The sequence below is a fragment of the Bacillus sp. EA-CB0995 genome (assembly GCF_055814245.1).
The window spans coordinates 3362454-3420124 of the sequence record NZ_CP169269.1; the positions used below are offsets into that span (position 1 = coordinate 3362454).

The following is a 57671-nucleotide window of genomic DNA, read 5'->3' on the forward strand; positions in this document are numbered from 1 at the left end:
AAGAAATTACACCGTTTGATTTACAGAAATATGTACAACAAAAAGAACAGCGATAAAGTTCAACTTTGATTAGTAAGCGTTTTCATCACTGATTATTAGTTGAATCAAACTTGCCATTATAGGCAGTAAGACTCCCACCTCTTTTCTTGATGGTGGGAGTCTTACTGTTCGAAAATAGCGGGATAGACACCGCTATTTTCTATTGAATTGATTTTACATATTCCGCAATTGCATGAACTTCCTGTTTTGACAGTTGTGGCTTTTCTTCATATTGATGCTTCTCTACTGCCTCTTCAATAGTTTTCGCACTACCATCATGTAAGTACGGGGCTGTTGCCCATACACCACGAAGCGTTGGAAGATCAAAGTATCCTTTTGGTCTTTTATTTTGGAATCCCCCACGCGCATCACCATCATAATTTGTATCTGTTTCATTAGCAGTCCCAATGTTATAAAGGAAGTTTGTATTGTTCGTCGTTAATTTACCATTTTCATCAACAGCTTTTGTGCTATTTGTGAAATTATCCCCGCCATGACATGTTAAACAATTTGCCTCGCCTTTAAACAGCTGCTCTCCATCCTTCGCAGTAGGTGTTAATTCTCCATTCCCTTGACGATATGGGCTTTTGGGGACAGGAAACGAATTCGGATCATCCAAAAAGGCTTGCAAAGCATCATACATATGCTGCACATCTTTTGGAAGTTCTTTTCCAGGTGAAATTTCCATCATACCGCAAATTTCACCTTGTATGGTATGGATATAATCCGTAAAATCATCTCGTGCGCCGTCCCACATAAACAAACCTGTTTTTGTCGTTAAGACGTTGCTTGGTACATTTCGTTTCCCTCTTGGTGTCAGTAATGATAAACCATTAATTTCTCCATCACTATGACACGTTGCACAACTCATCCAGTTGTTCCCTGTAATCGATGCTGCATATTTATCGCTATTTGCACTGTAGAAGATTTCTTTTCCTTCGCGTACAAGTTTCGATAAGGAATCTTTTTCAATTAATTTAACTGTCTTCTTATCAGCTTGCACTTTTGCATATGAATCATTACCACCTGTTTCTAAGAAAGCAAGATTATGACTCATCGCATTATGAACTACTAATGTGTTTTCTTTTGGAAGCAACATAATACCGCAAATTTTTTAAAACAAAAGATACAAAAACTATTGACAATGATAATGATAACCATTATCATTTATTATGAAACCAACAATTGATGAATCAACCAAACGCTCAGTAACATTGTTACCCCTCTTTTTTCATAAAGAAAAACACTGTACATTCCCCCTGTTTGTACAGTGTTTTTCTTTTTATCCTAATTAGCGCTTTCAATCAATGAAGGTGAAGTCCCTTGATAAAAATACTACTTTACCCTACTACTATTTCACTTCATTCAAATAAATTTAGTTGTTCAGGTCTAGGTTCGCCATACGTAACTCCAAGCATATCCATCATTTGTTTTGCATTATCTGCCGCATCTCCGCCAGAGTTATTGTTAAATAAAAGGTAAATTTCCTTTGTTTTTGGTTTTAATTCTTGTAACCTCTCTATCCATTCTTCTAATTCCTGTTTGTTATAGCGATATAAACAGCGGACTGCTCTCCAATTCTCTCCCGTATTCAGCCACCCATGTACATTGCGCCCGTGAAATCGAACTAAGGTCATCTGTTCATGCGTTGCTTCTAGTACAATTGGAATAGAACCAATTCCTGCTTGTGGTTCATCACAAATAGTATGAATCCAACCTTCTTGTTTCATAAATTGCAATGTTTGATTACGAAATTGTGGATAAAACCACGTTTGATTACGAAACTCTAATGAACATGGTATATCTCTCATCTTTTCTTTCGTATAGCGTAATAAATCCACATTTTTCTTTTGACAGTCGAACCAAGGTGGATACTGGAATAAAACCATTTTTAACTTATTTGCTTTTTGGAGAGGAACTATCGACTCTTTAAATGCCTGAAACATATCTTCAATATTTGCAAAAGGGGTCTCTCCGCGCATATGCCCTGTCATTCCTTGATAAGCTTTCACAATAAATGAAAAATTTGGCGGTGTTTCTAAAACCCATTTCTCATAATTTCTTGCAGGCTGTATGGCATAAAAAGAACTATCTACTTCTACGATTGGAAAATACTCACTATATGTTCGTAGTTTATGCTTCATTTCATAGGCATCTTTATATAAAGCGTTATGATCTCCCCATCCTGTTAACCCAATAGAAATCATCCGAACACCATCTCCTATCCACCTCTAAATCTCAAAAACATATTATGATATATGGAAAAAATCCAAATTACAGAGTCATTTAATTGTCTCACATTAACGGGCAGTCCCACACACATACTAATGTAAGTTTCACTTTATAAATAATTCATCACAAAGTTACAATCTTAACAATTTCTATTCCATTGTTATCCTATGGCTTCTTAATCTACTATAACAAACCGAAAAAAAGTTTTGCTATACAAAAAACTCTCTTTCTTTACTTTTCTTTACCTCAGCTTAACGTTAATTTAACGCTTATTTTGTATAATTCATAGTGAAAGAACTTATACGAAACGAGGGTGAATGCAGATGAAAGTATTATCATCTATCCGCTTTTGGATTATTTTCATGTCATGTATAACGTTATGTTTTGCACTCTTTGTAATTGGAGAATACAATAAACCAAAAGCAGCCTCAAACGAAGGCACCATACCCTATGACATCCTATATACAAAACAAAATCATATACCCCTGGTGCATGATGCGCAAAAAGAAAAGGTTGTTCTGAAGGGGATGGTGATAACCGACGCCACTTCGTATAAACAATTAGAAATAATCGCCAAACAAATCAAAGAAAAATATGCACATGAAAAACTCGATTCAATTGAACTTACAATCCATAATAAAAATAACAGTCAATATTATGATGATCTTGCTTTTGAGCCAACCGCTAAAGGAAACATTGTCATCTCCTATACACCGGTAACTAAAACCGCGCACAGTATGAATACAAATATAAATATTCAACTCAACAAGCACCCTTAATCTAAAAGGGTGCTTGTTTCTATGTATACGCACATTTTTTATAAATTAGTCAAGTATCCTAGGTCTTGTCCTGCAAAGATGAATATCATATATCGACAAATGATTTAAAGAGAGAGAACTTATTAAGGAGGAATTATGTATGATGTATCCATACAATCAGTACAATTATTCTCGAAATGGGATGAAAAATTACAAAAATTTAATTGGCACAAACGTTCAGGTTAATTTAGGAGGTCCAGAAAAAGCAGAGGGAACATTATTAAAAGTTAAAAGTGATTTTTGTGTCGTACAAAATGACGATGGTGTTGTTTACTATCCGTTACATCATATTAATGGCTTTGCCGAGCAATATGAAGATGACTCTGAAGAATCAGATGATAATGAACAAAACAACAATCAAAATAACCAATATGAGGCCCCTATCATTGTAAGCGGAAACCGTTTTGGAAGTGTTATTAACCGTCTAAAAGGAGAAACAGTTCAATTTAATCAAGGTCCGAAACAAATAGAAGGAACTGTTGTCGGCCGTACTAGTGATCATATTCTTCTTGAGGTTGATGGTCAGGTTACGTATGTACCAACGTTCCATGTTCAAAGTATGCGTTGGAACTATAATAATGATAATAATGACAACAATAACGATAATAACAATAACGATAACAACAATAATAACAATGATGATAACGAAACACGTAATCAAGATAACAGCGAAAAAAAGAGATGCAAACGTTGCAAAAAACGCCGTTAAGACAATAACGGCTCATGTACTAGAAAATAAAAACATAAGTAAATCCCAGATTACTCATTTTATAATCTGGGATTTACTTCTTAAAAGAATGGAATCCATTCTTTTATTTTATTCATCCAATTTTCTTGCTGTTCTTTTCTCTGTTTTTCTTCCTCTTGTCGTTTTTTCTCTTCTTCTTTTCGCTTTTTTTCCTCTTCAATGGTTTGTAAATGTTTTGTATACTCAGCTTCTGGTATAAGCGACAAATCAAAGTTTTTTTGACTTGGCTGCCCAACTGCTTTTTTCATAATATCTTGAAACATCGTTGTCGTTATTTGACTACCACCAGGAACAAAATGTTCACTATCTGTTTTATCGTAGCCAACCCAAATGGATGCAACTAATTCTGGTGTATAGCCAACAAACCATGAATCTTTTGCACCGCTGCTCGGGCCATCTACAAGTTGTGTTGTACCCGTTTTCCCAGCAGTCTCTACAGATTTAAGTTTTGCTTTTTCTCCCGTTCCTTTCTCTACAACCCCTTGTAATAAATACGTCATCTTTTGTGCCGTTTTTTCATCCGTAACACGAGTTTCTTTTTTATACCATTTCCCTACTGTATTCCCTTCACTATCTTGCAGTTCCCGAATTGCATGTGCTTCCATTTGTACACCATCATTCGCAAAGGTCGCATACGCTTGTGCCATGACAAGTGGAGACGTTCCTTCACTCATCCCTCCTAGCGCTAATGCATAAGATTGATCATTATCTTGAAGCGGAATGCCAAAACGTTCTAAAGACTGCAAACCCTTTTCCAGGCCAATTTGTTCCAGTAGCCAAACGGCTGATACATTATAGGAATTAGCAAGTGCTTCATACATCGTTACATTACCATGGTATACATTCCCGCTATTTTTCGGTGTATATCCATTAATGTCTAGTGGTTCATCTTTTAATACATCATATACCTCATATCCTTGTTCCAATGCGGGTGTATACACTGCCAATGGTTTTAATGTTGAACCTGGCTGGCGTTTTAATTGCGATGCATGGTTAAACTGTAAAAATTGATACGGCCCTCTTCCTCCTACAAGAGCTGGAACATCACCCGTTTTGGGATTCATGAGTACAACACCTGTTTGCATAATTTGATCAGAAGTAGTCTTTGGAAAATAATGATCATTATTCACAACATCTTCTACCGCTTGTTGCATCTTTGGGTCTAATTCTGTGTAAATCTGATAACCACCTGATAAAATTTCATTTTGTGTCAAGTCGTATTTATTCATTGCCTCACGAACAACATAGTCAACATAGTAAGGATATTTTCCCTCATATTGCTTTTCGACACCACGGTGAAGTGAAAGCCCTTCATCTTTCGCTATTTGAAATTGTTTGTCTGTAATATAGCCTTGTTCCTTCATTAAAGAAAGAACAACATTTCTTCTTGTAATTGATTTATTAAAGTCTTTAAACGGTGAATACGTAGAAGGCGCTTTAATTAATCCAGCTAAAGTGGCAGCTTCAGGAATCGTTAATTCCTTCACTTCTTTATCAAAATACGTCTTAGCAGCATTTTTAATCCCCCATGCTCCCTCACCAAAATAAATTTGATTCAAATACATTTCTATAATTTCATCTTTTGTATATGTGCGTTCAATTTTTTTGTAATAAAATACTCTTTGAATTTTCTTGTAAACGTCCGATCTTGTGTTAAAAATACGTTTTTAGCAAGCTGTTGTGTAATTGTACTTCCCCCGGCAACAACTTCTCCTGCTGTTATATTTTTAATAATAGCATTAAAAATTCCGCTATAAGATATACCACGATGCTCATAAAATTTTTGGTCCTCTACTGCAACAACAGCTTGAATCATAACGTCTGGGATATCTTTACGTTTAATTCCCTCTATTTTCGAAGAAGACAATTTTGCTGCTACCTGCTTATTTGCATCGTAAATCACTGTTGGCTGAGGTACTGCATGTTTTAATGCCGATATATCTTGGGCTGTAATCATAATGTTCACAAAGATAAACAAAGATAAGCCAAAACTTCCTAAAACCAACAAAAATATCCGCAATTTTTTTCTTGTTTTGAACCACTCTCTTATACTTTGTAATTGAGTGCTGTTCCACTTCATTCATTCACTTCCTCTACCTTACTTTCAAATGTATATATGGGTAACATCTTTATCTTTACAAATTTTCTATGATATCGTTATAATTCGTCAAGTCTAAGCTACCCTTTTCATACTTTTTGTATGAAAAGGACATTCTATAAGTACGAGTATTACTAAAAAAGTGTTAACATTACTAATTTTTCAACTTGTCTAATGTTAAGTTTTTGTAAACTTTTCGATAAAATGTTTTAAAAACCGACAACTTTTTGGTAGAATGAACTAGCCAATATGCTTTACATAACTATTTTTTGGTGGGGGTAACAATATGGTTTTCAAATCGAGAAAAGATAAATTTTCAGAAATGCTAACGAATATTTCTGAAAATTTAAAAGAAGGCGCACAATTTTTTGTGGAGTATAAAATTAAAAACGCAAGTGATTTAAAAGAATTCTCCATGCGCATGAAAGAATATGAGTCAAAGGGTGATTCATTTATTCACGAAATCATTATGGAATTAAACAAAGCGTTTATCACTCCAATTGAACGTGAAGACATTTTGCAACTTGCAATGAGTATGGATGATGTATTAGACGGATTAGATCATAGTGCTGGTCTATTTGAAATGTATTCTATTACAGAAGCAGACGAATACATGATTAAATTCGTTGATGCAATTAATCAGTGTGCGATTGAAATTGCGTCGTCTATTGAATTGATGTCCAATAAAAAGCTACTCGATATTCGTACAAATGCAATCAAAATTAAAGACTACGAATCAAAATGTGATGATATTCGTAGACATGCTATTAAGCATCTATTCTCTCGTGAAAAAGATCCTATTAAGATTATTCAATACAAAGAAATTTACGAAGAATTAGAAGAAGTTGCTGACAGCTGTCAAAGCGTAGCAAATGTTTTAGAAACAATTATTATGAAGAACGCATAAGGAGTTTGATCATGGATACACTCTTGATTTTAACCGTTTTAGTTGTCATTTGTGCTTTAGCTTTCGACTTTATTAACGGATTCCATGATACAGCAAATGCTATCGCAACAGCTGTTTCAACAAAGGCTTTAAAGCCAAGACAAGCCATTCTTTTGGCATCTATTATGAACTTTTTAGGTGCAATGACATTTACGGGTGTAGCACAGACTATTACAAAAGATATTGTTGATCCATTTACATTACCAAATGGTAGTGTCGTTATTTTAGCAGCGCTGCTTGCTGCTATCGCATGGAACTTAATTACTTGGTACTATGCAATTCCAAGTAGTTCATCTCATGCAATTATCGGTGCTATTGCTGGGGCAGCTATCGCTGCTGCTGGGATACATTCATTAAATTATAAAGGCTTCATTAAAATTATTGAAGCTTTAGTTATTTCACCGATTATCGCTTTCGTCATTGGTTTTATCGTATATAGTATTTTTAAAATTTTCTTTAAAAATTTTAATCTGACGAAAACAAATAAAAATTTCCGTTTATTCCAAGTGTTCACAGCCGCATTGCAATCTTATACACATGGTACAAACGATGCTCAAAAAGCGATGGGTATTATCACAATGGCCCTTATCGCAAATAATTATCACACTTCAACGGATATCCCTTTTTGGGTACAATTGGCGTGTGCAACCGCAATGGGTCTTGGTACTTCTATTGGTGGATGGAAAATTATCAAAACCGTCGGTGGACAAATTATGAAAATTCGTCCTGTAAATGGCGTAGCTGCTGATTTATCATCATCAATTGTTATTTTCGGTGCAACTTTCATTCATTTACCAGTAAGTACAACACACGTTATTTCATCTTCTATTTTAGGTGTTGGTGCTTCACATCGCGTAAAAGGAGTAAAGTGGGGAACAGCAAAACGCATGTTAATTACATGGGTTATCACACTCCCTATTTCAGCTTCATTAGCTGCTTTATTCTATTACGTATTAGATCTTATTCTCTAAAGAAAAGTCGTCTTCTTATGTAGAAGACGACTTTTTTGTGAACACACATCATTCTGATTCAAAACATTGTATAATAAATGATGTATTTGTTACAAAAGAGGAGATGTTACAGTTGGAATATATTATGCTATTACTTGTTGGATTATTAGCAGGTACAATTGGAAGTCTAGTTGGTCTTGGCGGGGGAATCATTATCGTTCCGTTATTGATTAACTTACATAGTCTTTCTCCCCAATTGGCTGTTGGTACTTCAATTGTTACTGTCGTATTTACAGGTTTGGCTTCTACCCTCACATACATGAAGCATAAGCGAGTTGATTACAAAAGTGGTCTTATTTTATTTATAGGGAGTGGTCCTGGAGGAATTATCGGATCGTGGGCAAATAAATTTTTAAATCAAGATTCTTTCTCTTTATATTTCGGGGTTTTTCTCATTTTAGTATCCATTTTACTCATGATACGAGATAAAATGAAACCTCTATCGCTTTCGACCGGTTCTATTATTAAACGCTCCTTTACAACTTCTGAAGGAGAAATAATAACCTATCAGTTCCCACCTTTTCTTGCTATCATTATTTCATTTGGTGTAGGTTTTATTTCTGGTTTATTCGGAATTGGCGGGGGTGTCTTATTAGTTCCAGCAATGATGATTCTTTTCGCTTTTCCAGCACAAATCGCTGTCGCTACATCAATGTTTATCGTTTTTTTATCCGCAATTGTAAATTCAGCAACTCATATTTCGCTTGGTAATGTAAGCTGGCTCTATGCCCTTGTTTTAATCCCCGGAGCATGGATTGGCGGAAAAATTGGAGCTTATATTAATACAAAACTAAGTGGTAACGCTATTATCAATTTATTACGCATTACCTTAATTATTCTCGGTACACGTATGATTATTAGTTCCATTTTGTAACGCATTCTTTTAGAATGCGTTACTTTTATATACATGTGTAAAGAAACACTCCTAAAATAATACATAATAATGAGCAGACACATAATAAGAGAAAATTAGAAATATGGAAATTCCTCATGATAATCACTCCTATGTTCATTACATTTTTGGTATTTCATTCCACTCTAACCTGTAGTAATGCTTTCCTAAATTCAATAGGTAAACATAAAACTTTCATAAGAGCTTGCTTGGTTCAACTAATCATCTGTAGAGGATGAAGAATTCCCATTGACCATATCATACCGAAAAAAAGCAACATTTACATTTACAATGCCCTAACAATATAGAAGTGAGTGTTACAAATCATATGTAATTATTACATTATATATACAATCTTATTGTTTTCTATTTATAAACAAAAAACAAGCCGAGAAATGCTTCTCTTTACCTATAAGAGAAGCATTTCTCAGCTTGTTAAGCTTTCCTTAGTGTACAAGCGACCATCCCATAAAATCTTCATGAACTTGTCTTGCTCGTCTATCGTTTCTATCATATAACTCTGCATAACTATCTGTTTCTTCATCATAGGCCATCGTATAAATGATTTGTCCATCTATTTCGACCGATAGAACAACTCCACCCTTCATTTCTTCCACATGTATCACTGCATCTGTTGAAATCTTCACATCAGTCATTTTTTCATCTAACATGGTATGCCCCCTAAAAAAATATTCCTTTCTAGTACCGTCCTTACACATACACACTAAACAGTATACTACTGTAATATGATATATTTCGTCAATAAATTAAAATTTCCATTAGCAGAAGATTACTAAATTGCAGAATAAATCTATAAGATTTCTTCTGCATTTCATAACTATAGTCTTATACAAACAATTCCTCTATAATAAAGCTAAAAGCAATATATAAAGAGGTGCTTACATTGATTTTACATAAAGGAGAAATACTATTTCGTCAAGGAGAGGAAGGCCCTCTATATTTTATAAAAAGTGGTCTATTAAAGGTAGTTCGTCTCCAAGAAGATGGCGCGCCTTTTTTATTTAATATTATTGTTCCAGGTGAAACGATTCCTCACCACTCTTTAATCTCTCCAAAAGAATATCATGGCACTGCAATCGCTTTAATTAAGACAGAAGTAGAGCCGATTTTATGCAACACATGGTATGAACAATTACGTGCAAATCCCGAATCTTATGCCGATATCGCCCTTCAGCTGCAAACAAAATTACGAACGATGCAAGAGCGTATTGATCAGCTTACAACCGTTTCTCCAAAAGAGAGGCTACTTCGTTTACAAAAATGGTTTACAACATATTTAGGAGACATTCCGATATATGAAATTTTAAACCAAACAGAAATTGGTCAACTCATTGGCATTCGGCGTGAAACAGTGAATCGTCTACTTCGAGAACAAACAAAAAACGAGGTGAGTTAACACCTCGTTCTTTTTAATTATTGTAAGCTAGCTGCTGGCCCAAAGAATTCAAAATGAATATTCTCTGGTGTCACGCCCCATTCTGTCAAAGCTGCGTTAATATGCTTCATAAATGGTACCGGTCCGCAGAAGTAGAAATCTGCTTTAGCGGAAGGAACAATAGTTTGTAACCAAGCTAAATCAATGAACCCTTCTTTATCATAATTTTTTACTTTCATATCTTGCTCAGTTGGATTAGAGTAGCAAGTATATACTTCTACTTGTTCATGCTCTTTTGCTACATTTGCAACATAGTCTTTCATTGCGTGTACATCACTGTTTAACGCCCCGTGAATAAAGTATACATTACGGTTTGGCGATTGCTCAATTAATGTATTTAACATACTCATCATTGGTGTAATTCCTACACCACCACTAATCAATACAACTGGTAACTGTGAATCCATATTTAGCACAAAATCTCCTGCTGGTGCGCTTAACGGTAAAATATCTCCTTCATTTACATGATCATGTAAATAATTCGATACCATTCCATCTAGGCCTTCTGCACCTTTCTCACGTTTTACACTAATACGGTAGTAATCCTTTCCAGGTGCATCTGATAAACTATACTGACGGTTATGTGTATATGTTTCTCCTTTAATATTTAACTGTACACTTACATATTGTCCTGGTAAGAATGAAGATAGCGCTCCCCCATCTTCCGGTTTTAAATAAAAGGATGTAATCACATCACTCTCTTTTTCTTTTTTCACAACGATAAAATTACGGAAATCTTTCCAACCGCCCGTTTTTGCTGCAGCTTCTTCATACATCTCTGCTTCTATACCAATAAATGCGTCAGCTATCACACCATAAGCTTCTCCCCAAGCATCTAATACTTCTTGCGGAGCATCAGCTACTTCTTTAATAGCTTGTAACAAGCATTTACCAACAATTGGGTAGTGTTCTGCTTTAATACCTAAGCTACGATGTTTGTGTCCAATTTGTTTCACAACTGGAATGATCACCGCTAAGTTATCAATATAATTAGCAGCTGCGTAAACTGCATTTGCTAATGCTTGCTGCTGTCTCCCTTGTTTTTGATTTGCATGGTTAAAAATATTTAATAGTTCCGGATGCTCAGAAAACATAATTTGATAAAAACGTGTTGTAATCTCCACACCTTTTTCTTGTAATAACGGTACAGTTGATTTTACAATTTCAATTGTTTTTGGACTTAACATACTATCCACTCCTCTATTTCCTTAGCTATTTCCTTAACTATTTCCATTGTATACGATATCAAAGATATAAGTTGTGATTTTAATCACTATAAACATGATGGTTTTGTGAAAAACGTTATTAAGTGAAACTTTAATCAGTGTCCCCCTATCTTCTGTACTTGTCTCTCCATCTTGAGATGGGGTCTTACTATCCGATAAAGTGAAACTTCCATCAGTGGGGGTCTTACTGCCCGTTAATGCGGGATAAATGACACCCTCTATCTTCGTTAAGAAATTCCTCGTGGGATCGAGAAGAATGTTACTGTATATTAAAGTAACATCAATAATAAAAAGACATACTAAGTATGCCTTTTTTACTGTGCTTGTAATGCCTGTTCTATTACTTTTACATCTTTCCCATTTCCAAACTCTGTATACCCCCAAATATTCGTTTCACCTGTATATTTATTTACAAGAATATCAAGGTCATGATATACACGATGTGCATAAATGATATATTCAATATTACGAGCTGCTACCCCTTTTTTCAAAATTTCATAACTTCGTTTCACATCTCGTTTTATTTGCTTATTTTTCACTTTTGTCTCAAAATCTTTTAAAGATTGCTCCTGCTCTTGAGACCATTTAATTAAATGATTCCAATCTCCATCTGTATATTTTTCTGCTTTTCCATAATTTAAAAAGCCGTTATAGCTTTCGTGTGTCGTACGAATAAATTGTAACACTTCTTTCCTCTCATCGACCTCTTCTACTTTCGGCATTGTTGCTACACTAACTGGCTTACTCGCATAGTGTACAAAAAACCTGGTTAAGCCGTAACTCATGATTCCCATCACAATAAGAATTCCAAGTGTACTCCACATCTTTTTCATACACCCTACTCCTTTTCCTTATGTAAATATTACATTCATTTCTATAAAGTGTAATATTTGTAAATTTCTATAAAGAAGTAAGGATTCCTGTATAAATTGTTCTTACCATTTCGACAACGTTTTTCTACAAATTACGCGTCGGGAATTGCTCTTGCAAGATAGTATTTCCTTAATATGTAGCATATCCGAGTACTGCAATTGAACATACCTGTATCACTGCATAAGTACCGAGAGATAGCAACATACTAAATACAGTAGAAAATTTTGCTAGTTTCACAATAGCAAATACCCATTTTAATTTAGATAGCAGAAACACACCAACTGCTGCAAGCATTCCCCATAGTTCTTTTGTATTTTATTTCATATTCCTCTCATTACCAATAATCTTTTTCTTCTTATTATGCCATATATTTTAAGTTTATTGGAAATCACTGTTTAATTGATCCATTTTTGGCCAATACTATACATGCAAGGAGGTGAAAACGGTGACATTACAATCTGTTATGATCGGTGCCTTATCTTTTCTAGCTTCTATGCTTATTTTTTATACTGTTGGATATGTATTACTATTAGATTGGCTACCAAACAATATTTTCATTAGCTCCATTATCCTTTCTGCACTTATTATCGCTTATTTTATTACGCGAAAATCTATGAGTGAACCGTCAACAAAAACAAAATAAAAGAGTGATGATATCTATCACTCTTTTTCTCATCTCCTAAAAGAAAGCCTCTTTATCTTTCTAACTCCATCTTTTCTCCATATTCTTTCACTATTTGAATAATATTTTGAAACGCACCAATCTCTTCTTTTTTATGATTAAACATTTTTAAATCATATTGATCATAATACGCTTCTAACATTTTTAGTTGAGACGATGATAAATTGTTAGCAGGAACAAAAAAGTTCACTTCATATTGTTTATATCCTTCTTTCACTATTTCACCTTGAATTGCATCACTTTTTTCTTTATTTATTATCTTTTGCACTTTCGGAGGAAAATGTAATTGAAAATAATAATTTTTTTCTTTTTCTAACTTTTTATATAATGCATCTGAAATCGTGTAATACACCGTATAATGAACTGTATTTTCCTTTGTTTTAATGTGAAAACGCGTAATTTGTAAATCCTTTTTCGTAATTTCAGTTATAGTTGATTGTTGTTCGTCCTCATTTTGTGTTGAGGGTGCTGTTGGAAACAAAGAAAGCAGCTTTTCTGTATCCGCCTTTGATATAAGGTAGAAATTTTTTGTATCGGTTTCTTTTTGTAACCAACCTGTTCTCGCTTCTGTACGAAGCCAAACTTTATACTTTTCTTCTTGTCCGTTTTTCTTAATTCTAATTACATATTCCGGTTCACCTAATTCACCTATTACGTTTTGTTTCTCCGCTTTATTTATAATATTTGCAACAATTTTTGCTTTCTCGTCCTTCAATATTTTTTCCTCTTGTCCTGTTTGGGATACAATTATTTGTATGCTCTCTTCCATAACACTCCCCGCTTCTTTTGCTGATTTCTCACCTTGTTCTATTTTCTTACCCATTTGGTTACATCCGACTAATAAGAAAAGAACAAACATGAATAACCATTTTTTTCGCATAGCTCCCATCCTCATTTCTCAAAATAAGAAAAGCTTATTGTTCTCAAAAGAAAACAAAATCAACCTAACAAACAAAATCGGATATAATATACATGAAAGGGGGCTTACAGCATGCCAATAGATTTTCACAGCCCAAACAATAAATATACGTATACAAATCGTCAAGCAACGGATTCATGGACGTCTATGATTCAAAATATTGTAGACGTCAAAGAAAAGAGAGTGATTGATATTGGATGCGGTGGTGGTATTTATACAAAACAACTCGCTATGATGGGGGTAGCTGAAGCAATTGGTTTTGATTTTTCAAATGAGATGCTCGAAGCTGCCAAGGAAAATTGCGCTCACATACAACACGTTTCATTTGTACAAGGTGACGCTCATAACCTTCCTTTTGCAGATGCAACCTTTGATATCGTTATATCACGAGCTGTTATTCATCATCTAGAGCATATTCCACAATTTTTACAAGAAGCATATCGCATTTTAAAGCGAAACGGTATACTTATTCTCCAAGATCGAACAATTGAAGACTGCGCGATTCCAGGAAGTTCAGAACATATTCGCGGCTATTTCTTTTCTTGCTATCCAAAATTACTCCATACAGAAGCTAAACGAAGACCTAAAACAAATCAAATACTATATTGGTTACACAACAGCGGCTTCCATACAAATCCTATTGAAACTCTTTGGGAAGTTCGTAAAGTCCATCCTTCAATTGAAAATTTACTTCAAGATTTATCACCTCGGACAGGTCGTTCTATTTTACATGAATTATCGGATGATGAACTCTCTCAATTATTAGAGCATATTCACTCTAAACTTCATAACAAATCTCCTATTATAGAACAGGATCGTTGGACTATTTGGACAGCCGTGAAAGAGTAGCAAGCCTCACACATTGTGAGGCTTGCTACTCTTTCATAACCTTGTTCGGCAACACTCTTGATATCCACCGCTTCTTGCCTGTGCTCTTCCACACTTCGAACATACTAAAAATCTGGATTGATTTCCAAACAAACTACCTTTATCAAAAAGTAACACTCCTGCTTGTTTAAACGAACGAGAATAATATAACCATATAAAACCACAAACTGCAGTAATACATACCAATACACCCATTACAAGCATCTTCGTCACCTCTGCTTTGTCTGTTCTTTCCAGCAAGTGGATGATTACATTATTCTCTACATTGAACAATAAATCCTTCTTTTTCTCATGAAAACTCCCCGCACTTATCTTCCTCTAATCTTACAGTGGCAGATTTTCTCCTATTTTGATAAAGTGAAACTTCCATCAGTAGGGGGATTACTGCCTGTTCATATGGGATAAAAAACCTTACAATTTCCACAAAAAATTTACGATTTTTTAATAAAATAAAAAGTTGTCCTTCTATTACAATAAAAACACCAGTATATGTAAGGAGTGACAACATGATTAACTTTCTTTTATGTATCCCTTTTCTCATTTCTATAACTCTTTCTTCATTGTTTCCCACTTCAAAACCTTCCGAAATACATGTGCAAATAATCGGATTAAATGATTTGCACGGACAAATTAATACAACTACAATGCTACACGGACAACCTGCTGGCCGCGCCGATTATATAGCCTCTTATATCAAATCATATAAAGAACAATTTCCTCATACCTTACTTGTTCATGCCGGTGATATGGTTGGTGGAAGTCCTCCCATTTCTGCTCTCTTTCAAGATGAGCCAACAATAGAATTTTTAAATATGCTGAAATTTGATGTCGGAACAGTTGGTAATCATGAATTTGACGAAGGTATAGACGAACTAAAGCGACTTATTGATGGGGGTTTTCATCCAAAAACAGGTATGTTTCCAGGTAGCTCTTTTCCTTATGTTTGTGCAAATGTAGTAGATACTAACACAAATGAACCTCTATTTCCACCATATGCGATTAAGTGGATCAATGGTATTCCCATTGCTTTTATTGGCATCGTTACAAAAGATACACCTTTTCTTACTATGCACAATGATATTTCAGCGGTCACTTTTTTAGATGAAGCTACTGCTGTTCAAAAGTACGTACGAGAATTACAGCAAAAAGACATCCATGCAATTATCGTTCTTGCTCATGTAGCTGGCAAGACAACAGGCGGAATTACCTACGGGCCACTTGCTGATTTAGCAAGCAAAGTTGACGATGATGTAGATGTATTATTTGGTGGACATAATCATTCTTATATGAATGGATATGTTAATGGAAAACTACTCGTTGAAGGGTATTCTTACGGAAGAGCTTTTGCAAATGTGCAGCTCACAATTAATCGCAAAACGAAAGATATTACAAAAAAATCAGCAAAGATTATTCCTACTTATCATAATCAAATACAACCTAATCCAATCATCCAAACATGGCTACAGAGCTATCAAACAAAGATAGCCCCATTAACCGAGCAAATACTTGGAAAAAGCGTACACAAGCTGACACGAGATCAAAATAGAAACGGGGAAACAGACCTTGGTGCTCTTCTTGCTGCATCTCAACGTCAAGCTATGCAGGCTGACATTGCATTCGTCAATCCAGGTAGTATCCGTCATGATTTACCAGCTGGTTCCATTACATGGGAAAATACCTTTCTCATTCAACCTTTTGAAAATAAACTCATTAAAATGGATCTAACGGGTAGAGAAATTCGAAGTGCACTGCATGAACAATGGACTGATGAAATACGTATGTTACAAGTATCTGGAATTCATTACACATGGAAAGAAAATAAGTTAATATCAATTACACTAGAAAATGGGGAACCACTCGAAGATGATGCAACATACTCTGTCGTAGTAAATTCTTTTCTGGCAAACGGAGGCGATAAATTTACAATTTTCCAAAAGGGACGAAATCGCGTTGAAGGCCCGACAGATCAAGAAGCATTCGCAAATTACATTCGTTCTACTCCATCTTTAGAAAGCATTCAAGCCAATCATATTCAAAAATTGGATTAACATCATGAAAAATATGTTAAAAATATCTACCTTTATATACAGAAAGAATTGAATAACCCTTACTACATATTGGATACTCTCTCACAGAATCTTCTAAACAAGTAAACATAACACTAAACAATGCAAAATAAAAAGGCGTTTCTACGGCCTTTTTTATTTTGTAAGCTGGTGGCGAAACGCATAAATAACCGCTTGCGTACGATCACTTACATGTAATTTATTTAAAATATTACTTACATGCGTCTTTACTGTTTTTAAAGCAATGAATAGCTCATCTGCAATTTCTTGATTACTCTTTCCTTGTGCAATTAATAATAAGATTTCAAACTCGCGCTCTGTTAATTCTTCGTGTAGCGGCTGTTCTTTCTTTTGACGCATACGTGACATCATTTTCCCGGTAACTTTCGGTTCAAGCACTGTTTCTCCATCGTACGTTGCCCGCACTGCATCTGCTATATCACTTGCTCTTGATGTTTTTAATAAATAACTAGTTGCACCGGCTTCAATGACTGGATACAGTTTTTCATCGTCTAAGAAACTTGTTACAACAACAATTTTCGCTTCCGGCCATTCTTGAATAATCGCACGCGTTGCCTCGACACCATCCATTTCATCCATAACAAGATCCATTAAAATAATATCTGGTTTTAATGATAATGCTAATTCTGAACCTTTTCTTCCGTTTTCTGCTTCTCCTACAACTTCAATATCCGGCTGAGTTGATAAATAAGCAGATACACCCATCCTAACCATTTCATGATCATCAACGAGCAATACTTTAATCATGCTGTTCCTCCTCTCTATCTATAAGAATCGGCACTTTCACCTCAATTTGCGTTCCTTTATTCGGGAAGCTTAATACCTTTAAAGTTCCGCCAATTTCATGGACACGTTCTTGCATGGAACGAAGACCGTATGATCCAGCTTTATTGACGCCTACTTCAAAACCTACGCCGTCATCAATAATTTTTAAAATTGCATATTCATCAATTTGACGCAGCCTTACTTCTGTTTTCTTTGCTTGTGCATGTCGCAGTGTATTTGACAACGCTTCCTGTACAATACGGAATAAGTGATCTTCTACACCTTTTTTCAATTGAATTGGCTCAATCAACCATTCAATCTTCATATGTTGTTTTCTTGAAAGCTCCGTTAATAATTCTTCAATACCTTCTGTTAATTTTTTACCTTCTAATTGAACAGGACGTAAATGAAGGAGCAATGCTCTCATTTCTGATTGTGCATTTACAACCATATTTTCAACAAGTTGTAATTGTTTTTGAGTAGTTTCTGATATATTAGCAGTTTGCTCATTAATTGCTGCCATCATCATTGACATAGCGAAGAGTTGTTGACTTACAGAATCATGAAGCTCCCTAGCTAAACGATGCCTCTCTTCTGAAATAACCTTTTGTCTCATTTCTTCATTCCAATGCGCTCGTTCATTCGTTACTTTTTGAAATAATCCTGCTTGCTCCTCTAATCTCCTAGCAAGTACAATTACCTTTCGCTCCACTTCATGAAATTCATCTTCTGCAGTAAACGAAGCATCTTTCGGGAAATTCCCTCGTTCTACTTCAAATAAAAAAGTCGTTAAACCTTGAATACGCTGCTGCATATAATAACCAATCGCATACCCAACAACTCCACCAATGAGAAGACTCATGCAGATAAGAAACAATCCAACTGGAACAGAAGCAATCGATTCTTTCCATAATAAATCATATACAGATTGCCCACTTTTCCATACATATACGATGGTACAAATGAATGCAATACTACTAGCAGATAACATAGAGTAGCGAATATACATCCATGAAATATTCTTGTGCCTTTTCATTATACTTTCCTCACTTCCGTATCGCCTACGATAAGCGAAGAAATAATTTTAATACGCCTAGGAGCCTCATTATAGTGTTCTGTTTTGAATGTTACATTGCGATTAAAACCTGTTTCTTCATGATTAGGAAGCAAAACTTTTCCAATAACAACAGAATGATTTAAAGATAGTTCAATATCGTATGGAACATACAAACGAATATTACCAATAACACCACGAATAACAATGACGGTTTCTCCTTCTGGAATCATAGCTGTTGTTAAATCAATTTCAACATCACCGATTCCATACTGGACATTAATATCTTCTAACTCATAAATATGATCCATTATTCGTACGTTACCAACCATTATATTCTTAAGATACGGTTCTGTTCGATAGATTTGTTTTTCTTCATTTATATATCCTTTTTCCTTAATTTCGACCTGTACCATTTTTGACTTCTGCTGACCTTGCATAAGCTGATAACCAACGAAAGCTAAACAAGCAAATAGAACAAGCACGAAGGCTGCTGATGAAAACAGGAAAAATACGAAAGTGAGTCCTCCGACAAATAAAAGCACATTTCCTCTCACATATCGGTTCTTTTTTCGATAATTCCTTCCAAACATAATCATAATAAAAGCAAAAATAAGGGCACCCGGCTCAAAATGTCCGAGAATCATATCAAGAACAAGACCAAATCCAAATATAATGAGGAGCATTCCTACAAATTGTGTTTTCGAAAATTGTTTCTTCATCTCAGCTCCCCTTTCTTTGTCATATGTAAAGTGAAACTTCTATCAGTGGGGGTTTTTTCATCCCCCACTGATAGTTAGTTGAACCAATCGAGCTTTTACGGGCAGTTATCCCCACCTATCTTCCTCGTCTCTCTTTGAATCTTGAGGTGGGGGTTTTACTGCCCGTTAATGCGGGATAAACAGAAGAAAAAGGTATTGCATTCCAACACCTTTTCTTCTATCACTATATCATAAGCTTGTTTTATAATGTACTACAATTATTTTACTGATTCTTTTGTTATAGATACTTCTTTTTCTCCTTCATTTCGCGCTCAAGCTTTGCAATCTTCATATCAAATGTGTCACGTTCATGATCTTCATTGATGCGAAGCTCTAAATCAAGAATGTGATTTTCAATTTCTTCAAAGCGTAAAAATGGGTTATTTTCATCCATTTTATGCAGAGCCGTATTCATGCGACGGTTCGCATGTGCCATATTTTCACGTGCCATTAATTCCATACGTTTTGCATTCATTTCTTTTAATTTATTTTTCATTTCAGAAAGGCGACGCTCTAATTCATCAATTTGTTCCATAACACCTGCATACATTTCTTCTAAGCGAGCTACTCGCCCTTCGTAATATGCGACTTCTTCTAATGCACGTTCTTGCAGTTGCATTTCTCCTGCTTCTTGCGCAATTACAGCTTGCTTGGATCTCTTATTTACGAAATAACGCGCCTGCTCAAGCTCACGAGCAAAATTAGATTTTAATGTTTTATGACGCTCAATTAACTTTTCAATTTTTATTACCTCACGTTCGCTATCACGTAAATATTGATTTAACATCGCAATTGGGTTTTTTCTTTCTTTCTCGTCTAACACATTATGAAGATCTGCAAGTATTGCCTCGCGTACACGTCCGAATAATGATTGTTTCATTTTAAATCTTCCTCTCTTCTACTTTATTATTTTAGTTGTTTAATATTAGTTATTTTTCATTAATTTGTTCCATTCATCTTCAAAATTGCTATATGGTTTAGAACCTTCTGAAGCAGACTCTACTACAACTTTTTCTTTTTTCCATTCGCGGTATCCATAATATAGAACGACTACTGCTACGATACCGATTAATGCTGGTGAATTGGAAAGGCCGATTGACAAGCCAACTAAACCGACAATACCCCAAGCTAACTTTCCAAAAAATGATCGTGCTCGCACAAATGATTTGTAGCTCCAATACACAATCCCTGCTCCAATTGCAAATCCTATAATACCAGCAAGACTTCCAAGAGCAATTAAAGCTAAAATACCGGCTGCGATAAACGCTAGAAACTGTTTCATCTTGTGCTTGCCTCCCTTCGATTTGATACTCTTATCTTAACTATTTTTTCATTTTTCTATAACGAGCTTAAGAACCGTTTTCTTCTCAGACTTAAGTCCTATTCATCATCAGACCTATATTTAAAGTGAGATGAAATTAGTCTTTATATTCAAAACAAAAGAGGATGCCTTATACAAGACATCCTCTTTTTCATTATGCTGTTTTTTCATATTCCTTTTTCTTAGCTATAGGTGAAAGACGCGGAAAATTAATTACAATTGAAACAATACCGCAAACAGCAACTAGCATTGGATAAAATGAATACGGTAATAACTCAACTGGTGAAAGTGAAGCAAACCCTGCCGCTGTTAACATTTGAGCGCCGTATGGGATTAATCCTTGCACACTACATGAAAATAAATCTAATAAGCTTGCAGATTTTTTCGGATCAATATTATATTGATCTGCAATATTCTTTGCCAGTGGACCCGTGAAAATAATAGAAATCGTATTGTTTGCTGTGCACATATTTGTCATACTTACAAGACCAGCAATTCCAAATTCTGCACCTTTTTTCGAACGAATATTACGCGTTAGTATATTCATTAAATACTGAATACCGCCGTTATATTGGATAATTTCAACCATTCCACCGATTAAAATCGCTAATAATACCATCTCCATCATACCATTAATTCCTACTGTAATACTTTTAAAGAAACTTGCTAATGTGTAGCTTCCATCTAACATGCCAATGATACCAGCTAACACTGTTCCTCCAGTTAATACAACGAGTACGTTACATCCGAGCAGCGCTGTAATTAACACCCCTGCATACGGTAAAATTTTCACCCAGTTAAACGCATGTGCTGTCATATTTGTATGAGTTCCTAACGTAAGAACGATTAAAAGTATACTCGTAATAATGGCAGCTGGTAATACAATCAAGAAGTTTGTTTTAAATTTATCTTTCATTTCCGTTCCTTGTGTACGCACCGCAGCAATTGTCGTATCTGAAATAAAGGATAAATTGTCACCAAACATCGCTCCGCCAACAACTGTCGCCATAGCTAGTGCCATAGAAATATCCGTGTGCCCACTAATTCCTACTGCAATTGGCCCCAATGCTGCAATTGTCCCCATTGACGTTCCCATAGCTAATGAAATAAACGCACCAATAATAAACAGTCCAGCAACTAACAAGCTTTGCGGAAAAATAGTAAGAGCTAAGTTTACTGTTGCTTCAACAGCGCCCATACCTTTTGCCGTTTCAGAAAATGCACCTGCTAATACAAAGATTAATACCATAATCATGATATCTGGATTGCCAGCCCCTTTAGCAAAACGTTCAACCTTTGTCGTAAAGTTTTCTTTTCTGTTCATTACTAACGCGATAGCAACTGCAATTAAAATAGCAACTACGATTGGTAACTTATAAAAATCTCCTGTAATCACACCAGAACCAATAAATAGTGCTAAAAATATACCAAGCGGCAATAATGCCCATCCATTTCCTTTTGTTTGTTCCAAAGTAATATCCTCTCCTATTTCTAAACCTTTCCTTCACAAGAGCGAAAAAGACCTCTTCTGAAGAGAAGAGGTCTTATATATCATATAAGAAACACTCTTCTCATCTATCAAGCATATCGCTTGCTGGATTTGGCACAGCACTCTACATGAGTCCGCTGCCGAGGCATCGTAGGGCCAGTCCCTCCGCCTCTCTTGATAAGAAGGTTTCATATTATATTTTGTGTAAATCAATCCTTTATTACTTTACTCGCTGCAAAAGAAAATGTCAAACATTATTTCTATCAAAATAGTTGGTATTTTTTTGATATTTATACAAAGTTACGAATGAATCAAACATTCCATGCAATTAAATAATATCTTTTATTTTCAAAATTTCTGTTTCTAAAATTGAAAACCAAAAAAAATGTTCTTCTTCAATTTTTTCCATAAGCCACTTTGCCGTATCCCAGGCTAACTTATACTCTTCTTTTGAAATATTTCCGTTTGCATATGCTTCTTCTAGCTCATCTTCATCTAGTAAATACATATCACCATTCGGTAACAGCACAACATCTAAATATAAATCATCGAAATAAGGTATTCCTCTTGTATCAATTTTATACTCTTTTGACACATCAATATAATATTGTACAAACTCTTTTTTCTCATTTAACATAGCTGTAATCGCAAAATTTTTTCCATTTATAAAATACTGTACCCAAGTATAATCGTTATTTGCAATACAAACCTTTCTATTACGATATTGCTTGTAGCTAAGCTCTTTCACTTGTTTCATATGTAGTATACCTAACATACCATCTTGTACCTCTTTTACTGAATATGCTTTATCAACTAGTCGTTTCCACGATGATCCATCTCCATATTTCCGTTTCATTTACAGTCACTTCTTTCATATAGAAAAAACCCTCACGTATAACGTGAGGGTTTTGTTGGAATTTAAGCTGCTTGCTTCTCTGAAATCTCTTTCAAATAAGCTTGTCCTTTTTCTGCGTCGTACTGCCCTTCCCATTTAGACATTACAACGGCAGCTAATGAGTTACCTACTACGTTTACTGCTGTACGTGCCATATCTAAAATACGGTCAATACCAGCGATAAATGCTAAACCTTCAGCCGGAATACCTACTGTATGAAGCGTTGCTAATAATACAACGAATGATACGCCTGGTACACCAGCAATTCCTTTTGAAGTAACCATTAATACAAGAAGCAATGTAATTTGCTCTGTAATTGATAAGTGAATACCATACATTTGCGCTAAGAAAAGAGCGGCAATTGCTTGATATAATGTTGAACCATCTAAGTTAAATGAATAACCTGTCGGAATAACGAAAGATGTAATGGCTTTCGGGCAACCAAAACGCTCCATCTTTTCCATAATCTTTGGTAGAACCGTCTCTGAGCTCGCGGTAGAATACGCTAAAATAAGCTCGTCCTTTAAAATCTTAAAGAACTGAAAAATATTAATTCCAAATATTTTTGCTGTAAGACCTAATACAACAACAACAAAGAAAATCATTGCTCCATAAACAACAATAACTAACTTACCTAGCGGAATTAATGACGCTACACCAAACTTAGAAACCGTTACGCCAATTAACGCAAATACACCAAACGGCGCAAATTTCATTACTTGATTTGTCACCCAAAACATTGCATCTGCTACACCTTGGAAGAAATTCAGAACTGGCTTCCCTCTTTCTCCAATTGCAGCTACTCCTAAACCAAATAACACAGAGAAGAAAATAATTGGGAGCATATCTCCTTTTGCTAACGAGTCCATAATATTCGTTGGAACGATATTTACAAATGTGTCTGCAAATGAGTGGTGCTGTACTTGCTCTGTTGTAGCTGTATACTTAGAAATATCTGTTTTTTGTAAATGTGACATATCCACGCCTTTTCCTGGCTGGAATATGTTTGCAATTAATAAACCAACAATAATCGCAATTGTTGTAATGATTTCAAAATAAAGGATTGTTTTCCCGCCTAATCGGCCGAGCTTTTTGATATCACCAACGCCTGCCACCCCAATAATAAGACTGGCAACAACGATCGGTACGACGATCATTTTAATTAAGCGGATAAAAATATCACCAATCGGTTGTAAAATCTTACCAACCATCGGATCACCATAAAAATTGCTCCTACGGCAATACCGAGAGCAAGACCTATTAAAATTTGCCATGCAAGTCCAATTCTTTTCATACTTGCTGCAACCCCCTTCTTAGATGTTCCTAATTTTTATATTCTATTTTTCTACTAAAATATAAAAATCGCAGTATTAAATATTATGAGACTATTCAATACTTTCGCCCCTATTAAAATGATAAGGCAAAAATAGAAATCTGACAACTAAATAAATTTTCCTCTGTGCAAATATTTTTCTTGACAAAAATAAACCTGATGTCAGAAAACCTAACATGAGAACGATTCCTTCTTCTCTTATTTCTCAATATATGTTAGTTCGTAACATCAATAAATTTCTATAGTAGAGACGAACAATTTTTATGTGATTTCCTTGTAATTTTCGACATTTAATAACAATTTCTTAATTTTTTTTACATTATCATTACAACAATAGACATTTTTCTCCTTCCTGTGATTATATAGAATAGGGAAAGGGGATAGACAGATGAACAAAAAAATAACAGCGTTTAGTTTACTGACAGCCGGCTCTATTTTCGTTTCTCCATTGCTTTCACCAGTATATGCGGAGACGAGTCAAGATAAATTATCTAATATTCAATCACAATTAGAAGGTAAACAACAAGAAATACATACGAAATCAACTGAAAAAGAACAAATCGAAAAAGAAATACAAGATTTACAGAAAAAAATCGATGAATTAACTGCTTCTATTAATAAAAATGAAGCAGATTTAAACGCAACAAAAGCTGAAATCGAAAAAACACAAAACAGTATTGATGAGAAAAAGAAACATATTGAAGAACTACAGAAAAAAATCGATACACGTCAAGAAGTAATTAAGCAGAGATTACAGTCCATGCAAGAGCAACCACGTACAAATTTAATTACAGAAGTATTAATTAACACGAACAATATCGCTGAACTAATAGAAAATATGTATTCTGTAAGTGTAATTTTAAATAATGATACAGATATCGTAAAACAGCAAACACAAGATCAAGAAACTGTTAAAAAAGAAAAAGAAGCGATTGAGAAAAAGGAAACACAACTTAAGGAATCTGAACAGACATTACAGAAACAACAGCAAGAACTACAAGCAAATCAGCAACAACAGCAAGCATTAATTACCGATTTACACGAAAAAGCTTCAAAGATAGATTCTGAGATGGAAAGTTTAGAAGAATCAAAGACTATTTTAGAAAACCAACGTCAAGCTGTTCAAAATGCAGTTGAAGAGGAAAAACGTGCAGCAGAAGCGAAAAAGGCTGAAGAAGCAAAAAAGCTGAAGAACAAAAACGATCTCAGCAATCCGCTCCTTCAGTGCAAGCCGCTCCTTCAGCGCAAAGCCAACCTGCACCTCAAGCGAAAAATACTGGCGGTTTTATTAAACCAGCAGCTGGTAGCTTTACTTCTGGATTTAATGATCCATCACGTGATCGTCATAAAGGACTTGATATCGCAGCTCCTGGAACCGTACCAATTGTCGCTGCAGCCGATGGAGTTGTTATTCGCTCCGATTTCTCTAGTAGCTACGGAAATGTTGTATACTTATCGCACCGTATGAACGGTCAAACATATACAACTGTTTATGCTCATATGAGCAGCCGCTCCGTTTCAGTTGGACAAAAAGTAACACAAGGCCAGCAACTCGGCTTTATGGGGAACACAGGTGATTCACACGGTCAACACTTGCACTTCGAACTGCACATCGGTGAGTGGAATCAAGCAAAATCAAATGCTGTAGATCCAGCTCCTTATATTAAATAAAAAAACTCGGCAATTGCCGAGTTTTTTTATTTATGTAAAACAAGCGAATCCCATCTTTCACATGTACTTCTTATATATATATTTTATGATTTTTAACACCTTCTAGGCATTACACATATAATAACATAAAAGTTTTTTGAGGAGGTCTACACATGAATCAAGAATCACAAGCAGCCCTAATATTACAAGAAGCCAAAGAGACATTTATAGGCCGATTATTTTCATTAACTGGATCCGGTATCTTTTTTATTGGTGCCTTCATCGCAGCCGTTGTAGCTTTTAAAACATATACTCGTCTATTACAAACTTCTACATCATAATAAAGTGAAACTTCCATCAGTGACGCTTTTCTCACTGATGGAAAACTCTCACCAATCGAGCGCATGCCAGCAGTTATCCCCCACCCATCTTCTGTAGAAAAGCGGAAGCGGCTCGCCCAGAATCGCAGGACGTTGGAGCACCCGACAGAGAGGCGCTTTTTGCCTCGTCCGAGGGGGCGAAACGACCGGAGATTCTAGCCGCTAGAGCTGGACAACGATTTTTTCTGAATCTTGAGGTGAGGTCTTACTGCCCGCAAATAGTGGGATAAAAAACGGAGAATATTCTCCGTTTTTTATTAACTAAAGTACACCAATAACGTTTAAAAAGACAAGAAGAACCGTAATCGGAATAACGTAGCGAAGCAAGAAAAACCATACATTAAATAATATTTTCCCTCTTGTTTCTTTGACTTCTAATTCTTGCATTAACAACTCTTTCTTCATTTTATTTGGTACAAAGAGCGAAATTGCTAAAACACCAAGTGGAAGTAATACGTTACTCACCGAAAAATCCAATAAATCAAAAACTGTCTTTCCGAATAATTTCACATCACTCATGACTCCAAATGATAGTGCCGCTGGAATTCCAACTACGAAAATAAGTAACCCAATTAAGAGCGATGCTGATGGACGCTTCTTTCCATCCCCTTTGGCTACGGAAGCAACAACAATTTCGAGCATAGAGATTGCCGATGTAAGGGTTGCAAAGAAAAATAGAATTAAGAATAAAATAAAGAAAAAATGCCCGAAAGGAATTTTTCCAAACACAGCTGGAAGAACGATAAATAGTAATCCCGGTCCTTCTGTTGGACTAACACCTAACGCAAAAATCGCTGGGAAAATTGCTAGCCCTGCAAGTACAGTAATAAAAACTGTTAAGCTTGTAATCGATATTGCTGATTTTGCTAAATGTTCTTCTTTTTTCAAATAAGAACTATATGTGACCATAACAGACGCTCCAACCGTAAGCGAAAAGAATGATTGTCCCATGGCGTATAAGATTGTTTTTGCTGTTAATTTCGAGAAATCCGGTTTCAAGAAAAATTTGACGCCTTCCCATGCTCCGTCCAATGTAAGAGAACGAACAATAATTGCAAGAAACAAAACAAATAATAGCGGCATCATATACTTACTTGCTTTTTCAATTCCTTTTTCTACACCTTTACTTACTATAAAAATTGTGCAAAGCATGAATATAAATTGTGCTCCAATGGCACTTACTGGATTTGAGATTGTTTCTCCAAACAACTTTGCGTAATCAACGGCATTCCCCCATAATCCACCTGTTACACTATAAAATAAATAAAGTAAAATCCAGCCTCCAACAACACTATAAAATGCTAAAACACAAAAACATGTCACAACTCCCATGCGGCCAATCCATGGATATAATTTATTATTTGGTACTAATACTTTGTACGCTGTCACCGCTTCTTTCTGCGTACTGCGACCGATAACAAATTCCGCCACTAAAAGCGGCAGACCGATAAATACTGTCATTAATAAAAAGACAAGGAAAAAGGCTCCTCCTCCACTATTTCCGGCAACATACGGAAATTTCCAAATCGCTCCAAGCCCAACTGCTGCCCCGGCGGCTGCGAGTACAAACCCAATTTTCGACGTCCATTGCTGTGTTTCTTTCATTTCCACTTCTCCTTATTCGCATATCTTCATTTTCCCTGCTTCTATACTTTCAGTTCATACTCGCCCACCTCCTTTAGAAAATAAAAAAGTCCCCTACACGCTATGATGCATGTAGAGGACGATATATGTAATATAAATACCGTGGTACCACCTCAGTTGGATATAATTATCCCACTTTTCAGGTACAGGAATGCTTCCGATACCCTATCCTTGTAACGGCGGAACCCGGGTTGCCTACTATTAGTTCAACATACCTCTCGCAAGCCCATTCTGTATATTTTATCGTACCGGGCTCACACCTTCCCCCAGCTCTCTGAACGCTTCAAATATACGTACTCTTCTTGCTCATTGATTTCATGTATTGAAGTTCATTGTGATTATAGAGGAGATTATTGCATTTGTAAAGAACAAATTAATTTACATCTCCTAAATATACTTCTGTCTTTTCATGATGAATAAAATGTTGTTGCAAGTGCACACGTAGTGTTTGCGGATAGAGGCGATACTGTGTAATGTTATGTAACGGCAACCACTCTATTCCAATTTGATCCGTATCTAACTCTGTTGCTCGTTCTATATTCGGTTCACTAAGAAGTGTACATGAGAACATATATTCAATTTGATGAACATCAAAATCAAACGCAGCATGTTCATGATTTTTACCAATATATTCTCTAATAAACAATAATTCATTCGGTTTAACTTCCGCACCAATTTCTTCTAAACACTCTCGTTTTACTGTCTCTGTAAATGTTTCGCCCGGTTCTTGACCACCGCCAGCCAGTGTATAGTACTCCCCATCTTGGTCACGCTTTTTAATTACTAAAAAATGATTGTCCCGTACAATTAATGCTTTTACTGAATTTCTAATTTTCATATCTCTTCCCCTCCTTTTCAGTAATGCATTCTTTATTTTATTCAAAGGTGGGAAATATTACAAACTATTAAAATACTAGCTTTTCATCTAAAGAATAAAAAAATTCTTCTCGTTGCTGTGCATTTTGTACATAAACAGACTTAAGTACTTCCTGTAATAAAACATTCTGCGTCTTCTTATCTACTTGTAGCCGCTTCACTTTCATACGTACATCATATAAGAAATTCACATATTCCTCATAACTATCATCATATTTCCCTGCAATTTCATCACGAATTTTTTCGCAAGCTTTGGGCTTGCTCCCCCAGTAGATACAGCAACGTTCAATTTCCCGCGATGAATAGTTGCCGGAAAATGAACATTACCATTCTCAGGATTTGTAATTACATTTACAAGTTGATTCGGCGCTGCGTCATTTGCAATTCTCTCATTTAACAGTGCATCACTTGTTGCAGCAACGACTAAAAATGCATCTGCAAGATCACTTGCTTCATATTCTTTTTGAAACCAGCGAATTTTTTCTTCTTCTACAAGTTGAATTAAACTTTTATCAAGTTTTCTACTAATTACAATTATATTGGCTTCTTCTTGCAATAAAGGTGCAATCTTAAATGCTGCGACTCGTCCACCGCCAATAAAAACAACACGTTTATTCTTTATTCGCACTGTTAATGGGTACATATACACTCCCCTTATCATTTCTTCTGTACATTTTATTAGCATGTCTTGAAAAGCCTGGTTTTTGCTTAAATACGGACATAATACAATGTGAGAATGGTTGTTTTTCCGAACTGCTTTTTCAATTCTCTTCATTAACAATCCTGTGAACAAAAGATACGGAAGGATAACAATAGGGGTGTTCGTTGTTTGAACAAGCTCATGTAGCTTCTCTTCAAATTGTGGCTTGGCCGCTGCTAAATAACATACTTCGACCTCTGCTACTTCATCTGCTGTTTCAAACAATGTCGCAATGTCCCGGACATCTCTTAACGTTTCTTCATCACTACTCCCTCTTGCTACAAGTAAAAGGGTAACTCGTTTGCCAATCGCTTTCATTCCGCTACCATCTAGAACTGCAGTAACAAGTTCACGAGAAACGCCAAATGGATTTCCATATGAAAATGACACATGAGGATACTGATTTTGTAACCATTCTAACTCCTCAGGAATATCCTTTTTCACATGAACTGCCGCTAATAAAAAGACAGGGACAATCACAATTTCAGTTGCCCCTTTTTGCACACAAGTTGTAATCCCCTCAGCGATAGAAGGTGGTGCTAATTCTAAAAAACATATTTGTTGAATAGGAGCCGATACACGTTCCATACACGATGTAACAAAAGCAGCCGCTTCTTCACGTGCTTCCTGCAAACGACTGCCATGACAAATATATAATACTGCTTTCATAATTAAAGTACTCCGCTGAGTGGATACGAATGTTCAAGCGTTTGTTCAAACCAATGAATTTTCTCACGGAAGCGTACAACTTCACCAATTACAATCATACTTGGATTTTGAATTTGCTCATTCTCTGCCACAGATACAATATTTCCTAATGTTCCTGTAATTGTACGCTGAGATACTGTTGTCCCCCACTCGATCATCGCCACTGGTGTATGTTCACTTTTTCCATATTTTAAAAGCTGTTCACATATATAAGAAAGGTTGCTTACACCCATATAAACAGCAAGCGTATCCACACCTTTCGCTAAGTTTTCCCACTTCACCTCTTCTTCTGCACCTTCTTTCCGGTGCCCTGTTACAACCGCAAAACTTGTACTAGCGTCTCGGTGTGTAACAGGAATTCCCGCATACGCAGAAGCTGCAATACCAGCTGTAATGCCTGGAACAACTTCAAACGGAATACCATGTTTCACCAATGCTTCCGCTTCTTCTCCGCCTCTTCCAAACACAAAAGGATCTCCGCCTTTTAGACGCGTCACAATCTTGCCTTTCTTTGCATATTTCACTAGAAAAGCATGAATCGTTTCTTGCTTCATTGTGTGGTAGTTCGGAAGTTTCCCGCAGTAAATTAAATCCGCTTCTGGCTTTGCATAAGAAAGTAACTCTTTATTCACAAGACGATCATATAAAATGACATCTGCTCGTTGAATACATTTTACTCCTTTAACAGAAATTAAATCTGGATCCCCAGGTCCTGCACCAACAATGTACACTTTTCCCATACTTTCTCCCCATTTCTTTTATAATGTGAACCTTCTATAAATGGATTTTTCCCCCATATTACATTAACCGGACCGATCAGGATTTTGTGAGCATTTTTCCTTTATGACATGCTTAACGTCAACCAAATAATAAAGTGAAACTTCCATCAGTGAGGGGGCTTCATCCCTATCTAATGGAAGTCTACAAATCTTCATCTTACTGCCTGTTAGCATCGTATTAAGTCGTTTCCTGTTCATGCAAAACAAAGGCTGCTCCCTTTCGAATTTTCTTCTTCTCATATAAAGAAATCTCTTTCACTTCCGGTAAAGGCAAAAAATATTTTTCAAGTTCTATTTCAACGAGACGAAATGCCTGCTCTTCACTTTGTGCAACAACAACTACAGGAACAACACCATTTGCTAAAATTGCTTCAAAACGATATAAGTCCATATTGTTCCCCTCCTAAGATGCGATCACTTCTTCTAAAATCGTATTTAATGCTGCTTGTAAATCCGTTATTCCAACACGACCAACAAACTCATAAAATGTTTCACTAGGAAGTTTATTTTCTTTAAAATATGTTAAAAACGCTACGAGAACATGCGGCAAATCTTCACCATCAATTTTCCCTTTTAGCTTTTCATTATAAGTACCGCCGTCTAGTAACGTTCCACCTACATAAATTTCAAAAGCTTCAACAATCCCCTTTTCTTTCGTTTTCATTTTGACACCTTGCAAACCGATATCCGCAATTTGTCTTTGTCCGCAAGAATTTGGACAACCGACCATATGAATACGAACCGGCACATCTAATACAAGCTGTGCATCTAAATAATCCGCAATATTGCGTAATCTTTCTTTCGTCTCCACCAATGCTAAATTGCAATATTCAATACCCGTGCAAGAAACTGCATAACCGATAAATGACTTTGGTTTTGCAGAGATTGCTTCCAATAGTGGTTCTTGCAATAGGACATCAATATTTTCTTTCGGTACATTCGGAATAATAAAGTTTTGCGAATTACATGTGCGAATTTCACCGTTTCCATACTGTTTTGTAATTCTAGCAATCTCATACATTTCTTCTGCATGCAGGCGACCAACTGGTACATTAAAACCAACATAGTATAAATCATCTTGCTTTTGCTTATGAACACCGTAAAAATAACCAGCATTCCAACCCTTTAGGGCACTTTCTCCTCTATCATGTAAAGTTCCTGTGTATTGTAATAACTTTTCTTTAAATTTTTCTGGCCCCCAATCTGCAACTAGAAATTTCAGACGAGCAAGATGACGCTTTTCACGATATCCAAAATCACGGAAAATAGTTGCGACGGCAATGGCTACATCTTTTACTTGCTCTGGTAAAATAAATACATCTAGTTCTTCTGCTAAATATGGACGCGCTGATAAACCGCCGCCTACTTTTAGATGAAAACCAATGACTGTTTCTCCGTTCACTTCTTTCGTTGCAGGTGTAAATGCCACGCAGTTAATCTCAGCATTTGCTGAATTGTACACATTCGAACTAATCGACATTTTAAATTTGCGAGGTAAATTTGAAAACTCTTCGTTATGCTGAAAATATTCATATACTTCCTGCACAATTACTTGTGTATCAAACAATTCATTTTCATCAATTCCAGCAAGTGGATTCCCTGTAATATTACGTGTAATATCACCGCATGCACCTGCTGTTGATAGCCCTACTTTCTCTAGCCGCTGCAGAATATCTGGAATTTGTTCAATTTGCAGCCAATGAAACTGAATAGCTTGACGCGTTGTAATATCAAGCACATCACGGCCGTAATCTTCGGCGATAGAAGCAAGAGTTTCCACCTGTTCGTTTGTTATAATTCCAGATGGTATATTCACACGCATCATGAAATACCCCGCCTCTTTTGGACGCTGCAAATATAAACCTGCCCACTTAAAAGAATCCCATTCTTCTTTCGGAATAGACGCAAATCCATGCTCAGCATAATACGGAATATTTTTAAAAATTTCTAAACCATCTTTTTCTAATTTCCTTTTTTCTGTTGCATTTAGCTTTTCATTATTTGCCCATACTTTTTCATAACCCATCATGTATCTCCTCCTAGATAAAGCTTCTTTCTTGCAAATAAGCAATAATTTGCTCCGCACACTGTTCGATAGAATAGCGATGCGTTTCCACAATAACTTCAGCTTGAATCGGCTCCTCATAAGGAGAATCAATTCCCGTAAATTGCTTAATATCCCCGCTTCTTGCTTTTTTATAAAGTCCTTTCGGATCACGTTTTTCACATTCTTCAATTGGACACTTTACGAATACTTCTACAAACTCACCTTGTTCTAATATGTCACGCACTTGCTGACGATCTTCTCGAAACGGTGAAATAAATGCTGTTAATACAATCGTTCCGTTATCAACAAATAATTTCGCTACTTCACCAATGCGACGAATATTTTCTGTACGATCCTCTTCTGAAAATCCTAAATCTTTATTTAAACTGTGACGAATATTATCTCCGTCTAACACATAATTACCAATATTCTTATCAAATAACTTGCGAGCTACTGCATTTGCCACCGTTGATTTACCAGAAGCTGACAACCCTGTAAACCAAAGAACAAAGCTATGATTTTTGTTTTGCTTTCGGCGTTCTTCCTTTGAAACAGATGCCGTATGCCAAGTAATATTTGTTCCCATCTTTTTCTCTCCTTACTTTGTCACAACTTCTTTTTGCAAACCACGAATTAAGACTTCTACGACTTCTTTACGGCTAAATGTACTTGGTGGCAGTTCTCCATTTCGCAAGAGCTCTCTTACCTTTGTACCTGATAAAATGACATGATCTTCCTTTTCGTGCGGACATGTTTTCGTTGATGCCATTCCCTCACATTTCGCACAATAAAAACTATGTTCAAAAAAAGAGGTGTAATTCCTAATTCTTCTATTGTAAAGTTCGTAAAAATTTCCTGCGCTTCATACGTGCCATAATAATTTCCAACACCAGCGTGATCACGGCCGACAATAAAATGCGTACACCCAAAGTTTCTTCTTACAAGTGCATGAAAAATCGCTTCACGCGGCCCAGCATATCGCATCGCTGCTGGAAATACTGCTAAAAAGACACGATCTTTTGGATAGTAGTTTTCTAGAAGTACTTCGTAACTTTCCATTCGAACATCAGCTGGAATGTCATCTGATTTCGTTTCTCCAACAAGCGGGTTTAAAAACAGGCCGTCAACAATTTCAAGCGCTACTTTTTGAATATATTCATGCGCGCGATGAACTGGATTTCTTGTTTGAAAACCAACGATTGTTTTCCAATTACGCCGCGCAAACTCTGCTCGTGTTTCATTTGGATCTAAATGATAAGTGGAAAATTTTTCTTTTTCAATCCGTTTCACAAGCGTAATTGGTCCTCCCACGTATATATCCGGACGATCGTATAATTTTTTAACACCCGGATGTGCTTCTTCTACCGTTTTATAGACAAGTAACGCCTCCTTTTCTTTATCAGGCGCATAAATCTCTTGAACTTGAATCACACCGTAAGTTACACCTTCTTTTACAAGCCGAACTTCTTCCCCCACTTTTAATTCCTTCGCTTTTTCTTCTGTTATAGGTAATGTAATTGGAATGCTCCATACATCTCCATCTGCTAATCGCATTGTTTCTACTACTGACACATAATCGTTCTTTCCTAAAAAGCCAGTAAGTGGGCTATATCCACCGATCGCAATGAGTTCTAAATCACTTAATGCGATTCCATCTAACTCAATTTCTTTTACGATATGTGCTGTTTCATATGTTTCATCAATTCGATTGACTAATATTTTTGTATCACTCATTTTCTTTTTCTCCTTCTATATCAAGTATTAACGAATAGTAGTCTTCATTGATAATGAAGACCACATTCTGTTTTCAACTTCCCGGCCCAGCGCCCATCTCGCGAATCTCCACCCTCTTGTACCTGCACGGTACATGTTTCACATCCGATGCTCGGATACCCAATATCATGGAGTGGGTTGTACGGCAAATTATGCTTGTATACATAGCGCCATACTTCTTTCCAAGTCCAATGAATAAGCGGACAAATTTTAACAGATTGAAAGCGATGATCTCGATTGACAAACTGCGTATGTTTTCGCGTTTCAGACTGTTCTCTTCTTAAGCCTGATATCCATGCCTTCCTACCTGTTAGCGCTTCTTCTAACGGCTTAATTTTCCTTAATTGACAACAAAGGTTTGGATTATGTTCCCATAATTTCTCACCATACTCTTTTGCTTGTTCCTCAAGTGTAAGTGCCGGCTGCTTTTCAATAATATTCAACTTAGGAAATCGTTCCCTGACTTTTTTGATCAAGTCATATGTTTCTTGAAAATGAACATTTGTATCTAAAAATACAATCTTTGCAGATGGATTTACTTGGTTAATCACGTGCAATAAAACCATTCCTTCTATCCCAAAGCTGCATGCATAAACAATATCGTCCTCATAATGTTCATACGCCCAGCGTACTGCTGCCAAAGCGCCTTTCGTTTCATCATCTTCCTGAAATGAAACAAAATTATCTTGCCACGTTTCGTACGTTAACATCGTTGTCCCCCCTCATAACACCCATATAAAAAGGCGGCCTTAACCTATAGAAATAGATTAGGGCCGCCTCTAGTTTTTCTAGTCAGCGTGCTTATTTTAAGCGTACTTTTTCACTTTTTTCAAGCTGAATCACTTTACCATCTTGCACAACAATTGTAATAGAACCATATTTCATATCAGTAAGCATAGATTGAATCTGACTTGCTACTTCTTCAAATTGTCCGCGCACTCCCACGAACAGCCCCCCTTTTTCATAAAAAAATCTTTCCCATTTCGAAAAGACTGTTCCGGTAACGTATCTACCTTATCTTCCAAAATGGATACCATTTTGCTGGAAGTAGCACCTTACTCCTATAAAGTAGGTTGCCGGGCTTCTTCGGGCCAGTTCCCTCCGCCACTCTTGATAAGAATTATATTTGTATTTTATCACAATTCTGATTTTTTTCAATCCTAGTTTTCCGATAAATTTTATGTTTTTTTGACAAAGAAGGAGTTGTTCACCTAAACAACTCCCACTTCAGCTAAGTAAGGACGCAGTCACACAAGTTCCTTTACACGTATGCGATCGTTCTCAATAATATTTTCATACGATTCTCTCTCCACAACAACTTGTGATTTTCCGTTTTTTGCAAACACAACTGCTGGGCGACGAATACGGTTATAATTATTTGCCATCGAATAACCATATGCCCCTGTACAAGAAATAGCTAAGAGATCACAAGAAACAACTTTTGGAAGCTCTACATCCCAAATGAGCATATCCCCACTTTCACAACATTTTCCCGCAATTGAAACAACCTCTTCGGCAGATTCATTCGCACGATTTGCTAGCAATGCTTCATAACGAGCTCCATAAAGTGCTGGACGAAGATTATCTGTCATACCTCCATCAACCGATACATATTTACGGATACCCGGAATATCTTTAATCGCTCCAACTGTATACAACGTTGTTCCTGCATCTCCAACAATACTACGGCCTGGTTCTACCCAAATTTCTGGAAGGGGGTATTCGCATACTGTAAACTGCTCACGTACCGCATCCGTCACAGCTTTCACATATTCACCAAGAGCAAGAGGTGTGTCCCCTTCCGTATAGCGAATTCCAAAACCGCCTCCTACATTTAATACTGGGGCTACATAGTTCATTTCTTTTCTCACTGTTTCCAAGAAGTTGCGAAGCACTTCAATTGCACGAATAAATCCTGCCGTCTCAAAAATTTGCGATCCGATATGAGAATGAATTCCTAATACACGATAGTTTGATTTTTCTAATGCACTTTTTACCGCTTGTGATGCATGCCCTGTTGAAATACCGAAACCAAACTTAGAATCATCTTGACCTGTTGTAATATATTCATGTGTATGCGCTTCTACTCCCGGCGTCACACGCAGCAAGATATTCACAACTTGCCCGTATTCTTTCGCTAAATCATGCAATACCTCTAGTTCAAAAAAATTATCTACAACAAAGCAGCCAATATTAGCTTCTAATGCCATTCTTATTTCTTCTTCTGTTTTATTATTACCATGAAAATGGATGCGCTCTGCTGGAAATCTCGCTTGCAACGCCGTATATAGTTCTCCGCTAGACACAACATCTAGTGACATATTTTCTTCGGCAGCTAACCTGCACATTTCCATGCACAAGAACGCTTTGCTTGCATATGCTACTTGATAAGAGAACCCACTTTCCCTAAAAGCACGATGAAATGCACGACATTTCTCTCGAATTGCTGCTTCATCGTAAACATAAAGTGGTGTCCCATATGCTCTTGTAAGTTCAGTAGCATCGCATCCTCCAATTTCTAAGTGTCCTTGTTCATTAATGCGGCTTGTGCCGTGTAAATACATGTGAATTCCTCCCTTGTTTTCGCAAAACCCTCTATTACATTTCTTATTTATTACTATTATTCCTAATTTAGATAAACAAAAAACGCGCGGAACAATGTTCACACGCGTTTCTTATTAGAAGAATTTATGTCGAAAAAATAAACGTATTGTTATTTTCTCAAATAAGAAACCGCATCAAACATCTCCTAATAGCTCTCCATAAGCAAAATACTTATGACAGTACTACATTTATTCAATGCAGTCCCAATATATGAATGAAGTGGTCATTCATATATTTCGGCGATAACCCCTTTCAACCTATGATCATGAATACCACTTTATTTCCCATAGTTTACTTTTGATTACCGCGGCCTCTACCTTCGAGTGTAGATGAGGTAAGTCTATTTAATTTTCAAGCATCTTTTTGTTGCTATTAACAATATCAAATGACTAATTTATTTGTCAAACACTTTTTTCAAATCGGTTTACGGCAATTAATTTTCGTATCATCTGGTAAGCGCTTTACATCTATATTTTTCGCAGTCCATTCACCACTATCATTTTCAAACGTAATCGTTACTTTTTCAAATGGCGGAAGCTTTCTCCCACCTGTTCCTGGCTCATATTTAATCATTTCGATAGATGTCCGAAACAAATATGTACCGCTGTACATTTTTTCATACTAACAATTTTAGGGCACTCATACGGCTTTTGTTTTCCATAATGTTTTTGAATTGCTTCATTTATTCTCGGAAACAGCACGGAATAAAGTGCATCTTCTAGTAATAATGGCTCATGCTCAGCAGAGAAAGAAGCTGGATTTCCAAGTAAAATGAAACAACTTAATATAAAACAACATATTTTCTTCATAGTACTCCTCCATCTATCAATCAATGCTTTTATTTTATCCTTCTCTTCTTTTTCTATCCAATTGTTAGAAAATCATCCACAATTTCACTATGTTTTTATATAATAGTACACATAGTAAAAAACATATAAATATGTAGCCTGTCATATACATAAAAGAGGCGGTTACTTGTAGGTAGTAGGAGGAGCCCGTTATGATACAACGTTTGTTTCCAAAAGTACGATTTGCTCTCGTGGCTGTCGTCTTATTGTGGATCAAAACATATATTGTATACAAATTAGCTTTTGATATGAAAATTGATAACGCTTTCGAACAAATTATGTTGTTCTTTAATCCATTAGCTTCATTATTATTTTTTTCGGTTTCGCTTTATTAGCAACAAAACATCGAAACCGAATCATTATCAGTATTAGTATCGTGCTATCCTTTATTTTATTTGGCAATGCTATGTTTTACGGATTTTACAATGATTTTGTAACATTCCCTGTATTATTTCAAACAAATAATATGGCTGATTTAGGGACAAGTATTAAAGAACTATTTACATATAAAACACTTCTTTTATTTGCTGATGTAATTATTTTAGCCATTTTATCTCGTAAATTCCCTAATTTTTGTGATACTACTCCTCTATCTCGGCAAGAGAAACGAACATTTTTTAGCGGTGTAACAGCAGCATTAGCTTTGCAAATGGTTGTTTCAGTTATTTATAAACCACAACTTTTTTCACATTCATTTGATCGCCAAACGGTTGTGAAAAATCTTGGTTTGTATACTTATCATGTTTATGATATTGCACTGCAATCGAAATCTTCTGCTCAGCGTGTTTTTGCAAGCGGAGATAGCTTTTCTGAAATTGATAACTACGTAAAAACAAAGGATAGACAAGAAAACAAAGAATTGTTCGGCGTGGCAAAAGGTAAAAATGTTATTTTAATTTCAATGGAGTCCACACAAAGTTTTGTCATCAATCAAAAAATAAATGGAAAAGAAATTACACCATTTTTAAATGACTTCATTAAAGACAGCTATTATTTCGATAACTTTTATCATCAAACTGGACAAGGGAAAACATCGGATGCCGAGTTTATTATTGAAAACTCCTTATACCCGCTTGATCGTGGCTCTGTTTTCTTTACACATGCTAATAATGAATATACAGCCACACCAGAACAACTCAAAAAATATGGATATTACTCTGCTGTATTTCATTCAAATGATAAAACATTTTGGAATCGTGATTTGATGTATCCTGCACTCGGATATGATCGTTATTTTAATTTACAAGACTATACAGGTACAGAACAAATGTCTGTTGGTTGGGGATTAAAAGATAAAGAATTCTTTGAACAATCTATTTCAAAATTAAAATCTTTACCACAGCCGTTCTATACGAAATTCATTACATTAACAAATCATTTTCCTTTTTTGCTACAACCGGAGGATCAATCCATTGATGAATACAATTCAGAAAGCGGCGTTGTAAATCGTTATTTTCCAACTGTACGTTATACAGATGAAGCACTAAAACATTTTATTGAACAATTAAAAAAGAAAGCTTATATGACAATTCTATTATCATTATCTACGGAGATCATTATGGTATTTCTGAAAATCATAATGCTGCTATGGCACAATTTGTTGGAAAAGAAACACTTACTCCTTTTGATATGATGCAGCTGCAAAGGGTACCGCTTATCATACATATTCCTGGTCAGAAAGGAAAAATCATTTCAAAAGTTTCTGGACAAATTGATGTAAAACCGACGCTTCTTCATTTACTCGGTGTGAAAACAAACAACTCTATTGAATTTGGCACAGATTTATTTGAAACAAACGATGAACCACTTGTGGTTATGCGTGACGGTAGTTTCGTAACAAATGATTATATGTATACAAAAAATGTATGCTATAACAAAAAAACTGGTGAGCCAGCTGATATTAACATTTGTCAACCATATATCGAAAAGGCAAAAACAGAATTGAATTACTCTGATAAACTCATTTACGGTGATTTGTTACGATTTGACCCGCATAATAAATATAAGACTGGTACGATGATAACGAAATTTGAATAAGGTGAAATTTTAATCAGATAGGGGTTTTCCATCCTCCACCTAGTTTCTTTGTTTTCTCTAAATATTGATGTGGTTGTAGGTCTTACTTCCTATTGATACAGAATAACGAACTAACCTCGAATTGTGACAATTCGGGGTTTATTTTTAACGTAATATGTCCTTTATTTCTCCAAAAAGCAGGTTGTATTATATACTTTATTCATTCCAACAACATAATGGATTTCCTTGATTAATACTTCCGGTTTTACAACAAATGAAAATCCGATGAAATCTTTCTCAAAACGAAGAATTTTTTCATACTAGCACAGGAAATTTATGTTATGATAAAAAGGATAAACTTTCATAAACTAATCAAGAATCTATAAAAGAAAGCAAGGGATCAGATTTTGTACAGAGCAGCCATTCCAAACTTATTTACGCTCGGAAATTTATATAGTGGATTTCTATCCATCGGCTACGCTTCATTAGGATACTACAAATCAGCGGCAATTTTAGTTTTAATCGGAATGATGCTAGATAGCCTTGATGGGAGAATCGCACGCTTACTTCGTGTCGATTCACAACTCGGAAAAGAACTTGATTCATTAGCAGACGTAGTTACATTTGGTGCTGCACCCGCTGTATTGATGTATTACACATCCTTCTCTAATTACGGTATTATCGGATTATACATAGCAGGACTTTTCCCTCTATTTGGAGCATACAGATTAGCTCGCTTCAATGTCACACCATCATCAACATCAATGAAATACTTTACTGGTGTACCAATTACAGCTGCAGGCGGTATCGTTGCCTTCTTAACGTTATTTTCACATGTGATTCCCAAAATAGTACTTATTACAGTATTCGTGGCATTTGCATTTCTTATGGTTAGTCGTATTCGTATTCCAAGCATGAAAGATGTACCCATTCCAAAATATAGTATTATCGTAACACTCTTTTTAATTGGGATTATTTATACGATGTATAAAACGAGCTTTGGTAATATTTCAATTTTTCTATTCATTGCTATTCCACTCTATATTTTGTTTATGCTGTCACAATTTCTTAGACAACGACCGGCACAAAAGAAGCGAGCAAACAAATAGTAAAAAAGAATCCTTCCTATCATAAGGAAGGATTCTTTTTTATCCGCATTAACAGCTGTAAGAGCCCGATTCGATTGGGCGGGCTGTACACAAATAATAAAGTTGTTATAAAAATTTTCAAGACTTAAATCGTAAAAAGTCATAAAAAATAAGGGGTGATACATATTATACATGACTAATATGTATCATCCCTTTTACTTTTTGTTTCATAATCGCGCCCGATAGTTGAAGAATGAAATTAAAACTTTTCCCTAGGTGATCTGTTCTCAAATTTAGCTGTCTGTGCAAAATTTAGACCATTAGCGAGCCACGAAAACCCCTGGCAGCATAGTAGGATTCTGCTCCATTGTGATACACGAAGACGTGACCGAAGCGACGATCGCAAAAAAGTGCACCGCCGAGTTCTCTAATATCAGTGGGTGTTTGCACCCAGCTCGACGTTTTCATATCAAAATTTTCAAGTTTCTGCAACGCTCGATATTGTTCTTCAGTCAAAAGTTCTATGCCCATAAAAGTTGCCATATCAATAGCGTTATTTTCAGGTTTATGTTTTTCTCTTGACTCTAGCGCTTCACGGTCGTAACAAACACTTCTGCGGCCTTTAGGACTTTCCGCTGAACAATCACAAAAAATGTATTCGTCCTTCTTTTTATCATAACCAACAACATCCGGTTCACCGCCAGTTCTTTCCATTTCATTGAGCGACCACAGTTTTTCAGTATTTGCATCCAGCTTTACTTGGACTTTAGCCCATTCAAGACCTTTATGGCGGTTCATGTTTTTCTCAAAACGGGCTTTCAATACTCTGAGTAATTCTTCACTTTGTTCTTGTGACAACTCCTTTTTATCACTGATTTTATTTCTCTTTGTCATGTTAGTTCCCCCTTATTGTTTTTACTCATAATGGTTTAAGTATAACTATCTATTTGTTTTATATTGAACTATCCCCACCTAAAATCCTAACGGACTTTTGAGGAAGGGGATTCCCAAAAGGGACAACTAAGACAAAATGCTTAGTAGACCATACCCATTCAACAAGGTATAGTTTTTCTGCTTTCAAACTTAGACAAACCTTTTACTTCCAAGTCTGTAAGAGCCCCTGGAGGAAAAAGTTCGTTCACAGAACGAATCTTGTTATGGTTCGAAAGCTCCATCTGATAGAATGTGTGAGCACGCAAATCAGACAGGATGCCAGACAGCCACTTCCATTGCGCCCAATGATGCAGACCTACCATCTTCTCCGGTAGTAGTGAATACAAAATTGGTGGAAGTTTTTCTTTAAATCCCATTGCTCTTCTAGCAATGACATAAGAAGCTGTTTGGTGAATGCTGATACTAAAACGTTTCATATATTTGATTTTACCAATTTGAGAAGTGTACGCTGGATTTATCTCAAATACTGCTACACCCATCTTCTCAGCACGGCTTTGAATAGCTGAAATCATCTTTTTGTAAGCAAACATGCTTATCATCATGTTTGCTTTTTTATTACCATAAGGGTTCTTAACCTTTGCTTTTGTTGTGTTTAATTTTTCTACAACAATCGGTTTGTTTGCTTTTACAGCAATATCAACCAATGCAATGGCTTCTGCTTCCATAATTTTAGTAATTTGTTCTGATGTTTTACCTAAAATATCAAAAGATAATACACCCGTTTTTATGAGTTGTCCTTGTTTATTGATGTTTGACCAAGCAAAGTGGTCAAAATTACAGTCTACTCCAATGACACCATCGGATTTGCTGAAGTTTTTATTTTGGTTCTCTTCAATATCTATTAAACATTTAAAAATGTAGTAATCTCCGTGGTCTTCAATTGCCCAACTGATTGGTTTTCCTACATTCTTTTTATCTTTGCAATTCCATTGATTTTGAACAGCTGCATTCACTTGTTCTTGTCCATACGGAAATGCAAGGTTCGGAATTTCAACTACAACACCGTTTGGTGTTGTAAAGTGTAAAGATTGTGATTCTGTATTGTATGTAAATACAAAGTTTCCTGATTTCGCGTCTTTTCGACCTGAAATCAACATTTGACTGTAACGAGCCTGTTCAAAATCCTGAACCCAAAGTGTATGATTTTGAACATACGTATCTACAGTATGTTGTGCTTTGAATCGTTTTTTACTCCCAAATACAACAGAAGAAACATTGTTTTTTAAACTATGAAGTAGTTTTTGTAGTCTATCTAACCGAAATTCAAGGCTACCTAAACGAGAACGAAGTGTTTGAATACGCACATTTAAATATTCATGTTCAAATTGATAGGCATGATAGTAAATATCCGTTCTCTTTTTAAATTGCACAACGAAATATCGTCCCATTTGTTGTTCTTTGGACGTTTTATTGAACTTTGGCTTCCCTTTGATAAAAGATGTTTTCATTTTATTCAGCACTGTCAAATCTGACTTGGTTTTCTTAATCTTCTTTTTTACAGCTTTAATCTGTTCATTTTTATTTTCGATATACAATTTCTTCAATTCTGTCTGAGAAGAAAACAGTGCATTGGCTTCCTGCACAGCACTATTTGCATAATAGTCATTCAGACTAAATCGTGATTTTACAGTAATTTGCATACTATCAGAACGTCTTGAGGTGCCAGAACGTTTTTCTAACACTTGCGTTTGGAAAGCGAAATGCTTCGCACGATTAAATACGAAAAGAGCATGTCCAATAGCTTCAACATACTTCGGATTCAGTGCATTCTTATAGATACGAATTGAAAAATATGCTTTTTTCATTGGACACGCTCCTTTCTTGTTTTGTATACACAAAGTATACCAAAAAGGAACATACGTTTCTATTTATATACTTAAAAAAAAACAAAAAAGCGATTCATCCCCCACCTACAGCTTCGCGCTTGAGGTGGGGGATGAATCGCCAGATATGATAAATTATATGATTAAGTAAATCCATTCCTCCACAATATGGCCCTTTAGTTCAATAAGAATTTGTATTGCTACTCCTGCCTTTCACCTTGATCACAAACAAATTGAATTTGCCAATGCCAGTAAATCTGAAATTGATATTGATTTGTATGCTAACCCATATGAACTCCTCTACTCTCCAATTAATTTTAGGAGTGTGTGCTGCAGGATTTCGATCTAAATGAAATATAGCTTGCCATGATTCGCATGTGCCGAGTAGTTTCCACCATAGTTCGGTACAAATGGGAATGATCGACAGCAGCTGGATAAATATCTAGCGCTTAGGAAATTCCATTGAGGTATTAATTACTTTGGAAGTTCTCTTCTTCATAATGAATCGTCTGTCTATATAGAAAGCTACCAAAAGAGCCAGTAAACCGGTTAAAATCATATCGCTGTATGTTCCAAGTGGAAGCGGTTTTCCTTCAAGATGGATACCATTTGCACGATATTCAAATCGTTTTACAGCGTGCTTGGCAGTTAAAAGGTCTTCTTGTTTAGCTAAGTCTTCCAATGGCGCTTCGAATACATATCTGTTTGGTGAATCACTATGAATAAAGAGGGTCTCTTTAGCATCACCCTTTTCACCCCAAAGTCTTACATCTGCTGCCGCTAGTGATTTTGCGTCGCCACCTGGTATGATCATTTTGTCTAATTTTGGAGCATTAGATATTTGATGCCTAGCCAGTATATTAAGATGATGTTTCGTAGTAATTGGTGCATCCGAACTAGAAACGGTCAAGACTTGTGTCGTTCCGGTGTCTCCATAAGAATCAAATATAGAAGATAAAGCTATTTCATCCATATCTTTATACAGAAGTACCCCCATTTGTTTCTTATTCCAATGGAATCCAAGATTTAGCCAATATGTTGCCAATTTTATATCCACGTAAAAAGGGTGGTCCACCTTTGGATTTTGAACGAATTGGTAAGAAGGATAACTAATTTCCTTAGATATTTTTGCAGCCACGGGTTCTCCTAGTTTCTGAGATATTAGGTGAAGTACTGCATCAATACCTGCGCTTTGACCGGCTGAAGTTAAGGTATTTCCTTCGTGAACATACCTCACATCCTCTTTCCAATGTGTATCAGGATATTGCTTCATTAATATGGGGAGGAATTGCCAGTGTGAGGTGGCTGATTTCCCTTTTAATAAACCTGCATCGGCAAGATTCTTCGACCCACCACAAATGCTGAGAAAAGTGGTGGTTTTACTGCTGGAATGTTGTTGAATCCATTCGCGAGTTGGTTGATATTTCTGTTCATCTACTCCGGGCATATAAGGGACCACAATAATATCTGGACTTTTATTTAATAGGTTATCCAGTTCTTTATAAGAGTAATGTGGTATTACATCCAGTCCGCCTGACAAGGACTTCACGTTTTTGTCAGGTGCAACGGCGTATACATTGTAGGCATCCGTCATAGAAAACAGTGTGTATGGAATGAGAAAATCGAAATCTTCAGTTGGTATTGATGAATCGGCCATCACAACTGCCACAGTAGGTTTATGGGGATCATACTCAGGGACATTCACTCCTTGTAGCGAAGGAACTGGCTCATGGCGGACGTTTAAGTAAAAATCTTTTTGATGACGATTAAAGCCATAGAACCCGATCCCCACCACAAACACAATAAAAATGAATACATAAACAGCTAAACGTAAGAATAACTTCTTCATTTTTTCCTCCTCGTAATTTTATACACACTACCATCCGCCATCAATCAAAATCTTGCCAGACTTCGGCAACCTAGTAGTTGCAGCAAGGTGCTCTATCCCGCCCCCGCTCGGACCCATAATCGCAACGAATTAGCCTTTCCGGATGTGAATGTTGTTATTCTTTAACGCAACTTAATCTCCCAATTCCAATGAATAGACTTTTGATACATTCTGAACAAAAATCATTTATTCTACCTCCAAAATGTGCTACTTGTTATCTACCCTCACATTGTACTGAATTTGAATTGGTAAAAACCGCACACTTTGCGGAGTATCACGCAAAATCCCGTGATACCCCTGTAAGGTATATGTTCTATCTTGGTTCCATATTACTTTTTTTCTAAAGCTTTCATAATTGTGCTAGAGCTTGATTTTTATATCAGACTTCAGACTTAGCTTGTTTCAGACCACAAAAATGACAGAGACTGAAATAGTCTCTGCCAAATATATTTCTTTAAAAACCGATATTAAGTTAAAAGAAATAGACAGTAAACTTGAATAATAAATAATTACTTCGCTTTTTGTGTCAAAAATGACTTAATGTTGCCTTGGAATAAAGTTTGATTAAATTAACCTAATAAACCTTGATAAAAGAGGCAAATAGAAAAAGCGTGTTTTGAAAAAAGATTGATTAAAACACGCTTTTTCTATATTCAATTGAATCATCCTTTTATAAAAAAGTTTGATAATTTTTGTTATCCTTGCTCAATTAAAGCGCCCGATTATTGAAGACCATTGCTTAAATATTAATGTCAAAGTAGCATCAGTCAAAATTTTACCTTCCTTCTGCCGATCCAAATAAATTAACTTTTTATAATCTCATTTATATTCATATACATCCTTTATCTTAGTCGGTGTCCCCACTATAAAAACTATTCGTCCTATATTAGGATGGACCATAACCGATAAGATGAGCAATTATAACCGCTATTAAACCGATTGAGTATTCAATTAGAATCAAAGGGAGAATCCACTTTGCCCACTTTGTCCAGGAAATTCCTGCAATTGCCAATCCAGCCATTAGCGTACCACCTGTCGGAAAAATAATATTTCCAATACCGTCCGCGAATGAAAAGGATAATACTGCTGTTTGGCGTGTAATGTGCAATAAATCTGCAAGCGGCGCCATTATAGGCATTGTCAACATCGCATGGCCACTACCTGATGATAAAATGAAATGAATAGCCGCTTGGAAGTTGTACATTCCGACAACACTTAAAAAAGCAGGAATATGTTTCATTCCTTCCGATACTTGGTGAAGTAGGGGGTCTATAATATGTCCTTGATTCAATACGACCAGAATGGCGCGCGATACACCAATGATTAAAGCTCCGCTGATTAAAGATGCCGATCCCTGTGTAAAAGATTCTACGGTATCATCAATAGATATCTTGCCAAGGATTGCAATTATTATAGTTAAGATAACAAATAAGGATGCAATTTCTGTTATATACCATTTGTACTTAATAACACCGAATACAAGAATAACATAATTAATAAAAAATGCTGTTAATATCCATTTATGTCTTGTTGTTAACTCTACTTTCGCTGTTAATAGGGTGTCTGACCCATTTGTATCGAATTTTCCAAAAATTCCAGTTGATGGATTTCTCTTTACTTTCATAGCATGACGATAGACGAATGTAACAGCAATAAGATATATGACTACGAATAAAACCAGGCGAAACCCCATCCCCGAATACATAGGAAGGCCTGCTATTCCTTGCGCAAGCCCCACTGTAAACGGATTCATAATTGCGGTTGTAAATCCGACGGACGCCCCTACCAATACCATCGCAGTTCCTGTTATAGTATCAAATCCAATCGCAAGAGCCAGTGGAATAAACAGAGGTACATAAGCCAAGGTTTCCTCAGCCATCCCCATCAATGATCCGCCAAGTGCAAAGAATAGCATTATAATAGGAATCATCAACTTTTCACGGTTAGCGAGTTTTTTCGCCATCGTTGAAACAAGAGCCTCAACCGTACCTGATGCCTTTAATACACCAAAAAATCCTCCGATAATAAGAACAAAAAAGATAATATTAGCCGCTTCTACCATCCCTGTAGGAATAGCTTTTACCATATCAAAGAATCCAAGCGGCGCTGATGCAATCCATCTGAATGAATCTGGATTTACTGTTGTATACCCATTTTTTTCAATATGTGCATATTCTCCAGCTGGCATTATATGTGTAATAAAGGTTGCAATGACTAAAAAGACAAGTAACAGTGCAAATACGTTTATTTTCCATTCTCTTTTTTCCTTTTTTTCTCCTGACTCGACTGAAATTACTTTTTCTGACATTTGACTCATATACCAATCCCCTTTTCAATAAATTTTTGGCAACCGACAGTCTGGTTACCTCAACCTCCGAGCGTACCAGACTGTCATATTACAAATAACTCTTTATATCTTTAAGAGGTAACTGAATGCCATCGATTCTTTTACTTATAACACTCTAGCATCTAACCACCTTTTTACTAATTTCATTCACAAAGTGGTTAAATAAACGCTGCTGTAGAACATCCCTTTCCGACATCATTTCTGGATGCCATTGAACTGCTGTTACATAATGATGAGCTTTGGATTCAATGGCCTCTATCACACCATCAAAGGACCAAGCACTCACTTCAAAATCTCTTCCCAGCGTTTTCACTGCTTGATGATGAAAAGAATTGACCATTAAGGATTTTTGGCCAATAGCCTCATAAATTTTTCTCCCTTCAAGAAGATTTATGGAATGGGAGCCTTGCCATTTACGAAACTGTTCCCGAACATGGAAATGTTCGGGGCCCATCTCATGTTCTAAGTCTTGATAAAGAGACCCACCAGCTGCAACATTCAACACCTGTAATCCTCGACAGATTCCTAGAATAGGAATATCTCTTTCTAAAGCCTGCCTTGCCAGATTTAATTCAAAGTTATCTCGCTCTTCCTCTACAGTACCTAAATACGATTTGGGAATATCACCGTAATAAAGTGGATTGATGTCCGCGCCACCAGCCAATAACAATCCATCTAATTGGTTAAGTGTGGAATCGATTTGATCAGCTTCTTCGATTGGAAGTAGAACAACCGTTGCACCCGCCCGTTGAAGTGAACGGATGTAGTCATAAGAAAAGATAGCCATATCTTGACCTGGTAGCCCCCGTAAGCCCTCCTTCCCTATTTCGCTATGGTCAACATAATACCCGGTAACGCCAATTAGTGGTTTCATTTCCTTTCACCTCATATTTTAAATGATTTCGTTGTCTTTCTCTGTGTGATTTTATATTCTTACCCTCCTTTTTTCAGTAAATGGTAAAGAATCAAATATACGGATTACTACTCTACTAATTTCATCATTTCTTTACACACTATTTATACAAGCAAATATCGTGCCAACATTAAAATTCAAATGATTATTTCCATTGTTTTAAATATTTTGTTGTTTTACCAGTGCTTACTATGTTGATATGTATTATAATTGGTCATTATTTGGTTATATAATAACCAATTTGAATAACCAACTTTAGACCAATTAAATTCAACTAAAGAGGTGTTCTATGAACGAATTTGAAAACAAACACATTGTATTGATTACCGTTTTAAAAGAAACACGAAAAGCCCTGCATCAACAACTAGCGGAGATGGTGGGTGATCTCATAGATATTGAAAGTTTTTCTGTAGAAGAAAGTATTCCAAAAGTATTTCATTCAACATTAATCGTTTTACCTAATAAATTTACTATAGAAACGGTCAAAGGCTTTATTGGAGAAAACTGCGAAGTAATAATAGCAAAACGAACATTAAATTATGAAAACGTGGATCAACTTTTATTTTTGCCAGAAGGAACACAAGCCCTATATGTGAATGATAATCCTGAAACAGTATATGAATCGATTGAAACCATGCGTCAATTGGGGCTGAACCATATTGAATATATCCCATACTACCCTGGAAAAACTAATATACAAATGATCAAGCTTGCAATCACACCTGGCGAACTTAAAATTATCCCCAACTTTGTAGAAAAAGTGATTAATATTGGTCATAGACTAATAGATATTACTACGATCATGTCCATTCTGGAGCGATTCCATTTAATGGAGGAATACGGTAACCATGTTTCTGAGGGGTACTATCGAAAAATAGTAGATTTAACGAAGAATCTAGCTAAAGCTCATCGACAACTTCATCAAGTTATTGATGGTGTTGGTGATGGAATACTAGCTATTGATTATAAAGGAAGGATTGTTGTTTTTAATGAATTCCTGGAAAATATGCTTAAAATAGAAAGCAAAAATGCTATTGGTCATCCTATTGATTCCACTATTGATAATATTGATTTGGTAAATTTTATCCTTTCAAATGAGCAACAAGAAAGCGGTATATTTGTTGTAAACGGCTTGGACGTGATAGTGGAACGTCTGCATATAAATGATCAATCGATTATTGTTACTTTTAGAAATGCCCTTAAGACCATTGGGTTTGAACGTAAATTAAGAAAAGAATTTGTTAAAAAAGGATACGTAGCAAAATACAACTTTCATGATATCGTTGGGATTAGCTCTACCATCCAAGAAACGAAACAAATCGCCAAAAGGTTAGCTAAGACTGATTTGACTGTTTTAATTGAAGGTGAAAGTGGCACTGGAAAAGAGTTGTTTGCAAGTGCCATTCATAATGCTTCTCTTCGAAATAGCGGCCCTTTTCTTGCGGTTAACTTTAGTGCTTTATCGGATGATTTAGTCGAGAGTGAACTATTCGGTTATGAGGACGGAGCGTTTACCGGAGCAAAAAAGGGCGGAAAAATGGGATTGTTTGAGCAAGCAAATGGTGGCACTATTTTTTGGATGAGATTGGAGATATTAGTCTTAAACTTCAAGCACGACTACTTCGAGTATTGCAGGAAAAAGAAATCATGCGTGTTGGTGGAAGTCAAATTATCCCCATAGACGTTCGGATTATTGCAGCAACCAATAAGGATCTACTGAAAATGATTCGAGAAAATGTGTTTAGAGAGGACTTATACCATAGGCTTAAGGTACTCTTTATACACCTTCCCGAATTAAGGATTCGTCGAAATGACATTGAATTATTGGCTAAACATTTTGTTGCGCTATCGGACCGTAAGGTCAAAATTGAACAAGAATTAATTGAAGAACTTCAAGGGTATCCATGGTATGGAAATGTAAGAGAACTTAAAAATACCATAGATTATATGCTTGCTGTCCGTACCGGAAACCAAATAACGAAAAATGATTTGCCTAATCAACATTATTTTCAAAAACCTCCACATAGGAAAACAGATAGTGACCCGATTGAGAGCATACCGCCCTTTTATTCAGGTTCAACCGCTCTTGATGAAGAATCACTTTTCATCCTTAACCTCATCATGAATTATGAAGAAAAAGGAAAGGTAATCGGAAGAAGGATTATTTCTGAAAAGAGCCAAGAAGTCGAAATGAAATTATCCGAGGCACAGGTTAGACACCGGTTGAATTTTCTGAAAATTAAAGGGTATTTGCAAACAAAAAGAGGGAGGGCAGGAATTAACCTAACAAGAAAGGGTCGGGAGATTCTAACCACAAACTTAGAACGTAACCTTTGATTACCTATCATCGGTGTAGTACAATTCTTCACAAACCCATACTAATTTTAACATAAATATCCAATTTTGTTAGAGGTTTTCTTTCAATTAAATGGCCCGATTGGTGACTTCTAAGAATAAAATTTGACAACTTTATTCTCTCTACACACGTGCTTTCCATCAGTGGGGGATGAAGAAAATCCCCCACTAATGGAAGTTTCACTTTATTTCATTATAAGTTCTTTTTTATACACTGGAGTTAATGGCTCATTTCCTTCTAGTACTGCTAAAATATTACGCACTGCCATTTCTGCCATTGCATCACGTGTCTCAATCGTTGCATTTCCAATATGAGGTGTTAACACAACGTTTGTTAATCCTTTTAATTTTTCTGTAATTTTCGGTTCAAACTCGAACACATCAAGTGCTGCCCCTTCAATTTCTTTTGTTTCTAAAGCATGAGCAAGCGCCTCTTCATTCATAATGGGACCACGTGCCGCATTAATAATATAAGCAGTTTGTTTCATCATTCTAAACTGTTCTTCATCAATCATATGATGCAACTTTGGATTATACGCACAGTTAATTGTAATAAAATCTGCTGTTTGTAGTAGTTCTTCTAGCGTTACATATGTTGCCTCTAATTCTTGCTCCACCTCATACTTACGACTTGGCCCTGTATACACGATATTCATACCAAATGCTTTTGCTCGTTTTGCCACTGCCTTTCCAATTTCTCCAAGACCAATAATACCAATTGTTTTACCATACACTTCACGTCCTAAGAAAAAGAGCGGTGCCCAGCCATTAAAACCAACTGTACGACATAGTGTATCGCCTTCTGGAATACGGCGCGCTGCTGCTAATAAGATAGCAAACGTTAGCTCTGCTGTTGCCTCTGTTGAAACTTTTGGCGTGTTTGTTACCGCTATGTCTTTTTCCACTGCATATTTATAATCAATATTGTCATATCCAGCACCGTAGTTTGCAATAATTTTCAAATGTGGTGCAGCATTGATAACTTCTTCCGTAACTTTTGTTGAAAGTAAGCTTAATAATGCCTCCTTATCTTGTACACGTTTCACTAGTTCTTCTGTGCTAATTAACCCTTTCTTATCATACATTTCTACTTCATGACCTCGTAACAACTGTAGTCCGATTTCTGGAATTTGTCCTGCTACTAAAATTTTCGCCATAATTAAGCATCCTTTCCTTTTAACATAGAATGAACTCCTATTAGTGAAAGCTTTTATCATCTTCGGCTTCTCTGAATCTTGAAGTAAGAGGTCTTGCTGCCCACTAATAGTAAGATAAACACTTTCAATATTATTGTAAGAAATTCTATCGAAAAAAGACAAGGAATTTAATTGTTCTTGTAATCTTTCTTTACAAAATCATGAAAAAGAGGCTGAACACATTCAGCCTCTTTTTCACTATAGTTTAATTCCGCACTAATAGGCAGTAAAAGCTCGATTGGTGAGAGCTTTCCATCAGTGGGGGATGAAAAAGCCCCCACTGATGGAAATTTCACTTTATTTATCGCTTCCTTGTTCTAACTTTACATCAATCGTTCCTTCAGCTAATGTATCACTAACTTGTTCGTGTGTAATTGATTGCTCTGATTGGTCTTTTTTTGCAACATTGCTCTGATTCGTTAACTTCCCAGTATCTTCATATTGTTGTTTCGCCATAAAAAAAGCCTCCTTTTTTGTTCAACGTTAGTGTAAACAAAAAAGGAAGTTTTCATCCCCCATTAACTGGAAGTAAGCCCGATTGGTGAGAGCTTTCCATTAGTAGGGAATAAAGCCTCCCCTACTAATGGAAGTTTCACTTTATCTCAAAACATTTTCTTCTACATATTCGATCGGCTTCATGTTCCGGATTCGTTTTTCAAATGTTGCAATGTGCGTCACACCATGATTACGAAGTGTCTCTATATTTTCTTTTACGTAGCTACCTAAATCATTCGGGAAATGCGCATCTGAAGAAATTGTAATTGGAACACCATAATGCACTAAGCGTTGTAAAAACAAAGGGCTCGGACACATTTCTCTTACAGGATATCGATAATACAAGCCAGCATTCACTTCCGTAGCTGTATTTGTTTCAATTAAAGCCTTAGCGATTTTCTCATAATACGGTAATTGCTGATTTTCATCTATGCGATAGTTAAACACTTTAATATTATCTAAATGTGCAACAATATCAAATAGGCCAGAACGTATCGATTTTTCTAAAGTACGGAAAAATTCAGGATATAACACATGTAAATCATGCTGTCTAAAATAAGCGTCTGTATCTGGATTATCAAATCCCCATCCATTAATAAAATGAACAGAACCAATGACATAGTCCCAATTTCCTAACGTTAATAACTTCGCTAGTTCCTCTTCCCCGCCAATAAAATAATCAGCTTCTATTCCAAGCCGTAATACCACGCCTCGTTTGCTCCATCTTTCTTTCGCATCTTCAATTGCTTTTGTAAAATTTGTAATCGATTCTACCCTCACCTGATCCAGCCATTCTTTTTGCAGATGTCCAAGTTCTGTATCACTAATATCGACATAGCGCTCATAGTATTCCTTTGCTTCGTAAAAACGATATAAGTGGTCAACTATTCCAACTTCCCGTATTCCTTTGCGCACTGCTTCCTCTAAATATAAATCAATCCAATCCGGTGAAAATGCGCCTTCTTTTACACGCTTTTGCAAACGTTCCCCAGCTTTTAAGATCCATCCCATTGAATGTTTCTCTTCCTCAATCGGTGCAAAATACTCAAGCGCTTCATTGGTGCGAGATAACCACCGCATTGAATACGGCCCTTCTTCTAAGTGAAGGTGATAATCTACTCTCATCTTTCTCCCCTCCTATAATGTATCAATTTCTTTTCGTTCGCCCACTCTCGATAATTGTCCTTGACGTTTATTTAATTCTTCTACTATCTCTTGTAATGATACATTTTTTTCTACTAGTAACACTAAGCAATGATACGTAAAATCAACAACTTCTTTTATAAGCTCGTCTTTCTCATTATTTTTCGCCGCAATTACAACTTCAGTACATTCTTCTCCTAATTTCTTTAATATTTTGTCTTCTCCTTTTGTAAATAAGTAATTCGTATACGATTCAGAGATAGGATCCTCTTTTCGCTGTTGAATTGTTTCATATAACTGTTGCAACACATCGCTCATTTCCTTATCCCCCTATAACACCTTATTATGAAAACATGATTTTTCTCCTGTATGGCAAGCTACACCTACTTGCTGGACAATTACCATAATAGAATCTTGATCGCAATCTAAATATAATGATTTTACATGTTGAACATGTCCTGATGTTTCCCCCTTATTCCACAAACCTCTTCGTGAGCGAGAATAAAACCAGGTCATTTTTGTGTCTAATGTTTTTTCATACGCTTCTTCATTCATATAAGCTAGCATCAAAATTTCTTTTGTACCCTCTTCTATCACAACAGCTGGCAATAATCCTTTTGAAAAATCCGGCTTCACAATCTCACCTCAATTTGCGCTTCTTGTAATTTTTGTTTCGTTTCTTGAATGGTTGCGGTGCCGTAATGAAAAATAGAAGCTGCTAACGCCGCATTTGCTGATGTTTGCTGAAAAACTTCTGCAATATGTCCAATTGCCCCACATCCACCCGAAGCAATTACCGGAATACCAACTGCTTTTGAAACTGTTTCTGTTAAAAGTAAATCATAGCCATCTTTTGTCCCATCTGCATCCATGCTCGTTAAAAGTAATTCCCCAGCACCTAAACTTTCCACACGCTTTGCCCATTCGATTACATCTATTCCTGTATCAATGCGACCTCCATTTACATATACATTCCACTTATTTTCTCCGACCTTTCTTGCATCGATTGCAACGACTATACATTGAGAACCGAATTGCTCTGCTCCTTCTTGTATTAACTCTGGTCTTTGCACTGCAGCTGAATTTAATGAAACTTTATCTGCACCAGCTCGAAGTAATGCATACATATCTTGAACAGACGAGATACCACCTCCAACTGTTAGGGGAATAAATACTTGAGATGCTGTACGTTCTACGACATCAATCATTGTTTTTCGTTCTTCGTACGTTGCTGTGATATCTAAAAACACAAGTTCATCCGCGCCTGCCTCATTGTATGCAGCCGCAATTGCAACAGGATCACCAACATCTTGTAATCCGACAAAATTTATGCCTTTTACAACACGACCATTTTTCACATCTAAACACGGAATAATTCGCTTTGTTAACATATGCCTGTCACCTGCAATGCTTCTTCTAAAATAACTTTTTTATCATATAATGCTTTCCCAATAATAACGCCGTATAAGTTCATATCTTGTAATTTCTCAACATCAGCAAGCGAGCTCACACCGCCGGAAGCAACAATTTGAAGCGAAACCTCATCTTGTAATTTTTGTAATTGTTCAAAATTTGGACCTGCAAGCGTTCCATCTCTAGAAATGTCAGTAAAAATAAGCGTCTGCACACCCACTTTTTCCATTTCCTTTGCCAGTTGTACATAAGACGTTTCAGACACATCTAACCATCCTCGCGTTGCTACATAACCATTTTTAGCATCGATTCCAACAATAATTTTATCTCCATATAATTGAACTGCCTCTTCTAAAAATGAGCGATCATACAACGCTGCTGTTCCAAGAATTACTTTCATTACTCCAGCTGCCAAAAGTGTTTCAATTGCAGCAATTGAACGAACTCCTCCTCCTACTTGCACTGGAATTCGCACTGCCTTGCAAATGTCTTCAATGACAGAAAGGTTTTCTGAACGCCCTGCAACAGCTCCATCTAAATCAACAATGTGCAGTACACGTGCACCAAGTTGTTCGAATAACAATGCCTGTGCAACTGGGTTTTCATTCATTACTGTTTCTTGTTGAAATTGCCCTTGATACAAACGAACGCAACGACCATTTTTTAAATCGATAGCTGGGAAGATTTCCATGTTTCTATAACCTCCTTAAAATTTCGTAATATTTGAATTCCTATTTCACCACTTTTTTCAGGATGGAACTGAGCTCCAAATACATTTCCTCTTGAAACAATCCCTGGTACTAGAACATCATACTCACTAGAGCCTACTACAACGTCATTTGGACATTGCGCATAATAAGAATGAACATAATAGACGAATGCGCCATCCTCTATTTCATTCCATAAAGGATGCTCCTTTTTCTTTTGTAACTGATTCCATCCCATATGAGGAATTTTATATGGTACGTCTAATTTTCTTACCGTTCCAGGAAGCAACCCTAATCCTTTCGTTCTTTCAATCTCTTCACTTTCTTCAAATAAAAGCTGCATCCCTAAACAAATTCCAAACAGGGGTTTTCCTGCAATCGCAACTTGCTTCAAAACAGAAATAAGTCCCTTTTCTTCTAAACAACGCATCGCTCTTGGAAACGCACCAACTCCCGGTAAAATAACGCCGTCGCTATTCAGAAATGCTTCTGCTTCATCTGTTACAATATACTCTGCTCCAATATGTCTTAACGCTTGCTCTACACTTCGAATGTTGCCCATTCCATAATCTACAATCGCAATCATATTACAACATTCCTTTCGTGGAATTTACCCCTATAATTTTTTCATTTTTTTCGGTGGCATCATGCAGTGCACGTCCAAACGCTTTAAAAAGTGCTTCAATTTTGTGATGCGTGTTGCTTCCATATAAAACACGTGCATGTAATGTTATATTTGCTGTATGAGCTACCGCACGGAAAAAATTCTTCAGCTAACTCCGTATCAAAATC

General features: G+C 36.1%; 50 protein-coding genes, 12 pseudogenes, 3 riboswitches and 1 other annotated feature (2 of these 66 cut by a window edge). Of the genes and pseudogenes, 15 read left to right on the forward strand and 47 right to left on the reverse strand.

Going from position 1 to position 57671, the window contains the following annotated elements; genetic code table 11:
* A protein-coding gene (locus ACEWFJ_RS17365; RefSeq protein WP_098309458.1) for a DUF3924 family protein crosses the window boundary here: on the forward strand, positions 1 to 56 show its 3' end. It extends 139 nt beyond the left edge of the window; only the last 56 of its 195 coding nucleotides appear in the window; the start codon falls outside the window, past its left edge; its stop codon occupies positions 54 to 56.
* Positions 57 to 199: 143 nt separating this feature from the next.
* On the opposite strand, the pseudogene ACEWFJ_RS17370 reads toward ACEWFJ_RS17365, so the two are convergent.
* Together ACEWFJ_RS17370 and ACEWFJ_RS17375 are read right to left on the reverse strand one after the other, a co-directional pair.
* Positions 200 to 1144 (reverse strand): annotated as a pseudogene (locus ACEWFJ_RS17370) (c-type cytochrome); the annotation flags it as partial.
* A 256-nt stretch (positions 1145 to 1400) separates the two neighbouring features.
* Entirely contained in the window at positions 1401 to 2246 is an 846-nt protein-coding gene (locus ACEWFJ_RS17375; protein WP_473689342.1) for a DUF72 domain-containing protein, read from the reverse strand.
* Between the two features lie 348 nt (positions 2247 to 2594).
* Here ACEWFJ_RS17375 and ACEWFJ_RS17380 point away from each other — a divergent pair, with 348 nt between their 5' ends.
* Entirely contained in the window at positions 2595 to 3050 is a 456-nt protein-coding gene (locus tag ACEWFJ_RS17380) for a hypothetical protein (protein WP_473689343.1), read from the forward strand.
* Positions 3051 to 3189: 139 nt separating this feature from the next.
* Positions 3190 to 3798, forward strand: a complete 609-nt coding sequence (locus ACEWFJ_RS17385) for a hypothetical protein (RefSeq protein ID WP_473689344.1) — start codon at positions 3190 to 3192, stop codon at positions 3796 to 3798.
* Between the two features lie 80 nt (positions 3799 to 3878).
* Here the strand turns inward: ACEWFJ_RS17385 and ACEWFJ_RS17390 are convergent.
* Positions 3879 to 5917 (reverse strand): annotated as a pseudogene (locus tag ACEWFJ_RS17390) (transglycosylase domain-containing protein).
* 304 nt (positions 5918 to 6221) lie between these two features.
* Here ACEWFJ_RS17390 and ACEWFJ_RS17395 point away from each other — a divergent pair.
* The 3 genes from ACEWFJ_RS17395 to ACEWFJ_RS17405 all read left to right on the forward strand — a co-directional run bounded on the left by ACEWFJ_RS17395 (position 6222) and on the right by ACEWFJ_RS17405 (position 8765).
* A complete protein-coding gene (locus ACEWFJ_RS17395; protein ID WP_098309465.1) occupies positions 6222 to 6842 on the forward strand; it encodes a DUF47 domain-containing protein in 621 nt (206 codons plus the stop codon).
* 11 nt (positions 6843 to 6853) lie between these two features.
* Positions 6854 to 7852 (forward strand): inorganic phosphate transporter, encoded by a 999-nt coding sequence (locus tag ACEWFJ_RS17400; protein WP_429718934.1) that lies wholly within the window; start codon positions 6854 to 6856, stop codon positions 7850 to 7852.
* 112 nt (positions 7853 to 7964) lie between these two features.
* Positions 7965 to 8765 (forward strand): sulfite exporter TauE/SafE family protein, encoded by an 801-nt coding sequence (locus ACEWFJ_RS17405; protein WP_440603205.1) that lies wholly within the window; start codon positions 7965 to 7967, stop codon positions 8763 to 8765.
* A gap of 464 nt (positions 8766 to 9229) precedes the next feature.
* On the opposite strand, the gene ACEWFJ_RS17410 is transcribed toward ACEWFJ_RS17405, so the two are convergent.
* On the reverse strand, positions 9230 to 9454 hold the full coding sequence (locus ACEWFJ_RS17410) for a hypothetical protein (RefSeq protein ID WP_098309467.1): 225 nt from the start codon (positions 9452 to 9454) through the stop codon (positions 9230 to 9232).
* Positions 9455 to 9687: 233 nt separating this feature from the next.
* Between ACEWFJ_RS17410 and ACEWFJ_RS17415 the strand changes: the two genes are divergently transcribed.
* Entirely contained in the window at positions 9688 to 10200 is a 513-nt protein-coding gene (locus ACEWFJ_RS17415; protein WP_473689345.1) for a Crp/Fnr family transcriptional regulator, read from the forward strand.
* Between the two features lie 17 nt (positions 10201 to 10217).
* Here ACEWFJ_RS17415 and hmpA read toward each other — a convergent pair whose 3' ends face one another.
* The 3 genes and pseudogenes from hmpA to ACEWFJ_RS17430 form a co-directional block, all read right to left on the reverse strand.
* Positions 10218 to 11426, reverse strand: a complete 1209-nt coding sequence (hmpA, locus tag ACEWFJ_RS17420; protein WP_473689346.1) for an NO-inducible flavohemoprotein — start codon at positions 11424 to 11426, stop codon at positions 10218 to 10220.
* Between the two features lie 353 nt (positions 11427 to 11779).
* Entirely contained in the window at positions 11780 to 12298 is a 519-nt protein-coding gene (locus tag ACEWFJ_RS17425; protein WP_473689347.1) for a hypothetical protein, read from the reverse strand.
* 211 nt (positions 12299 to 12509) lie between these two features.
* Positions 12510 to 12632: pseudogene (locus ACEWFJ_RS17430) on the reverse strand (site-2 protease family protein); the annotation flags it as partial.
* Positions 12633 to 12783: 151 nt separating this feature from the next.
* Between ACEWFJ_RS17430 and ACEWFJ_RS17435 the strand changes: the two are divergent.
* Entirely contained in the window at positions 12784 to 12981 is a 198-nt protein-coding gene (locus ACEWFJ_RS17435) for a hypothetical protein (protein WP_230573959.1), read from the forward strand.
* A 52-nt stretch (positions 12982 to 13033) separates the two neighbouring features.
* On the opposite strand, the gene ACEWFJ_RS17440 is transcribed toward ACEWFJ_RS17435, so the two are convergent.
* A complete protein-coding gene (locus ACEWFJ_RS17440; protein WP_473689348.1) occupies positions 13034 to 13900 on the reverse strand; it encodes a YhfM domain-containing protein in 867 nt (288 codons plus the stop codon).
* 111 nt (positions 13901 to 14011) lie between these two features.
* Here ACEWFJ_RS17440 and ACEWFJ_RS17445 point away from each other — a divergent pair, with 111 nt between their 5' ends.
* Positions 14012 to 14788, forward strand: a complete 777-nt coding sequence (locus tag ACEWFJ_RS17445; RefSeq protein ID WP_473689349.1) for a class I SAM-dependent methyltransferase — start codon at positions 14012 to 14014, stop codon at positions 14786 to 14788.
* A gap of 33 nt (positions 14789 to 14821) precedes the next feature.
* Here ACEWFJ_RS17445 and ACEWFJ_RS17450 read toward each other — a convergent pair whose 3' ends face one another.
* Both ACEWFJ_RS17450 and ACEWFJ_RS17455 read right to left on the reverse strand, forming a co-directional pair.
* Positions 14822 to 15031, reverse strand: a complete 210-nt coding sequence (locus ACEWFJ_RS17450) for a hypothetical protein (protein ID WP_473692573.1) — start codon at positions 15029 to 15031, stop codon at positions 14822 to 14824.
* 85 nt (positions 15032 to 15116) lie between these two features.
* Complete coding sequence (locus ACEWFJ_RS17455; protein WP_440603476.1) at positions 15117 to 15398, reverse strand: hypothetical protein; 282 nt, start codon at positions 15396 to 15398, stop codon at positions 15117 to 15119.
* Between ACEWFJ_RS17455 and ACEWFJ_RS17460 the strand changes: the two genes are divergently transcribed.
* Entirely contained in the window at positions 15334 to 16875 is a 1542-nt protein-coding gene (locus ACEWFJ_RS17460) for a bifunctional metallophosphatase/5'-nucleotidase (protein WP_473689350.1), read from the forward strand. The two genes, ACEWFJ_RS17455 and ACEWFJ_RS17460, sit on opposite strands and share 65 nt — an antisense overlap.
* 153 nt (positions 16876 to 17028) lie before the next feature.
* Here the strand turns inward: ACEWFJ_RS17460 and ACEWFJ_RS17465 are convergent, their stop codons facing one another.
* The 8 genes and pseudogenes from ACEWFJ_RS17465 to gltP all read right to left on the reverse strand — a co-directional run bounded on the left by ACEWFJ_RS17465 (position 17029) and on the right by gltP (position 24493).
* Positions 17029 to 17661 (reverse strand): response regulator, encoded by a 633-nt coding sequence (locus tag ACEWFJ_RS17465; protein ID WP_098309479.1) that lies wholly within the window; start codon positions 17659 to 17661, stop codon positions 17029 to 17031.
* Positions 17654 to 18715 (reverse strand): sensor histidine kinase, encoded by a 1062-nt coding sequence (locus ACEWFJ_RS17470; RefSeq protein WP_473689351.1) that lies wholly within the window; start codon positions 18713 to 18715, stop codon positions 17654 to 17656. The genes ACEWFJ_RS17465 and ACEWFJ_RS17470 overlap by 8 nt, the downstream gene beginning before the upstream one ends.
* Positions 18715 to 19455 (reverse strand): cell wall-active antibiotics response protein LiaF, encoded by a 741-nt coding sequence (liaF, locus tag ACEWFJ_RS17475; RefSeq protein ID WP_473689352.1) that lies wholly within the window; start codon positions 19453 to 19455, stop codon positions 18715 to 18717. The genes ACEWFJ_RS17470 and liaF overlap by 1 nt, the downstream gene beginning before the upstream one ends.
* Positions 19456 to 19712: 257 nt before the next feature.
* Positions 19713 to 20374, reverse strand: a pseudogene (locus ACEWFJ_RS17480) (PspA/IM30 family protein).
* Positions 20375 to 20419: 45 nt separating this feature from the next.
* Complete coding sequence (locus tag ACEWFJ_RS17485; protein WP_473689353.1) at positions 20420 to 20776, reverse strand: lmo0954 family membrane protein; 357 nt, start codon at positions 20774 to 20776, stop codon at positions 20420 to 20422.
* Positions 20777 to 20969: 193 nt separating this feature from the next.
* The gene (locus ACEWFJ_RS17490; RefSeq protein WP_473689354.1) at positions 20970 to 22286 is read right to left on the reverse strand and encodes a Na+/H+ antiporter NhaC family protein; all 1317 of its coding nucleotides are present in this window, start codon (positions 22284 to 22286) and stop codon (positions 20970 to 20972) included.
* A 97-nt stretch (positions 22287 to 22383) separates the two neighbouring features.
* A riboswitch (SAM riboswitch) is annotated at positions 22384 to 22488 on the reverse strand.
* A gap of 144 nt (positions 22489 to 22632) precedes the next feature.
* Positions 22633 to 23160, reverse strand: a complete 528-nt coding sequence (locus ACEWFJ_RS17495; protein WP_473689355.1) for a ribonuclease FAU-1 family protein — start codon at positions 23158 to 23160, stop codon at positions 22633 to 22635.
* A gap of 62 nt (positions 23161 to 23222) precedes the next feature.
* Positions 23223 to 24493 (reverse strand): annotated as a pseudogene (gene gltP, locus ACEWFJ_RS17500) (glutamate/aspartate:proton symporter GltP).
* A gap of 427 nt (positions 24494 to 24920) precedes the next feature.
* Here gltP and ACEWFJ_RS17505 point away from each other — a divergent pair.
* Positions 24921 to 26203, forward strand: a pseudogene (locus ACEWFJ_RS17505) (murein hydrolase activator EnvC family protein).
* A gap of 152 nt (positions 26204 to 26355) precedes the next feature.
* On the forward strand, positions 26356 to 26523 hold the full coding sequence (locus ACEWFJ_RS17510) for a hypothetical protein (RefSeq protein WP_473689356.1): 168 nt from the start codon (positions 26356 to 26358) through the stop codon (positions 26521 to 26523).
* 300 nt (positions 26524 to 26823) lie between these two features.
* Here ACEWFJ_RS17510 and ACEWFJ_RS17515 read toward each other — a convergent pair whose 3' ends face one another.
* From ACEWFJ_RS17515 to ACEWFJ_RS17580, 14 genes and pseudogenes are all read right to left on the reverse strand, one after another.
* Positions 26824 to 28167, reverse strand: coding sequence for a sodium-dependent transporter (locus tag ACEWFJ_RS17515; protein WP_473689358.1), 1344 nt, complete (start codon positions 28165 to 28167; stop codon positions 26824 to 26826).
* A gap of 111 nt (positions 28168 to 28278) precedes the next feature.
* Positions 28279 to 28525: a binding site (T-box leader), on the reverse strand.
* A gap of 54 nt (positions 28526 to 28579) precedes the next feature.
* Complete coding sequence (locus ACEWFJ_RS17520; RefSeq protein ID WP_473689359.1) at positions 28580 to 29044, reverse strand: NUDIX domain-containing protein; 465 nt, start codon at positions 29042 to 29044, stop codon at positions 28580 to 28582.
* Positions 29045 to 29111: 67 nt separating this feature from the next.
* Positions 29112 to 29725 (reverse strand): annotated as a pseudogene (locus ACEWFJ_RS17525) (NAD(P)-binding protein).
* A gap of 6 nt (positions 29726 to 29731) precedes the next feature.
* Positions 29732 to 30451: pseudogene (locus ACEWFJ_RS17530) on the reverse strand (sirohydrochlorin chelatase); the annotation flags it as partial.
* Positions 30452 to 30453: 2 nt separating this feature from the next.
* The gene (gene cobA, locus ACEWFJ_RS17535) at positions 30454 to 31230 is read right to left on the reverse strand and encodes a uroporphyrinogen-III C-methyltransferase (RefSeq protein ID WP_473689360.1); all 777 of its coding nucleotides are present in this window, start codon (positions 31228 to 31230) and stop codon (positions 30454 to 30456) included.
* A 217-nt stretch (positions 31231 to 31447) separates the two neighbouring features.
* On the reverse strand, positions 31448 to 31660 hold the full coding sequence (locus ACEWFJ_RS17540) for a DUF3906 family protein (RefSeq protein ID WP_473689361.1): 213 nt from the start codon (positions 31658 to 31660) through the stop codon (positions 31448 to 31450).
* A gap of 12 nt (positions 31661 to 31672) precedes the next feature.
* Positions 31673 to 33295 (reverse strand): nitrite/sulfite reductase, encoded by a 1623-nt coding sequence (locus tag ACEWFJ_RS17545; RefSeq protein ID WP_473692575.1) that lies wholly within the window; start codon positions 33293 to 33295, stop codon positions 31673 to 31675.
* Between the two features lie 13 nt (positions 33296 to 33308).
* Positions 33309 to 33902 carry an adenylyl-sulfate kinase gene (cysC, locus tag ACEWFJ_RS17550; RefSeq protein ID WP_473689362.1) on the reverse strand — a complete coding sequence of 198 codons (594 nt, stop codon included), beginning with the start codon at positions 33900 to 33902 and terminating at the stop codon, positions 33309 to 33311.
* A gap of 12 nt (positions 33903 to 33914) precedes the next feature.
* A complete protein-coding gene (locus tag ACEWFJ_RS17555) occupies positions 33915 to 34010 on the reverse strand; it encodes a hypothetical protein (RefSeq protein ID WP_473689363.1) in 96 nt (31 codons plus the stop codon).
* Positions 34011 to 34018: 8 nt separating this feature from the next.
* Complete coding sequence (sat, locus tag ACEWFJ_RS17560; protein ID WP_473689364.1) at positions 34019 to 35050, reverse strand: sulfate adenylyltransferase; 1032 nt, start codon at positions 35048 to 35050, stop codon at positions 34019 to 34021.
* A 44-nt stretch (positions 35051 to 35094) separates the two neighbouring features.
* Positions 35095 to 35799: a phosphoadenylyl-sulfate reductase gene (locus tag ACEWFJ_RS17565; protein ID WP_473689365.1), complete on the reverse strand. Its 705-nt coding sequence runs from the start codon at positions 35797 to 35799 to the stop codon at positions 35095 to 35097.
* A 91-nt stretch (positions 35800 to 35890) separates the two neighbouring features.
* The gene (locus ACEWFJ_RS17570; RefSeq protein ID WP_473689366.1) at positions 35891 to 36034 is read right to left on the reverse strand and encodes a YezD family protein; all 144 of its coding nucleotides are present in this window, start codon (positions 36032 to 36034) and stop codon (positions 35891 to 35893) included.
* A 66-nt stretch (positions 36035 to 36100) separates the two neighbouring features.
* Positions 36101 to 36209, reverse strand: a riboswitch (SAM riboswitch).
* A gap of 127 nt (positions 36210 to 36336) precedes the next feature.
* Complete coding sequence (gene lysA / locus ACEWFJ_RS17575) at positions 36337 to 37653, reverse strand: diaminopimelate decarboxylase (RefSeq protein ID WP_473689367.1); 1317 nt, start codon at positions 37651 to 37653, stop codon at positions 36337 to 36339.
* A gap of 181 nt (positions 37654 to 37834) precedes the next feature.
* Positions 37835 to 38017, reverse strand: a riboswitch (Lysine riboswitch).
* A 90-nt stretch (positions 38018 to 38107) separates the two neighbouring features.
* Positions 38108 to 38502, reverse strand: a pseudogene (locus ACEWFJ_RS17580) (DUF3888 domain-containing protein).
* 191 nt (positions 38503 to 38693) lie between these two features.
* On the opposite strand from ACEWFJ_RS17580, the pseudogene ACEWFJ_RS17585 reads away from it, so the two are divergent.
* Both ACEWFJ_RS17585 and pssA read left to right on the forward strand, forming a co-directional pair.
* A pseudogene (locus ACEWFJ_RS17585) lies at positions 38694 to 40578 on the forward strand (LTA synthase family protein).
* A 386-nt stretch (positions 40579 to 40964) separates the two neighbouring features.
* Positions 40965 to 41666, forward strand: a complete 702-nt coding sequence (pssA, locus tag ACEWFJ_RS17590) for a CDP-diacylglycerol--serine O-phosphatidyltransferase (protein ID WP_253629073.1) — start codon at positions 40965 to 40967, stop codon at positions 41664 to 41666.
* A 291-nt stretch (positions 41667 to 41957) separates the two neighbouring features.
* Here pssA and ACEWFJ_RS17595 read toward each other — a convergent pair whose 3' ends face one another.
* The 5 genes from ACEWFJ_RS17595 to ACEWFJ_RS17615 form a co-directional block, all read right to left on the reverse strand.
* Positions 41958 to 42539: a DUF4256 domain-containing protein gene (locus ACEWFJ_RS17595; protein WP_473689368.1), complete on the reverse strand. Its 582-nt coding sequence runs from the start codon at positions 42537 to 42539 to the stop codon at positions 41958 to 41960.
* 158 nt (positions 42540 to 42697) lie between these two features.
* The gene (locus ACEWFJ_RS17600; protein WP_473689369.1) at positions 42698 to 44404 is read right to left on the reverse strand and encodes an IS200/IS605 family accessory protein TnpB-related protein; all 1707 of its coding nucleotides are present in this window, start codon (positions 44402 to 44404) and stop codon (positions 42698 to 42700) included.
* A gap of 460 nt (positions 44405 to 44864) precedes the next feature.
* The gene (locus ACEWFJ_RS17605; protein WP_473689370.1) at positions 44865 to 46271 is read right to left on the reverse strand and encodes a DJ-1/PfpI family protein; all 1407 of its coding nucleotides are present in this window, start codon (positions 46269 to 46271) and stop codon (positions 44865 to 44867) included.
* A gap of 925 nt (positions 46272 to 47196) precedes the next feature.
* Positions 47197 to 48627 carry a YfcC family protein gene (locus ACEWFJ_RS17610; RefSeq protein WP_473689371.1) on the reverse strand — a complete coding sequence of 477 codons (1431 nt, stop codon included), beginning with the start codon at positions 48625 to 48627 and terminating at the stop codon, positions 47197 to 47199.
* A gap of 145 nt (positions 48628 to 48772) precedes the next feature.
* Positions 48773 to 49531, reverse strand: coding sequence for a gamma-glutamyl-gamma-aminobutyrate hydrolase family protein (locus tag ACEWFJ_RS17615; protein WP_473689372.1), 759 nt, complete (start codon positions 49529 to 49531; stop codon positions 48773 to 48775).
* A gap of 328 nt (positions 49532 to 49859) precedes the next feature.
* Here ACEWFJ_RS17615 and ACEWFJ_RS17620 point away from each other — a divergent pair.
* A pseudogene (locus ACEWFJ_RS17620) lies at positions 49860 to 51907 on the forward strand (sigma 54-interacting transcriptional regulator).
* A 203-nt stretch (positions 51908 to 52110) separates the two neighbouring features.
* On the opposite strand, the gene ACEWFJ_RS17625 reads toward ACEWFJ_RS17620, so the two are convergent.
* The 10 genes and pseudogenes from ACEWFJ_RS17625 to hisB form a co-directional block, all read right to left on the reverse strand.
* Positions 52111 to 53082, reverse strand: a complete 972-nt coding sequence (locus ACEWFJ_RS17625; protein ID WP_473689373.1) for an NAD(P)-dependent oxidoreductase — start codon at positions 53080 to 53082, stop codon at positions 52111 to 52113.
* A gap of 167 nt (positions 53083 to 53249) precedes the next feature.
* Positions 53250 to 53417 (reverse strand): hypothetical protein, encoded by a 168-nt coding sequence (locus ACEWFJ_RS17630; protein ID WP_473689374.1) that lies wholly within the window; start codon positions 53415 to 53417, stop codon positions 53250 to 53252.
* A 1-nt stretch (position 53418) separates the two neighbouring features.
* Positions 53419 to 53577 carry a DUF4025 domain-containing protein gene (locus tag ACEWFJ_RS17635; RefSeq protein WP_336482709.1) on the reverse strand — a complete coding sequence of 53 codons (159 nt, stop codon included), beginning with the start codon at positions 53575 to 53577 and terminating at the stop codon, positions 53419 to 53421.
* Positions 53578 to 53718: 141 nt separating this feature from the next.
* Positions 53719 to 54741 carry a histidinol phosphate phosphatase domain-containing protein gene (locus ACEWFJ_RS17640; RefSeq protein WP_473689375.1) on the reverse strand — a complete coding sequence of 341 codons (1023 nt, stop codon included), beginning with the start codon at positions 54739 to 54741 and terminating at the stop codon, positions 53719 to 53721.
* A 12-nt stretch (positions 54742 to 54753) separates the two neighbouring features.
* Entirely contained in the window at positions 54754 to 55077 is a 324-nt protein-coding gene (locus tag ACEWFJ_RS17645) for a phosphoribosyl-ATP diphosphatase (RefSeq protein WP_473689376.1), read from the reverse strand.
* A 12-nt stretch (positions 55078 to 55089) separates the two neighbouring features.
* On the reverse strand, positions 55090 to 55395 hold the full coding sequence (gene hisI, locus ACEWFJ_RS17650) for a phosphoribosyl-AMP cyclohydrolase (protein ID WP_473689377.1): 306 nt from the start codon (positions 55393 to 55395) through the stop codon (positions 55090 to 55092).
* Positions 55392 to 56150 carry an imidazole glycerol phosphate synthase subunit HisF gene (gene hisF, locus ACEWFJ_RS17655; protein WP_473689378.1) on the reverse strand — a complete coding sequence of 253 codons (759 nt, stop codon included), beginning with the start codon at positions 56148 to 56150 and terminating at the stop codon, positions 55392 to 55394. The genes hisI and hisF overlap by 4 nt, the downstream gene beginning before the upstream one ends.
* Complete coding sequence (hisA, locus tag ACEWFJ_RS17660; RefSeq protein ID WP_473689379.1) at positions 56144 to 56863, reverse strand: 1-(5-phosphoribosyl)-5-[(5-phosphoribosylamino)methylideneamino]imidazole-4-carboxamide isomerase; 720 nt, start codon at positions 56861 to 56863, stop codon at positions 56144 to 56146. The genes hisF and hisA overlap by 7 nt, the downstream gene beginning before the upstream one ends.
* Positions 56836 to 57465, reverse strand: a complete 630-nt coding sequence (gene hisH, locus ACEWFJ_RS17665; RefSeq protein WP_473689380.1) for an imidazole glycerol phosphate synthase subunit HisH — start codon at positions 57463 to 57465, stop codon at positions 56836 to 56838. The genes hisA and hisH overlap by 28 nt, the downstream gene beginning before the upstream one ends.
* A 1-nt stretch (position 57466) precedes the next feature.
* A pseudogene (gene hisB / locus ACEWFJ_RS17670) lies at positions 57467 to 57671 on the reverse strand (imidazoleglycerol-phosphate dehydratase HisB); it runs 381 nt beyond the window's last position.

What these genes read in the sequence shown, in the direction of transcription:
- ACEWFJ_RS17375 (WP_473689342.1), bottom strand. Translation starts at nt 2,246, where the DNA reads ATGATTTCTATTGGGTTAACAGGATGGGGAGATCATAACGCTTTATAT.
- ACEWFJ_RS17380 (WP_473689343.1), top strand. Translation starts at nt 2,595, where the DNA reads ATGAAAGTATTATCATCTATCCGCTTTTGGATTATTTTCATGTCATGT.
- ACEWFJ_RS17385 (WP_473689344.1), top strand. Translation starts at nt 3,190, where the DNA reads ATGATGTATCCATACAATCAGTACAATTATTCTCGAAATGGGATGAAA.
- ACEWFJ_RS17395 (WP_098309465.1), top strand. Translation starts at nt 6,222, where the DNA reads ATGGTTTTCAAATCGAGAAAAGATAAATTTTCAGAAATGCTAACGAAT.
- ACEWFJ_RS17400 (WP_429718934.1), top strand. Translation starts at nt 6,854, where the DNA reads ATGGATACACTCTTGATTTTAACCGTTTTAGTTGTCATTTGTGCTTTA.
- ACEWFJ_RS17410 (WP_098309467.1), bottom strand. Translation starts at nt 9,454, where the DNA reads ATGTTAGATGAAAAAATGACTGATGTGAAGATTTCAACAGATGCAGTG.
- hmpA (WP_473689346.1), bottom strand. Translation starts at nt 11,426, where the DNA reads ATGTTAAGTCCAAAAACAATTGAAATTGTAAAATCAACTGTACCGTTA.
- ACEWFJ_RS17425 (WP_473689347.1), bottom strand. Translation starts at nt 12,298, where the DNA reads ATGAAAAAGATGTGGAGTACACTTGGAATTCTTATTGTGATGGGAATC.
- ACEWFJ_RS17440 (WP_473689348.1), bottom strand. Translation starts at nt 13,900, where the DNA reads ATGCGAAAAAAATGGTTATTCATGTTTGTTCTTTTCTTATTAGTCGGA.
- ACEWFJ_RS17445 (WP_473689349.1), top strand. Translation starts at nt 14,012, where the DNA reads ATGCCAATAGATTTTCACAGCCCAAACAATAAATATACGTATACAAAT.
- ACEWFJ_RS17450 (WP_473692573.1), bottom strand. Translation starts at nt 15,031, where the DNA reads ATGCTTGTAATGGGTGTATTGGTATGTATTACTGCAGTTTGTGGTTTT.
- ACEWFJ_RS17460 (WP_473689350.1), top strand. Translation starts at nt 15,334, where the DNA reads ATGATTAACTTTCTTTTATGTATCCCTTTTCTCATTTCTATAACTCTT.
- ACEWFJ_RS17465 (WP_098309479.1), bottom strand. Translation starts at nt 17,661, where the DNA reads ATGATTAAAGTATTGCTCGTTGATGATCATGAAATGGTTAGGATGGGT.
- ACEWFJ_RS17470 (WP_473689351.1), bottom strand. Translation starts at nt 18,715, where the DNA reads ATGAAAAGGCACAAGAATATTTCATGGATGTATATTCGCTACTCTATG.
- liaF (WP_473689352.1), bottom strand. Translation starts at nt 19,455, where the DNA reads ATGAAGAAACAATTTTCGAAAACACAATTTGTAGGAATGCTCCTCATT.
- ACEWFJ_RS17485 (WP_473689353.1), bottom strand. Translation starts at nt 20,776, where the DNA reads ATGAAACAGTTTCTAGCGTTTATCGCAGCCGGTATTTTAGCTTTAATT.
- ACEWFJ_RS17495 (WP_473689355.1), bottom strand. Translation starts at nt 23,160, where the DNA reads ATGAAACGGAAATATGGAGATGGATCATCGTGGAAACGACTAGTTGAT.
- ACEWFJ_RS17510 (WP_473689356.1), top strand. Translation starts at nt 26,356, where the DNA reads ATGAATCAAGAATCACAAGCAGCCCTAATATTACAAGAAGCCAAAGAG.
- ACEWFJ_RS17515 (WP_473689358.1), bottom strand. Translation starts at nt 28,167, where the DNA reads ATGAAAGAAACACAGCAATGGACGTCGAAAATTGGGTTTGTACTCGCA.
- ACEWFJ_RS17520 (WP_473689359.1), bottom strand. Translation starts at nt 29,044, where the DNA reads ATGAAAATTAGAAATTCAGTAAAAGCATTAATTGTACGGGACAATCAT.
- cobA (WP_473689360.1), bottom strand. Translation starts at nt 31,230, where the DNA reads ATGGGAAAAGTGTACATTGTTGGTGCAGGACCTGGGGATCCAGATTTA.
- ACEWFJ_RS17540 (WP_473689361.1), bottom strand. Translation starts at nt 31,660, where the DNA reads ATGGACTTATATCGTTTTGAAGCAATTTTAGCAAATGGTGTTGTTCCT.
- ACEWFJ_RS17545 (WP_473692575.1), bottom strand. Translation starts at nt 33,295, where the DNA reads ATGGGTTATGAAAAAGTATGGGCAAATAATGAAAAGCTAAATGCAACA.
- cysC (WP_473689362.1), bottom strand. Translation starts at nt 33,902, where the DNA reads ATGGGAACAAATATTACTTGGCATACGGCATCTGTTTCAAAGGAAGAA.
- sat (WP_473689364.1), bottom strand. Translation starts at nt 35,050, where the DNA reads ATGAGTGATACAAAAATATTAGTCAATCGAATTGATGAAACATATGAA.
- ACEWFJ_RS17565 (WP_473689365.1), bottom strand. Translation starts at nt 35,799, where the DNA reads ATGTTAACGTACGAAACGTGGCAAGATAATTTTGTTTCATTTCAGGAA.
- lysA (WP_473689367.1), bottom strand. Translation starts at nt 37,653, where the DNA reads ATGTATTTACACGGCACAAGCCGCATTAATGAACAAGGACACTTAGAA.
- ACEWFJ_RS17595 (WP_473689368.1), bottom strand. Translation starts at nt 42,539, where the DNA reads ATGACAAAGAGAAATAAAATCAGTGATAAAAAGGAGTTGTCACAAGAA.
- ACEWFJ_RS17600 (WP_473689369.1), bottom strand. Translation starts at nt 44,404, where the DNA reads ATGAAAAAAGCATATTTTTCAATTCGTATCTATAAGAATGCACTGAAT.
- ACEWFJ_RS17605 (WP_473689370.1), bottom strand. Translation starts at nt 46,271, where the DNA reads ATGAAGAAGTTATTCTTACGTTTAGCTGTTTATGTATTCATTTTTATT.
- ACEWFJ_RS17610 (WP_473689371.1), bottom strand. Translation starts at nt 48,627, where the DNA reads ATGAGTCAAATGTCAGAAAAAGTAATTTCAGTCGAGTCAGGAGAAAAA.
- ACEWFJ_RS17615 (WP_473689372.1), bottom strand. Translation starts at nt 49,531, where the DNA reads ATGAAACCACTAATTGGCGTTACCGGGTATTATGTTGACCATAGCGAA.
- ACEWFJ_RS17625 (WP_473689373.1), bottom strand. Translation starts at nt 53,082, where the DNA reads ATGGCGAAAATTTTAGTAGCAGGACAAATTCCAGAAATCGGACTACAG.
- ACEWFJ_RS17635 (WP_336482709.1), bottom strand. Translation starts at nt 53,577, where the DNA reads ATGGCGAAACAACAATATGAAGATACTGGGAAGTTAACGAATCAGAGC.
- ACEWFJ_RS17640 (WP_473689375.1), bottom strand. Translation starts at nt 54,741, where the DNA reads ATGAGAGTAGATTATCACCTTCACTTAGAAGAAGGGCCGTATTCAATG.
- ACEWFJ_RS17645 (WP_473689376.1), bottom strand. Translation starts at nt 55,077, where the DNA reads ATGAGCGATGTGTTGCAACAGTTATATGAAACAATTCAACAGCGAAAA.
- hisF (WP_473689378.1), bottom strand. Translation starts at nt 56,150, where the DNA reads ATGTTAACAAAGCGAATTATTCCGTGTTTAGATGTGAAAAATGGTCGT.
- hisA (WP_473689379.1), bottom strand. Translation starts at nt 56,863, where the DNA reads ATGGAAATCTTCCCAGCTATCGATTTAAAAAATGGTCGTTGCGTTCGT.
- hisH (WP_473689380.1), bottom strand. Translation starts at nt 57,465, where the DNA reads ATGATTGCGATTGTAGATTATGGAATGGGCAACATTCGAAGTGTAGAG.